This window comes from Roseomonas sp. OT10 (genome assembly GCF_020991085.1).
Taxonomy (GTDB): domain Bacteria; phylum Pseudomonadota; class Alphaproteobacteria; order Acetobacterales; family Acetobacteraceae; genus Roseomonas; species Roseomonas cutis.
This window is the reverse complement of the sequence record NZ_CP087719.1, coordinates 3,503,109-3,559,457: the sequence shown is the minus strand read 5'-3', so window position 1 is coordinate 3,559,457 and position 56,349 is coordinate 3,503,109. Positions and strand designations below refer to the sequence as shown.

The window sequence follows — 56,349 nt, the reverse complement described above, 5'->3', positions numbered from 1 at the left end:
CGTTCAGGATGCGCTGGTTGCCCCAGTGCCCGCTGATCCGCCCGCGCACCGGCCAGACGAAGCCCTCGGCGAAGCGCGGGACCGGGGTGATGGTGCGGCGGGCCGCGTTCAGGCGCTTCTGCTCCGCCCGGATGCGGGCCAGGGCGCGCGGATCGGGCGTCACCTGGGCGGGGGGCAGGCCGCTGATCCGCTGCACGTCCCATTCGCGTGGCGCAATGGCCAGGCGCCGTGTCTCCGTCCGGCCGCCGGGCGCGGTCACGGCCAGCACCGCCTCGCCCGTGGCGTCGCGCCCGAAGCCGAGCGCGAAGGTCCCGTCGGCGGCGACAGGCACCGTCCTGCCGTCCAGCGTGACCCGTGACCCCGGCGCCGCCCGGCCGGTCACCAGCCCGCCCTGGCTGACCGGGCCGGAGAGGGCCAGCGGCTGCACCGGAGCGGTACCGGCCGCGACGGCCTGCGGCGCCGGGGCGGTGGCGCAGGCGGGCAGGGCGAGGGCGGGAAGCGCCAGGAGGCTGCGGCGTGCGATCATGCGGTCGTCTCCCTGGTGGAGCGGAGCCTATAGGCCAGTGCGGCCCGCCTGCCTCCCCCGGCCGATGTCACAGACGTGCTGGCGGCGGGTCCATGGCCGTCGGGGCCGCCGGGCGCGCCCCGTCCACCCCGGAAGGCGCACCGCCCCCTGCTGCCGGGGATGCCCCCGCGCCGCGCCCGCTACAGCAGCGACCCCTGGTCCACCCCCCGCGCCGCCGGGCCGCCCCGGGCCGCACGGCTGCCCCGCGCCTCCACCACCTCCACGCCGCCATCGCCGAACTCGATCCGCAGCCGCTGGCCCGGCGTGACCGCGGCCGCGCGCGTCACCGGTGCGCCGGAGGCGTCGCGCACCAGGGCGAAGCCGCGCGCCAGCAGCCCCTGGTAGGAGGCACCCTCCAGCCGGGCGGACAGCCCCTCCAGGGCCAGCCGCGCCTCGCGCAGCCGTGCCTCCAGCCGGGGCAGCGGCTCGGGGAGGCGGGCGAAGGCGCGGGCCTGGCGGTCCACCGCGCGCAGCGCCGCCGCCCGAGCGCGGTTGTCCAGCAGGGCGAGGGCGGCGCGCCGGGCGGCAACGCCCTCCCGCGGATGGGGCAGGCGGGTGGCGGCGGCGGCCAGCCTGGCGCGCCGGGCCTCGACGATGCGCGCGACGGCACCACGCGCCCGGGCGTCGAGCAGGGCCAGCGCGGCGCGATGGGCCGTCACCTGCTCGCGGGGATGCACCAGCCGGGCGGCCAAGTCGTTCAGGCGGCCACGCTGGCGTTGCAGCAGGGCGCGCGGGGCGAGGGCAAGCCGCTCCCCCCGGTCGTCCAGCCGCTGCCGGGCGTTGAGCAGCATCCCCGGCAGGTCCGGCAGTTCGGCCGCCGCGCGGGCGAGGCGGTAGCGCGCGGCATCCATGACCGACTGCCCGGCGCGGGTGAGGCGCAGGGCACGCTGCTGCACCTGCTCCAGCAGCTCGGCGCGGGCGGGCATGGCCAGCTCGGCGGCGGCGGTGGGGGTGGGGGCGCGGCGGTCGGCGGCGAAGTCGATCAGCGTCGTGTCCGTCTCGTGCCCCACGGCCGAGATCAGCGGGATGGCGCTCGCGGCGGCGGCGCGGACGACGACCTCCTCGTTGAAGGCCATCAGGTCCTCCAGGCTGCCGCCGCCGCGCGCGACGATCAGCACCTCCGGGCGCGGGAAGCCGCCGGGCAGGGCGTTGAAGCCGGCGATGGCGGCGGCGACCTGCTCGGCCGATCCCGGCCCCTGCACCGCGACGGGCCACAGGATGATTCGCGAGGGGAAGCGGCGCAGCAGCGTCGTGCGGATGTCCTGGATCACCGCGCCCTGGGCGCTGGTGACGACGCCGATGACGGCGGGCAGGAAGGGCAGGGGGCGCTTGCGCTCCTCGGCGAACAGCCCCTCCGCCTCCAGCGCCTTGCGCAGCTTCTCGACGCGGGCGAGCAGCGCGCCTTCCCCGGCATAGTCCAGCCGGTCCACCACGATCTGGTAGGTGGAGCGGTCGCCATAGGCGGTGATCTTGCCGGTGGCGATCACCTCCGTCCCGTTCTCCGGCTTCACGCCCGATCGCCCGGCGCTCCAGGCCCAGATCACCGCACGGAGTTGCCCACCCTCGTCCTTCAGGGAAAAGTAGAAGCGGTTGGCGCCATAGGGGCGGCACTCCGTCACCTCGCCGCGCACCCGGACGCGGCCGAAGGTGCCCTCCAGCGTGCGCTTCACCGCGCCGGACAGCTCGGCGACGGTGTATTCCGGGACATTCGTGCCCCCGGCGGCTCGGGGCGGGGCGGCGGGGGTGGTGGCGTCGCTCATCGCGGCCGGTTATGCGCCGAGGCGGTCGGGGTAGGGAAGCGGGGCCCGGGGCGACCGCCGGCATCGCCGCCGCGCCGGCGGACGACCGGGTCCGTCCGGCGTGTTCCCCCGGGCCGCCTCCAGCGCCGTCACCGACCCGGCGATGGCGCCCCCTTTGCGGCTGGCTCCGCTTTTCCGTCAGGCGACGGACATTCTCCATCGGCCGGTCGCGGTGCTAAGTCCGGCCCGAGCCAGGAGACGCGCCCATGTACGTTCCGCCCGCCTTCCGCGAGGATGACCTGCCCACCCTCCACGGCATGATCCGGGAGGCGCGGCTGGCCAACCTCGTCACCGCCACCGCCGAGGGGCTGGTCGCGACCCCGCTGCCCCTGTTCCTCGTGGCGGAGGAAGGGCCGCACGGCACGCTCTACGGCCATCTGGCGCGCGCCAACCCGCAGTGGAGGCGTCCCCCGCTGGGCGAGGCCCTGGCGATCTTCCAGGGGCCGGACGCCTATGTCACCCCGTCCTGGTACGCGACCAAGCGCGAGCATGGGAAGGTCGTGCCCACCTGGAACTACGTCGCCGTCCATGCCTACGGCCCCGCCGAGTTCTTCGAGGACGAGGCGCGCCTGCTGGAGGTCGTCACCCGCCTGACGGCCCTGCACGAGGGACCGCGCCCCGAGCCCTGGTCCGTGTCGGACGCGCCGGAGGGCTTCGTCCGCGCCCAGTTGCGCGGCATCGTCGGCCTGCGCCTGCCGATCGCGCGCATCGAGGGCAAGCGGAAGATGAGCCAGAACCGCAGCGCCGAGGACAGGGCGGGCGTCGCCGCCGGGCTCGCCGCCAGCGACAGGGCTTCCGACCGCGCCGCCGCCGCGCTGATCCCGGTCTGAGGGCTGCCGCCGATGCCGGGCCTGGCCCTGTCCGTGCTCCTCGCCATCGGCGCGGGGGTGAGCATCGTGGTGCAGCAGGTGCTGAACAGCAACCTGCGGACCGCGCTGAACTCCGCCGCCTGGTCGGGCTTCGTGAGCTACTTCGTCGGGGTCGCCTGCATGGCGTTGCTCGCGCTTGCCTTGCGCGACCCCCTTCCCTCGGCCGGCGTGGCGGCCCGGATTCCGTGGTGGGCCTGGAGCGGCGGGCTGTTCGGCGCGATCTTCATCGGGCTCTCCATCCTGCTCGTGCCGCAGCTCGGGGCGGCGACCTTCCTCGCCCTGCTCGTCACGGGGCAGATGCTCGCCGCCGTGACCTTCGACCACTTCGGCTGGCTCGGCCTCGCACAGCGCCCGGTGGACCTGCCCCGCCTGCTCGGCGTCGCGTTGCTGATCGGCGGCGTCGTCCTCATCCGCCGCTAGACCATGATCCCTGCCCACGGGAGCGGGGATCATGGTTCGGCCTTTTGTTCTGTCGCGTGATTCACGCCTCCGGTGATTCCACCTACGGCGATCACGCTCCAGGGCAGGCCGTCATCCGCCTGGGATGGCGGAACGTCCCCCCCTTCCATGGAGGTTCGCGGTCATGCCCGATCCGGCCCAGCTCGCCCTGTACCTCGCGGCGGCCCTGCTGCTCGCCGTCACGCCCGGCCCGGGCCTCTTCTACGTCGCCGCGCGCACGCTCGCCGGCGGCCGTGCGGAGGGCGTGGCCTCCAGCCTCGGCACCGGGCTGGGCGGCCTGGTCCACGTGCTCGCGGGCAGCCTGGGCGTCTCCGCGCTCGTGCTCGCCAGCGCGGAGCTGTTCGCCGTCCTGAAGCTGATCGGTGCCGCCTGCCTGGTCTGGATCGGCCTTCGCACCATCCGGTCGGCGCGCCGGGACGCCTCGGCGCTGGACGGCGTCCGCGCGGCGCCGCCCGTCGGGGCGCGGCGGGCGTTCTGCGAAGGCATGCTGGTCGAGGCGCTGAACCCCAAGACGGCGGTCTTCTTCCTCGCCTTCGTGCCGCAGTTCATGGACCCGGCGGCGGGGCGGGCAGGGCTGCAGTTCCTGGTGCTGGGCGTCGCCTCGGTCGCCCTCAACACCCTGGCGGATATCGTGGTCGCCTTCGCGGCCGGCGGCATTCGGGACGGCGCGGCGGCCCGCCCCTCGCTGGTCCGGCGCCTGCGGGAGGGTGCGGGGGCGGCGATGGTCGCGCTGGGCCTCGGCCTCGCGCTGGCGCGGCGCCCCGTGGGCTGATCGCCGGGGCCGCGCGGCCGGCCCGCCTCGTCGCCCCCCGGAGACTTCCCGCCTCTCCCTTGCCATAAGGCGCCGGTACGGGCGGCGAGGGAGCGCGGCGGATGAAGGTCCTGTTGGTCGGCGGTGGTGGACGCGAGCACGCCCTGGCCTGGCGTCTGGCGCAGAGCCCGCTGCTGGCGAAGCTGTGGTGCGCCCCCGGCAACCCGGGCATTGCCGCCGTGGCGGAATGCGTGAACATCCCCGCCGAGGACATCCTGGCCCTGGTCGCCTTCGCCACGCGCGAGGCGGTGGACCTCGTCATCTGCGGGCCGGAGGCGCCGCTGACGCTCGGCCTCGCCGATGCCTGCGCCGAGGCGGGGCTGCGCTGCTTCGGCCCCTCGGCCGCGGCGGCGCGGCTGGAGGGGTCGAAGACCTTCACCAAGGAGGTCTGCGACGCGGCCGGCGTGCCCACCGCCGCCTGGAAGCGCTTCGAGGATGCGGACGAGGCGCGCGCCTATGTCCAGGTGATGGGCGCGCCGATCGTGGTGAAGGCGGACGGGCTCGCCGCCGGCAAGGGCGTGGTCGTCGCTGCCACGCTGGAGGAGGCGCAGGACGCCATCACCGCGATCATGGACGACCGCAGCCTGGGCAACGCCGGCGCGGCAGTGGTGATCGAGGAGTTCATGGCGGGCGAGGAGGTCTCCTTCTTCGCCCTCTGCGACGGGGCGGAGGCGCTGCCGCTGATCGGCGCGCAGGACCACAAGCGCGTGGGCGACGGCGACACCGGCCCCAACACCGGCGGCATGGGCGCCTATTCCCCCGCGCCCGCCTTCACCGACGCGCTGCGCGAGGAGGTGATGGCGCGCATCATCCGTCCCTCGCTCGCCGAGATGGCGCGGCGCGGCACGCCCTTCCGCGGCGTGCTCTTCGCCGGGCTGATGCTCACCCCCGCCGGCCCGCGGCTGATCGAGTACAACGTCCGCTTCGGCGACCCGGAATGCCAGGTGCTGATGCTGCGCCTGCGGGGCGACCTGCTCGCCGCGCTCGACGCCGCCTGCGCCGGCCGGCTGGCGCAGGTGGCGTTGGACTGGTCGCCCGACCCCGCCCTGGTCGTGGTGATGGCCGCGCGCGGCTACCCCGGCACGCCGGAGAAGGGCAGCGTCATCGGCGGCCTGGACGAAGCCGCCGCCATTCCGGGCGTGACGGTCTTCCACGCCGGCACCGCGCAGCGCGAGGACGGCGCCATCGTGGCCAATGGCGGCCGCGTCCTGGGCATCGCCGCGACGGCACCGACGCTGCGCGCCGCGCGCGACGCCGCCTATGCGGCGGTGGACGCGCTGGACTGGCCGGAAGGCTTCTGCCGGCGCGACATCGGCTGGCGGGCCCTGCCGGCGCCGGGCTGATACGAACGGCGGGATGCGCCGGTCCATGCCGGCGTGGGGTGCGCCCGTGGCCCGGGGGCAAGGCTCTGCCTCGCCCCCGTACCCCCACTCCGCCAGGACCCTGCGGGCCCTGGACCCGATCAGCGCTGCCGCGGGACAGCCGGATACGGGGTCACGGCGCCGAGGAGCAGGGCTCCTCGGCGGGACCGGCCGCCGCGCTCGCTGACGCCCTCTGAAGCTTTTTCAGAGTCCTGCCTGTCCGCGCGCCGTCAGGGCTGAATCCGGAGGCTGACGGCAGCCCTGTAGCGCCAGACTCCCAGCGGGGACCGGGGCCCGCTTGTGGCCCCGGCAGGGGAGGGTCTGGGAGGGGACGGCGTCCCCTCCCGGTCCCACGCCGGAACACCACAGCATGACGGGCCAGGTCATCCCACCACCGGTATGAGCCCGGCGCCGCCCTACACCTTCCGTGCGCCCCAGAAGATCGGGAAGGAGGCAGGCACGATGTCCACCACGTTCTCCCGGAAGGCGGTGGGGTTGAAGAGCTGGCCGAGCGGGAGGAAAGGCACCTCCTCGAAGGCGATCACCTGCATCTGGTCGGCGATGCGCTTCTGCGCGGCGGTGTCGGGCGCGTCGAGCCACTGGTTGCGCAGATCCTCCAGCCGCGGGCTGGTGGGCCAGCCGAACCAGGCGTTGGGGCCGTTGCCGCGCAGGGGGATGTGGGTCGCGGGGTCGGCGACGGTCAGCCCCTCGTAGGTGGTGCAGAAGGCGTTCCAGCCGCCCTTCTCCGGCGGCTCCTTGCTGGTGCGGCGGGAGACGAGCGTGCCCCAGTCCATGCTGGCGTACTCGACGTTCAGGCCGAGCCGCTTCATCAGGTCCGCCGTGACCTGTGCCATGGCCTGGGTATGCGGGTAGTCCGAGGGCGACATGACGATCACCCGCTCGCCCTTGTAGCCGCTCGCTGCCACCTCGCGCTTGCTGCGCTCGATGTCGCGCGGGCCGGTCAGGACCTCCATCCCCGCATCGGTCGCCATGGGCAGGCCGGGGGTGAAGACACCACAGGGCACGCGGAACAGCTCCGGCTCGGCGCCCACCGCGGCCTGCATGAAGTCGTCCTGGTTCACCGCACCCAGGATGGCGCGCAGCAGCTTCGGGTTGTCGAAGGGCGGGTGGAGGTGGTTCAGCGCGACCATCCCCATCACGCCGACCTTGTCGTTCACCGCGACCTTCACGCCGCGCACGCGGCGCAGGCTGCCGACCAGGTCGTAGGAAGGCTGCTGCACCCAGTCGACCTCGCCGTTCTGCAGGGCCGCCATCGCCGTCGCCGGGTCGGGCATCACCTGCCACAGCACGCGGTCGAAGTTCGCGACCTTGCCGCCCGCGAGGAAGCTCGGCTTCTCCGGGCGGGGCACGTACCGGTCGAAGCGCGCATAGGCGGCCTGGGAGCCGGAGACCCATTCGTCGCGCAGGAAGCGGTAGGGGCCGCTGCCGACGTATTCCGTGATCTGGGTGAAGGAATCCGTCTTCGCGATCCGCTCCGGCATCATGAAGCAGCTGTCGGCGAAGGCCTGCAGGATCAGCGCATAGGGCTTGTTCAGCCGGATCTCGAAGCGCCGGTCGTCCAGCGCCTTCATCTCCGCCGTGCGCTCCAGCAGCGTCTGCCCCAGCGGTCGGCGCCGTGCCCAGCGCTGGATGCTGGCAAGGCAGTCCACCGCCCGCACCGGCTCGCCGTCGTGGAAGACCAGCCCCTCGCGCAGGGCGAAGCGCCAGGTCAGCCTGTCGTCCGACAGCTCGTGCCCCGCCACCATCTGCGGCTGCGGATCGAAGCGGTCGTCGCGGGCATAGAGCATGTCCCAGATCATCGCGCCGTGGTTGCGCGCGACGGTGGTGGTGGTCCAGACCGGGTCCGGGTTGGCGAGGTTGCCCTCCGGCACGAAGCGCAGCAGCCGCGCGTTGCCCTGCGCCAGGGCGGGGCGCGACAGCGCCGCGAGGGCAGTGGTCGCCGCGGCGGATGCCAGGAAGTCCCTACGCCTCATCCCGTTTCTCCCGATGCGGTGGTGGTGCGGTTCCCGACCCGTCGCCGGCGCGGTCACCCCCGGTCCAGCATGTGGCGTGCCAGGAAGCCGAGGACGCCAGCGTAGACGGTGCGGCGGTTCTGCCGCTTCAGGAAGCCGTGACCCTCGTCGGGGATGGTCACGTACTCCACCGGGATGCCATGGCGGCGCAGGGCCTCGACGATCTGCTCGCTCTCCCAGGGCGGCACGCGCGGGTCGGTCAGCCCTTGCGCGACGAACATCGGGCAGCGGATGCGGTCCGCCTTGTGCAGCGGCGAGAGGGATTCCAGCAGCGCCGCATCCGCGACCGGGTCGCCGTACTCCGCCGCGCGATGGCCGACGCGCCAGGGTCCGGTGCGCTCGAAGAAGGTCTTCCACCGCGCGATGCCGTAGTAGTCGATGCCGCAGGCCCACAGCTCCGGGTATTCCGTCACGGCGGCGAGCACCATCCAGCCGCCGTAGCTCTGCCCCATGATGGCGATGCGCGACCCGTCCAGCCCTGGCTGCGTCCCCAGCCAGGCATGCGCGGCGGCGAGGTCGCGCACGCTGTCCATCCGCTTTTCCCGGTCGTCCAGCGCCGCATAGGCGCGGCCATAGCCGGTCGAGCCGCGGACGTTGGGCACCATCACGGCGAGGCCCAGTGCCAGCGCGGCCTGGAGGTCCGGCCGCCAGTTCGGCAGTGCCTGCATCGCCGGGCCGCCATGCACCCAGAGGAGCACCGGCCAGCCGCCCTCGGGCGGGTCGCCCTCCGGCAGCGCCAGGAAGGCGGGAATGCGGCGGCCATCGAAGGTCGGAAACTCCACCGTCGACCAGTCGCGCACCGCCTCGGGCGCCGCGCTCGCGGCGAAGATCTCCTCGGCCGCCGCGGCACCGGGCCGGTGGCGCCAGATCGTGCCGGGACGGATCGGCCGGGCGAGGTCGAAGGCCAGCGCCCCGCCGTCCGGATGCCAGCTCAGCTTGGTGATGACGCCGCGCGGATGCGACGGCTCCTCCAGCACCGCGCCCGTCGCCGCGTCCAGCAGGCGCAGGCGGGAATAGCCCCCCTCGTTCACCGCCACCGCGAGCCGGCGCTGGTCGGGCGAGACCTCCAGCCGCTCCACATCCGCCTCCGGGGCGAAGAGGAAGCGCGGCTCCCCGCCGGGCTCCTGGAAGGCCAGGCCGAGGAAGTCGCGGCCGCGATCGGTCAGCAGCCAGAAGCCCGTCCCGTCCTGCCGCCAGCGCGGCTCCATGTGCCGGGCATCGCCGTCATGCGGGGTGAGGGGCGTCGCCGCGCCGCCATCCAGCGGCACCCGCACCAGGTCGCCCTCGAAGGTGCGCGGTGCGGTGGAGAGCACCACCGCGCGCCCGTCCGGCGTCCAGCCGGGCAGCTCGTGCGGCCCCTCGACCTCGTGCAGCCGGCGCAGCGTGCCGGTGGCGAGGTCGATCACGCAGGGATCGGTATGCGCCGGGTCGCGGCTGTTGGCGGTGCAGGCGACCTGCCGCCCGTCCGGCGAGAAGGCGCCCCAGCCATGGATCACCCCCGGCGCCGCGGTCAGCGCCCGCGCCTCGCCTTCCGGCGGCAGGGCATGGAGCTGCACCCGCTCGTCGCCCGCCTGGTCGCGGCCGAAGACGGCGCCGCCATCCGCCGGGCTGCCGGCGACGAAGGCCACCGCGTCGCGATGCGCGCTGCGCGGCCGGGCCGGGCCGCCATCGGCCGGCAGCTCCCAGACCTGCGCCGAGCCGTCCGCGTCGTTGAGGACGTAGAGCCGGCCGTCGGCGGCATAGGAGGGGGCGCTGGCCGCGCGCGCGGCGAGGTAGCGGTCGACCAGATCCTGGGGGCGGGGTTCTCGCATCCCGCCACGGCAGACCTGTCGCCCCGCCCGGTCAAGTCTCGCCGCGCCGGAATCGCACGTGCCCCGCCCCGGTCGGATGGCCGCCCCGCCAGGGGGGGGCCGTCCGCGGAAGGGTGAGGACTCCTCCCCTGGATATTGATAACGACTTTCATTATCGATGATCCGGGTGGCGCCGGGAGCCGCCCCATCCGCCAGGCCAGAGGAGACAGGGTCATGACCCTCCGCACCCCCCCGACCGCCGTCCGGTCCGCCGTGCCGCGCCTCGCGCGCCGGGGGTTGCTGGCCGCCGCCTCGGGCCTGGTCCTGCTGCCCGCGCTCCGCCCCGCCCGCGCCGCCACGCCCACGGTCGAGCGCAGCCGCAAGATCGCGCCCTCCCTCTACGAGATCGCCGTCAGCGCCGCCCGCGACACGGTCTATGTCGCCAGCGTCGGCACCCGCGGCGGCAACGACGCCGCCCTTGTCGCGCTGGACCCGCGCACGCTGGAGGAGAAGGGGCGCATCGCGCTGGCCGAGCCGGGCTTCGGCCTGGGCCTGAATGACCGCACCCAGATGGCCTACGCCACCAACACGCGCAGCGGCAGCGTGTCCGCCATCGACCTGAAGGCCGGCACCGTCGTGGCGCGGATCGCCCATGGCGAAGGCGCCCATCTGCGCCAGGCGGTGGTGGATGAGGCGGCGAACCGCATCTACGTCACCGCCTTCGGGGCGCGCGACAAGCCCAGTGCGATCTGGGTGATCGACGGGGCGGCGAACCGCATCGACCACGTGCTGGAGGCGGGGCTGGAGCAGGGCGGCATCACCGGCCTGGCCCTGGATGCCGGGCGCGGCCGCCTCTTCGCCACGGCGCTGGGCAGCAACGAGGTCGTGGAGATCGACGTCGCCGGCCGCCGCGTGCTGCGCCGCTTCGCCTCGGGCGGCGAGGGCGCGGTGAACGTCGCGCTGGACCCGGCGCAGAACCGGCTCTTCGTCACCAACCAGAAGAGCGGCACGCTGACGGTGCTGGACGCCGGCAGCGGGGCGGTGGTCGGCAGCCTGCCGACCGGCGACGGCGCCCTGGGCGTGACCTTCTCCCCCTCCAACGGCCTTGTCTTCGTCACCAACCGCCGCGCCGGGACGACCAGCGTGGTCGACGGCAAGGGCCTGTCGATCCTCGCCAGCCTGCCCACCGGGACGCACCCCAACACCGTCGCGGTGGATCACCGCAACGGCGCCGCCTACGTCTCGAACAAGGCGAAGACCGGCGAACGCGGCGCCCCGCCGCCGGACGATCCGAACGGCGATACGGTCAGCCTGATCCGGATCTGATCCAGGGCACGCCCGCCGCCCTGCGACAGCCCGCCGGGGGAAGCCTCCGCCTCGCCCCCGGCCCCCCCTCCACGAACGCCGCGGCACGCGCGGCCGTGTGAGACGGACGGCGGGATGCCTTGATCCGCGCCGGTGCAGCGCTGCGCCCGTGGCCCGGGGGCAAGGCTCTGCCTCGCCCCCGTACCCCCACTCCGCCAGGACCCTGCGGGCCCTGGACCCGATCAGCGCTGCCGCGGGACAGCCTGACACGGGGTCACGGCGCCGAGGAGCCATGCTCCTCGGCGGGTACGGCCGCAGCAATTGCCGACGCCTTCAAAGCTTTTTCAGAGTCCCGCCTGTCCGCGCGCCGTCAGGGTTCAGCCCGGAGGCTGACGCCCACCGGAAGCGTCAGACTCCCAGCGGGGACCGGGGCCCGCTTGTGGCCCCGGCAGGGGAGGGTCTGGGAGGGGACGGCGTCCCCTCCCGGTCCGCCGCCGGAACACCACAGCACGACGGGCCAGGTCATCCCGCCGTCGGTATGACGCCCGCTTCAGCCTCGCCTGCTCTACGGCGCGGCCCCCGGCGCGAGCTGGCCCGCGGCGGGGTCCGGGGGAGGCGAGGCTTCGCTCGGGGAGCGGCGCCTCAGCTCCGCCCGACCAGCCGCTCCGCGATCTGCACCGCGTTCAGCGCTGCGCCCTTCAGCAGTTGGTCGCCTGCCACGAAGAGCGAGACGGTGCGGCCCGAGGGGTCGCTGCTGTCCTGGCGGATGCGGCCGGCCAGCACGTCGCCCTGGCCCGAGGCCTCGACCGGCATCGGGTAGTGGTTGCTCGCCGCGTCATCCACCACGCGCACCCCCGGGGCGGCGGCGAGCAGGTCGCGCACCGCCTGCGGCGTCACCGGCTCGGCGAACTCCACGGTCAGGGCGATGCAGTGGGCGCGCAGGACGGGGACGCGGACGCAGGTGATGCCCATGGCGAGGTCGGGCAGGTTCAGGATGCGCTTCGTCTCGGCCATCACCTTCGACTCCTCGCCATTGGTCCCGGTCTCCGGGTCCATCGCGGAATCGTGGCTGAACAGGTTGAAGGCATAGGGGTGGCGCAGCACGCGCGGCTCGAAGGCCTCGCCGGCCAGGTAGGCGGCGGTAGACTGGCGCAGCTCCTCCATCGCCGCGGCGCCGGCGCCCGAGGCGGCCTGGTAGGTGGCGGCGATCACCTTGCGGATGCGGTGGCGCTGGTGCAGCGGCCAGAGCGGTACGGTGGCGATGGCGGCCACGCAGTTCGGGTTGGCGACGATGCCCTTGTGCCGGGCGATCGCGTCGCCGTTCACCTCCGGCACCACCAGCGGCACGGCGGCGTCCATGCGGAAGGCGGAGGAGTTGTCCACCACCACCGCGCCGGCCGCGACGGCGAGCGAGGCGTACTGCTTCGACACGCCGCTGCCGGCCGAGAAGAGGGCGAGGCCCACGCCCTCGAAGCTGTCCGGCCCCAGCGCCTCGACGGTCAGTTCCTGGCCGCGGAAGCGGAAGGTCTGCCCGGCGGAGCGCGGCGAGGCGAGCAGGCGCAGGCCGGAGAGGGGGAAGTCCCGCTCCTCCAGGCAGCGCAGCAGTTCGACGCCGACCGCGCCGGTGGCGCCGACGATGGCGACCAGCGGGGCGTCGAGGCTCTGCGTCACCGCGGCTTCGGGGGAGAGGGATTGGGCGGGTTCGACCAGACTCATCGTCGCGTGCTCCGGAGTGGGCCGGGCGGGCAGCGGGGGTCTGGCTTGGCAAGACCCCGCCGCTCGCCGGCGGGGCCTTGGGTTCGTTCAGCGCTTCGGCATCGCCGCGCGCAGACCCAGACCACCCCGGCAGGGGGTAATCTTCGTCGTCTTGCGCTTGGGGGCGAAACGGGTCACGGCAGTGGCCATACCGGGCGGCGGGCGCCCTGTAAACAGCAGGGACCGCGCGATCCCGTCCGCCAAGACCCCCACGGCCTTCCCCCGGGGGCCGCCCCAGGCCCGGCCCGGGTCGACAGCCCCGCCGCAGGGCGGCGAAGCTGTGCCCATGCCAGACGAGTCTCGCTGCCCGAACCTCCGCCGCCGCCCGGGCCTTGGCGCGTGAGGGTCCTCGTGCTCGGAGCCGGGGTGGTCGGCCTCTGCGCCGCCCATGCGCTGGCGCGGGACGGGCATGCGGTGACCGTGCTGGACCGGCGGCAGGGCGTGGCGCTGGAGGCGAGCTACGCCAATGGCGGGCAGCTCAGCTACAGCTACGTCGCGCCGTTGGCCGGGCCGGGGGTGCTGCCCTACCTGCCCTCCTGGCTGCTGCGGGCGGACGGGCCGACGCGATTCCGGCCGCGGCTCGATCCGCACCAGTGGCGCTGGGGGCTGAAGTTCCTGGCGGCCTGCACGGCGGGGCGTGCCGCGGAGACGACACGCCGGCTGCTCGACCTCTCCTTCCTCAGCCGCGACCTTCTGCATGCGCTGGTGGAGGAGGAGGAGCTGGACTTCGACTATGCCCGCGCCGGCAAGCTGGTGGTGCATTCCGATCCGGCCGCCTTCGAGGCCGCGCGGCGCCTGTTGGACTACCAGCGCTCGCTCGGCTGCGAGAAGGAGGCGCTGGATGCGGAGGGCTGCCTCGCGGTGGAGCCGGCGCTGCGCCACCTCCGGCACCGGCTGGTCGGCGGGATCATGACGCACAGCGAGGATGCTGGCGACTGCCGGCGCTTCTGCCTGGCGCTGGAATCCCTGCTGCGGCGGGACAACATGGCGGTGGAGTTCCTGCTTGGCGTGACCGCGCGCGAGCTGGTCGCCGCCGAGGGCCGCATCCTGGGCGTCGCGACGGATCGCGGCGTGGTGGAGGCGGATGCGGTGGTGCTGGCCGCCGGCGCGGGGGCCAGGTCCCTGGCGTCGCCGCTGGGCGTGGACCTGCCGGTCTATCCGTTGAAGGGCTACAGCCTGTCGCTGCCCGTACGCGACGCGGCCGCGGCGCCGCGTGTCTCCGTCACCGACTATGCCAACAAGATCGTCTATGCACGCCTCGGCGACCGCCTGCGGGTCGCGGGGATGGCCGACCTCACGGGGTACGATCCGGGCTTCGACCCGGCGCGGCTGTCGCTCCTGATCCGCCAGGCCAGGGCAGCCTTCCCGGAGGCCAGCGACTTCCGTGAGCTGAACCCCTGGACCGGCCTGCGCCCCGCCACGCCCACGGGGATGCCGCTGCTGGGGCCGGTGCCGCGCTGGCCGAACCTGTTCCTCGATCTCGGCCAGGGTGCCCTCGGCTTCACCCTGGCGATGGGCTCGGCGAGGGTCGTCGCCGACCAGCTCTCCGGCCGGGAGCCGCCGATCCCGGTGGAGAGCTTCCGGCCAGCCTGAACGCGCGCTGACCAGGGCCGACGTTCCGGCGGGGCACCGCCCCTTCCGCCATGCTTGATGCACGGGCCTGTCCCCCGGGCGCTGCGCCATCCGGCCTGGGAGGCGGGGATCGCTCCGGGCGGAGCGGGTCGTCGCGATCCGGCCTAGGTGAAGGCGACCTTCGCGTTCTCCCCACCCTTCGGCGGCTCGCCGGTGGTCACCGCCTTCACGTAGCCATAGGCGTGCAGCAGCGTGGAGGACGGGGCGTCCCAGTACTCCGCGCCCTCGACCTCTACGGCGATCAGCGCGATGGCCGGGTCCTCGGCCCCGCCGGGGAACCAGACGCGCAGGCTCTCGCTCCACAGCTCCTTCTGCTTCGCCACATCCTGGAACACCTTGGCGCGGCCGAAGAGGCTGACGTAGTTCTGGCTCGACGGGGCGGCATAGGCGAGCAGCACGCGGCTGTCCGCCTCGATCTCCTGCGTCACCGCCGTGCCGCGCGTGGTGAAGAACCAGAGGGTCGTGTCGAAGCTCTTCTGCTGCGCCTGCATGGGCCGGCCGCGCATCCGCCCCTCGGCGTCGAGCGTGACCATGGTCGTGATGCTGATGTCCTTGATCAGCTCCCAGACCTTGTTCTGGGCGTCGCGGTCGGTGCGCGTCTCCGGCATGGGCTGGCCTTCCCTGGCAATGAGGTCGGGCCGTTAACGTCCCCATCCGGTTCCGGTTGGATCCCGGCCGCCCGGCGCCGGGCCGATGCCGGACACGGAAGCGACAGGGCGGGCACGGCGGGCGCGGGCGCCACGGGATTCGCGTTTTCGGACGTGGCCGCCGCGTTGCCATCTGCTCTACACGGCAGGGACATCCAGGGAGGGACCATGCCGCATCCGGAACTCGTCGTCTCGCAGCGCGACGGCATCGCGACGGTGCTGATCGACCGGCCGGAGAAGCGCAACGCCCTGACCCTGCCGATGTGGGTGGCGCTGGCCGAGGCCATGGACGGGCTCTCCGCCGACACCGCCTTGCGCTGCGTGATCCTGCGCGGTGCGGGCGAGGCCTCCTTCTCCGCCGGCGCCGACATCGCGGCCTTCCGCCACGAGCGCGGCACGCCGGAGCGCGAGGCCGCCTATGCGGAGGCGCTGGAGAACGCCTTCCTGTCCATCGAGCGCTGCGTGCATCCGGTGGTGGCGGCGGTGCGCGGCTGGGCCATGGGCGGCGGCTGCGGCATCGCGCTGATGGCCGATTTCCGCGTCGGCGGGCCGGGGACGCGGCTGGGCATCCCGGCACGGATGCTGAACCTCTACTACCCGCATGCCGGTCTCGACGCGTTGCTGCGCATCGCCGGGCATGCGGTGGCGAGCGAAATGCTGCTGGAAGGCCGGGTCTATGACGGGGCCGAGGCGCTGGAGCGACGGCTGCTGAACCGCCTGGCGGGAGAGGACGCGGAGGTCCCGGCGGAGGCGGAGGCGCTGGCCAGGCGAATCGCCGAGGGCGCGCCGCTGGCCAACCGCTTCCACAAGGCGGCGCTGCGCGCGCTGCGCGGTCCCCTGCCGATCGGCGCCGCCGACCGCGCCGCGGCCGATGCCTTCCCCGGCACGGCGGATTTCCAGGAGGCGGTGGCGGCCTTCGCCGAGCGGCGCAGGCCCGTCTTCCGGGGGCTCTAGCGGCCCGGCCGCGGCGGCCGGCACCATCGCCGCCGGGGCAGGGCGCCACAGGCGGGAAGGCCGGCATTCACCGCAGGTTTACAGCCTCGGTCGCATGAATCCGCGGCATGGACGACAGCGTCTTCCTCTCCAAGCTCGAGCGCTACGGCGCGGCCCGCTGGCAGCCGGTGACCTTCCTGGAGCGTGGCATCAGCATGGCCTTCACCACGCCGTTGCTGATGGGCGCCCGCGCCCGCCCGCTGGAGCGGCCCTCCGGCGCCAGCACGCTGGAGCTGATCGTGCCCAACCCGTCCGGCGCGGAGGGGGTCTATGTCCTGCCCTGGGCGGCCATGCCCGACCTCTGCTCCCCCTCGGTGCATGACCGCCAGTTCTGGAGCCGGGTGGCCGACCTGAAGTTCCCCACGCCGCGCCGCATGCGCGACGTGGCGCGCGCCATCGCCGTGGAGGGCTTCGCCGGGCGCGACGCGGCCCGCGCCGCCGCGCAGGCGTTGGAGACCGCGCGGCAGTCCCGCCTCGCCACGCACTACTTCCTCCTCCTCCGCCTCATCAAGCAGGCCGAGACGGCGGCGGTGGACGGCACGCCGCCCGAGCGCGAATCCCCGGAACGGCTGGTCGACCGCGCCCGCAAGGTCCTGGCCGAGCGGCTGGCCGCGGCGGTCGGCGGCCCGGAGGCGGCCTATCGCACGGTGGAGGAGGTGGCCGAGCTGCTGGAGCCGGTCGGCCTGCCCGGCGACCCGACGCGGGCGCCGCTGCCGCAGCTGGTGCGCGACCTGGACGAGCTGGACGCCCGGCTGTCCGAACTCGCCGAATCCCCCGACGAGGTGCAGAGCCTCTGCGCCGGCATCCTGCAGCAATCCATCCGGCCGACCCTGTCCATGGCCCGGGCCACCCTGGCCGAGGCGCAGACGATGGCGGACGACATGACCCTGCTGCTGCGCCGCTGGGCGGGCAATCCGCAGGCCGTGCGCACCACCACCGGGCGGCCGGACTGGCTGCTCGACGGCTGGGACCTGATCCTCGGCCTCTGGCGCGATTCCGGCGCCGCGGCGCTGCCCGACATGGCCGGGCTCTGCCCCGTCGTCCCGCGCGAGGCGGAGGGCTGGGCCGGCTGCCCGCCCGACTGGGAGACGGCGGGGCTGACCAGCGGGCCGCGCCGCAACGTGCAGGCCAACCGCGACTGGCGCACCGGCCGCATGCTGGAGCTGCAACGCCGCAACGAGCGCGTGAAGGCGCTGGCCGCATGAATGCCGCCCCCGCGGCCCTGTCCCGGGCCGAGCTGGCCAACCTCTCTGCCGCCGTCGCCAGCGGCACGCCGGCGCAGCTGGAGCGGATCGTGGCCATCCTGGACGCCCTGCCGGAACGGGGCGAGGCGGACCGGGTCCTGGACGCGGCGCGGGCGCGGCTGCGCGGGCTGCGCCCCGCCCGGCCGCTGCCGCTGACCCGGCTGCTCTTCGTGCCGCTGGACGGCGCCATCGTGCCGCCGGCCGAATGGCGGGTGGAGGAGCCGACGGTGCCGCGCAGCGCCCTCGTCCCCCTCGCCGCCCTGGTCCTGCCCCGGCTGCAAGGCGAGGCGGTCGCCATCGGCCCGCGGCTGGCCGGGCTGCAGCGCTCCAACCACGAGGCGGTGGCACGGCTGGGCGCGCCCCTCTGGCGGGAGGCCGCGGGCATCCTGGCCGCCGCGGCCGACCCCGCCGAGGCGCTGCCGCCCGGCTGGTTCGCGGCCGGGCTCCGGGCGGAGGATTTCCCGCCCCTGGCCCGCCTCTGCGCCGACGTGCTGGCCCATGGCGCTGCGCTCTATGCCGCGGCGCGGGAGGTCGCCGCCGGTCCGCCCGGCCCGCTGGCGCGCACGGTGCTGCAGGCCCTGCTGCCCGCCGGGCGCCGGCCCCTCGCCGCCGGGCTCGCGACCCTGCTGGCCGATGCCGCGCGGCCCGGCGCCGTCAGCGCCCTGGCGGCGGGGATCGCCCCCGCCGTGGCCGGGCGGATCGAGGCCGGGCTGGGCGCCGCCATCGGGAGCCGGCTGGACGCGCTGCAGGACGCGTCGGCCGAGGCCCTGGCGGCGCGGGTGGAGGCGTTGCGGGACCTGCTCGACGATGCCACGGGGCTCGCCGGGCGCGGCCCGGCCTGGCGGCGGCAGGTGGAGGCCTGGCGCCAGGCGGCGGAGGGGATGTGCCGCAGCCACTATGCCGAGGCGGGTCGGCACCGGGTCCTGCTGCCGGCGGAACGGCTGGCCGCCGGGGGCGCCACGGATGCGGAGGCGGCGGCGCTGGAGGAGGGCGCGCTGGCGCTGCGGCAGCTCGACCTGGCGGCGCGGCCGCTCGGCCATGGCGGGGGCTGCGACACTCCGCGGCGCGAGGCGCTGCGCCGGCTGCGGCAGCTGGCCGCCACGGCGAATCCGGCCGGCCGGGTGGAGCTCGCGCGGCTGGCGGAACTGCTGGGCGGGCCGGAGGCCGGGCTGGAGCTGCTGGAGGGCGCCGCCCCGGAGTAACGGCTTGGCGATTGCCGGTGGCGGGGCCGCACGCCTATCGTCCGGGTACGAAACGAAGCCCGGAAGGGGACGCGCATGTCCCTCGAACAGCAGGCCGGCATGGCCCTGCGCGATGCGACCGTGCTGCTCGGCCATCTCGGGCGGCTGCCCAGCCGGCGGCTGCGCGGCACCTTCTCGGATGATCCGGCCGAGGACGCGGCCACCTTCACGCGGCTGGTCGCCCTGCTGGGGCGGGAGCCGGCGATGCTGGTGGCCTCGCCCGACGACCTGGCCTTCCTGCTCGCCGCCCGGGATACGCTCTCCGCCCGGGCGGCGCCGGTTTCCGCCTCCTCGGCCGCCTTCAGCGCGCTGGTGCTGGGGGAGGAGGAGGTGGTCGGCATCGACCGCTGGGACCGGGCCTGGGCCGGCTTCGCGGCGGCCGCCCGGCGGGCGCGGCGCACCCGCTTCTCCCTCGCCATCGCCGCCATGGCGATCCTGGTCGCCGCGGTGCTGGTCTCGACCTACGTGGTCTTCGGCAAGACGACGCTGCGCCGGGTGCAGGAGATCGCCCGGCAGACGGTGGAGCTGGACCTGGCGATCCAGCAGTACGAGGCGGCGGAGGTGGCGGCGCATCGCGGCACGCCACGGGCCGAGACGCCGGTGCTGCGCCTCTGCGACCGGGTCGGCAACTGGTACCGCCCGCCCTTCCGGATCGAGGGCGGGCCGGAGGCCTTCGAATCCGCGGGCCAGTACCACCTCTGCGACCGGCTGCGCGACCTGAGCCGCAAGTCCGACATCGCCTATGCCGATCTCGCCGCCTGGCTGACCCCCGTCCGCCTCGTCAGCCTGCCCTGGACCCGGGTCACCGGCGCCCTGGGCCTGATGACGGAGCAGCCGGGGGTGCTGCTGACCAGCGAGCAGTCCGGCGCCTCGCTGCTGGAGGCGATCGGCAACCTCCTGCTGCCCCTGCTCTTCGGCACGCTGGGCGCGCTGGTCTATGCCCTGCGGCACATGGAGCAGCAGATGGCCGAGAACCGCCTGCTGCCCGGCGCCACCCGGCAGGCCTGGCTCCGCGTCATGCTGGGCCTGCTGATGGGCGCCTGCATCGGCCTGTTCCTGCGGCCGGAGGACACGCCCGTCCAGGGGCTGGGCGGGCTGCCGGCGCAGGTGACGCTGACCTTCTCCGGCATCGCCTTCCTCGTGGGCTTCAGCGTGGAGGTCGTCTTCCGCGTGCTGGAGACCATGGTGAACGCCGTCGCCCGGCAGCTTGGCGGCCCCGAGCGCCCCGAGCCGGCGCGCGTCCCGCCATCCCCGCTGCCGCCGGCGCGCCCCGGCACGGTGGCGTGACCGGGGGGGGTTCCCCCGGGGGACGCGCCTCCGACCTGCGGGCCTGGCCATTGCATCCGGCCCGGGAGTTGCGGTTGATGTGCCGATGCTGCGGTTGATCCTTCTATGGGCGGGGCTGATCGGGGCGGCGCCGGCCCTGGCGCTGGAGAGCCTGCCGGTCGAATCCCCGCGGGCCCGTGTCACGCTGGTCAGCGAGGCGGCGGCGGTGGCGCCCGGACAGCCCGTGCGCCTGCTGCTGCGGCAGGTGCTGGCGCCAGGCTGGCACACCTACTGGTCCAATCCGGGCGATGCCGGCGCGCCGCCGGAACTGGCGCTGACCCTGCCGCCGGGCGCCTCCGTCACGCCGCTCGCCTTCCCGGCGCCGCAGCGCATCCCCTTCGGCCCGCTGGTGAACTTCGGCTACGAGGGCGAGGTCGCCTTCCCGCTGACGCTGACCCCTCCCGCCGATCTGCCGGCCGGCGGGGTGCTGACCGTCGAGGCCAGCGGCACCTGGCTGACCTGCGCCGATGTCTGCATCCCGGAGGAAGGGAGCTTCCGCCTGGACCTGCCGGTCGAGGCCGCCCCGCGCCCCGACCCGGCCGAGGCGGCGGCCTTCGCGGCGGCCGAGGCGTCCCTGCCTCGCCCCTCGCCCTGGGCGGCGCGCGCGGGCTTCGACGGCGCCGCGGGGGCGCTGGAGCTGACCGGGCCGGAGCTCTCGGCGGGGCAGGTGCGGAACGCCTTCTTCTTTCCCGCCGCTCCCGGGCTGCTCGACCACGCCGCGCCGCAGCCGCTCTCCGTGCGGGACGGGGCGCTGACCCTGGGCCTGACCCGCCCGGCCGGAGCCGCCGCCGCGGACGGGCCGCTCGCCGGCGTCGTGGCGATCACCGATGCGGCCGGGCTGCGCGCCGCCTACGCCGTCGCCGCCCCGCTCGGCGCGGTGCCGGCGCGCCCGGCCGGGGCGCCGCCCCCGGGGCGGGCCGCGCCCTGGCAGGATACGCCCTGGCAGGCCACGCTCGGGCAGGCCACGCTCTGGGCGGCGCTGGGCGGCCTGCTGCTGAACCTCATGCCCTGCGTCTTCCCCATCCTGGCGATGAAGGCCATGGCGCTGGCGAAGCTGTCCGGCGCCGCGCGCGGCACGATCCGCGCCCAGGCGGCGGGGACCACCGCGGGGGTGGTGCTGAGCTTCCTGGCGCTCGGCGCGGCGCTCGCCGGGCTGCGCGCGGCGGGGGTCGCCGCCGGCTGGGGCTTCCAGTTCACCCAGCCCGCCTTCGTCGCCGCCATGGCCTGGCTGATGCTGGCGGTCGGGCTGAACCTGTCGGGCGCCTTTACGTTGCGCGGGCCCGTGCTGGCCGGCGGCGCCCCGCGCGGGGGCGTCGCGGGCTCGGTGCTGACGGGGGTGCTGGCGGTGCTGGTCGCCACGCCCTGCACCGCGCCCTTCATGGCGGCGGCGCTGGGCGCCACCCTGGTCCTGCCGCCGGTCGGGGCGCTGGCGGTCTTCGCCGCGCTGGGCCTGGGCATGGCGGCTCCCTATGCGTTGCTGGCGCTGTTCCCGGGGCTCGCCGCCTTCCTGCCGCGCCCGGGGGCCTGGATGGAGCGGCTGCGCCAGGCCCTGGCCTTCCCGATGTACGGCGCCGCGGCCTGGCTGGCCTGGGTGCTGGCGCAGCAGGCCGGGCCGGATGGCGTGCTGCTGGTGCTGGCGGGCGGGTTGCTGGTGGGCTTCGCCGCCTGGGCCTGGGGGCAGGCGCAGCCCGCCGGGCCGCGCGGGCGGCGGGTCGGCGGCGCGCTGGCCGGCGCGGCGCTGCTGGCGGCGCTGGCGCTGCTGCCACGCCTGGGCGCGGCTCCCGAAGCCCCGTCCGCCCTGGCCGGAGAGGAGGGGGAGACGTGGTCCGCCGCCCGCCTCGCCGGGCTGCGGGCGGAGGGGCGGCCGGTCTTCGTGAACCTCACCGCCGCCTGGTGCATCACCTGCAAGGTGAACGAGCGCGTGGCCCTGGACCGCCCGGCGGTTCGCGAGGCCTTCGCCCGGCGCGGCGTCGCCATGCTGACAGGCGACTGGACCCGTGGCGACCCGGCGATCACCGCGCTGCTGCGCGCCCAGGGGCGGGACGGGGTGCCGCTCTACCTGCTCTATCCGCCGGGGGGCGGGGAGCCGGCGCAACTGCCGCAGATCCTGACGGAAGGCATCGTTCTTCGCGCCCTGGAGGCGGCCTGGGCCGGCGGGCGGGTGGCGACGGGGAGCTGACGCCGGGCCTGCATGTGGACCCGGCCGACATCCTGTCGCCAGGGCCGGCGGAATCGGCTTTGCTGCGCAGGTGGAGCGAATCACCCGGGCGCGGCACAACTCCGCGGTACGGCCTCGCCCCGCCACGAGGGCCGGAGGCGGCGGCCGGGGCGGTTCCCGGCCGGAGATGCCCCGGCGAGGACGCGCCCGCATGAGCCACGCCAGCACCGCGACGCCGACCCAGCCGCCCTACAAGCGCGGCGGGCAGGGCAAGTTCGACAAGCAGAACTACACGGACAACCGCCTGCTGATGGCCTCCCTGCTGGGCAGCGTCACCGGCAAGGGCACGGCGACGCCCTCGGGGCTGGTGCTGCACGACCTGCCCCTCGAGAAGCTAGGCAGCTTCAGCAGCGGCGCGATGCAGGACGTGATCAAGGCGCTGCACAACAGGCAACTGCCGCCGCAGGCCAAGGGGATCCACCGCAACGAATGGGGCTACCTGCCCGGCACCTCCTATGAGGAGCTGGAGGACGGGACGCTCGCCGCCTGGGACGGCACGACGCACACCGTCGTCCGGCCCGACCAGTGCCGGTTCCAGGAATACTACTTCGACAACGGCAACGACCTGAAGAAGGGGAAGAACGGCGACCGGCGCATCGTCCACGACACGACGACGGGCGCCATCTACATCACCATGGTCCACTACGACCGCTGGGTGAACGGCAAGATCAACGCGGACGGCTCGCCCGCCGTGAAGACGGCGACCATCAACAACCCTTTCTTCCGGATCGTGGGCATCGCCTGAGCCGCGGGGCCGCCGGCGGCCCCGCGGCTCAGGCCCCCGCCGGTCGTGGGCTGTCCCGCCACGGGGCCGCCCGCGCCCCGGCATGCCCGTGCGCAGGAATGGGCTTGCGGCCGGTCCCGGGATGGCCAAGCCTCGGCGCCGCCTGCCCCGGGGCTCCCCGGCGCCGGTCCAGAAACAGCAGGCGCGGGAAGGAACGGCCGGGATGGCGCAATCGCCTTCGGGTGGCATGACCACGGTGCGCCAGGCGGTGCTGGACCTGCTGCGCCAACTCGGCATGACCACGGTCTTCGGCAATCCCGGCTCCACCGAGCTGCCGCTGCTGGATCGCTGGCCGGAGGATTTCCGCTATATCCTCGGGCTGCAGGAAGCCTCGGTGGTCGGCATGGCGGATGGCTACGCCCGGGCCACCGGCCGGGCGGCCTTCGTCAACCTGCACTCGGCGGCGGGCGTCGGGCACGCGCTGGGGAATGTCTTCACCGCCTGGCGCAACCAGGCGCCGCTGGTCATCTCCGCCGGGCAGCAGGTGCGGGCGCTGCTGCCGAACCACCCCTTCCTCGGCGCGCAGGACGCGGCGCAGTTCCCGAAGCCCTACGTCAAGTTCAGCATCGAGCCGGCGCGGGCCGAGGACGTGCCCGCCGCCATCGCCCATGCCCATCACGTCGCGATGCAGAAGCCCTGCGGCCCGACCTTCGTCTCCATCCCGGTGGACGACTGGGCCGCGCCCTGCCGTGCGGTGGTGCCGCGCATCGTCTCGGCCGACGTCGCGCCCGATCCGGCGCTGATCGCCGAGGCGGTGCGGCTGCTCGTCGCCGCGCGCCGCCCGGTCCTGGTGGTCGGGCCGGAGGTGGACCAGGAGGGGGCGGGCGCGGCGATGGTCGCCCTGGCCGAGCGCATCGGCGCGCCGGTGCTGGCCAGCCCCTTCTCCTCCCGGCTTTCCTTTCCCGAGGACCATGCGCTCTTCGCCGGCTTCCTGGCCGCCGCGCCGCAGGCGGTGTCGCAGGTGCTCTCGGCCTACGACCTCGTCCTGGTGATCGGCGCCCCCGTCTTCACCTTCCATGTTGGCGGCGAGGCGGCGATCTTCCGCGACGGCCCGCCCATCCTACAGTTGACGGCGGATGCCGAGGCCGCCGCGGCCGCGCCGGCCGGCACGGGCATCGTGGGCAGCCTGCGGCTTGCCCTGCCGGCGCTGCACGCCGCCCTGCCGCCCGCCGACCGCCCGCCCCCCGCGCCGCGCCGGCGTGCCGCGCCGCCGCCCCCGGCCGAGCCGATCCCGGCCGCCTGGCTGCTGCACCGGCTGCACGCCGCCCTGCCGGGCGAGGCGATCCTGGTGGAGGAGGCGCCCTCCCACCGGCCGGCGATGCAGGAGCAGTTGCCACGGACGCGCTGGGGCAGCTTCTTCACCATGGCCAGCGGCGGGCTGGGCTATTCCCTGCCGGCCGCCGTCGGAATCGCCCTGGCGCGGCCCGGCGAGCGCGTGGTGGCACTGATCGGCGACGGCTCGATGATGTACTCGCCCCAGGCGCTGTGGACGGCCGTGCAGCATGGGCTGCCGCTGACCGTGGTGGTGGTGAACAACGGCGGCTATGGCGCCATGCGCTCCTTCAGCCAGGTGCTGCAGGTGCGCGACGTGCCGGGGATCGACCTGCCCGGGCTGGATTTCGTCGCCCTGGCGCGGAGCATGGGCTGCCCCGGCCAGCGGGTGACGCGGCCGGAGGAGCTGGACGGGGCGCTGCACGCCGCCTGCCGCTCCGAGGGGCCGGCGCTGGTGGAGGTGGTCGTCGATGCGGCCATCCCCACCCTCTACCACCGGGGCTGACGACCGGCCCCGGAGCGCGGCCGCCCGCAGAAGGCGGCGCCGAGACGGAGGACACGCTCATGACCATCCCGACCATGCCGCGGCGCCGGGCGCTGCTGGCCGCATCCGGCGCCGCCGCGCTGCTCCCCGCCGCGCCGCTGCGCGCGCAGGCCTGGCCGGCGAGGCCGGTGCGCATCGTCGTGCCCTTCCCGCCGGGCGGGCTGGTGGACACGCTGGCGCGCGCCGTCTCGCAACGGCTGACCGCGCAGCTCGGCCAGCCCATGGTGGTGGAGAACCGCGCGGGTGCCGGCGGCAACATCGGTGCCGATGTCGTGGCGAAGAGCGCGCCGGACGGCTACACGCTGCTGGCCAGTTCCCTGGGGCCGCTGGCCGTCAACCAGTTCATCTATCCCAGCATGCCCTACGACACGCGGACCGCCTTCGCGCCGGTCGTGCTGCTGGCGCAGACGCCGAAGGTGATGTGCGTGGCGAAGGCCCGGCCCTGGCGGGACGTCGCCGCCGTGGTGGCGGAGGCGAAGGCGCGGCCCGGCCAGCTGACCGCCGGCTCCGCCGGGAGCGGCAGCAGCCTGCATCTGGCGCTGGAGCTGTTCAAGCGGATCACGGGGACGGAGATCCAGCACGTGTCGTACCGCGGCGCGGCGCCGGCGGTGACGGATCTCGCCGCCGGGCAGATCGACATGCTCTTCGACAACATCCCCAACATCCTCGGCCAGATCCGCGGCGACGGCGTGCGCGCCCTGGCGGTGGCGACCGAGCGGCGCGTGCCGCAACTGCCGGAGGTGCCGACCATGCGGGAGCAGGGAGTGGATTTCCTGTTCGGCACCGCCTTCGGCCTGGCCGCCCCCGCCGGCACGCCGACGGAGATCGTCACGCGCGTGGCGGAGGTGGTGACCGCCGCGCTGCGGGATCCGGAGATCGGCGGCCGGCTGGCGGAGCAGGGCGCGATCCTGGGCGGCGGCACCCCGGCGCAGTTCGCCGCGGTGGTGGAGCAGGAACGGACCACGCTGGAGCCCGTGATCCGCGCCGCGGCGATCCGGGCGGAGTAGGGCGAATACCGGCGCGGTTGGCGGCATTCCCCGGCCTGCCGGCTGGTTACGGGTCTGCGGCGACCCTCGCGTCCCAGCGCAGGGGGCCGCTGCCTCATGCGGACGGCGGGATGACCTGACCCGTTGTGCTGTGGTGTTCCGGCAGAGGACCGGGAGGGGACGCCGTCCCCTCCCAGACCCTCCCCTGCCGGGGCCACAAGCGGGCCCCGGTCCCCGCTGGGAGTCTGGCGCTTTCGGGGGGTGTCAGCCTCCGGGCTGAACCCTGACAGAGCTCGGACAGGCGGGACTCTGAAGAAAGCTTTTAGAGGGCGTCAGCGAGCGGTGACCGTACCCGCCGAGGAGCATGGCTCCTCGGCGCATCGAGCCCGTCGCACTCATCCGCGCGGCAGCGCCCTTCGGGTCCAGGGCCCGCAGGGTCCTGGCGGAGTGGGGGTATCGGGGGCGAGGCGGAGCCTTGCCCCCGGGCCACGGGCGCACCCCACGCCGGCACGGATCAACGCATCACGCCGCCTCCAGCCGCTCCGACAGTTCCAGCCATTCCTCTTCTAGCAGGCCGATCTGGTGGGCGATGGCGGCGCGGCGGGTGTTGGCCCAGGTGATGTCGGACGCCTTGCGTTTGGCATAGAAGTCGGGGTCGGCGAGCTTGCGCTCGATCAGCCCGTCCTCCAGCTTCAGCTTCTCGATCCGCGCCTCGATCTCCTTCACCCGCTCGCGCAGGGGGGCCAGCGCCGCGCGGGCCTCGGCGCGGCCGCGCCGGTCGTCGCGCTTCGCGGGGCCCGCATCGCGTGCCGCCGGGCGGGCGCGGTCGGCGAGGAAGCCGCGATAGTCGTCCATGTCGCCGTCGAAGCTGCGCACCGTGCCGTCCGCCACCAGCCACAGCCGGTCGGCCACCAGCTCGACCAGGCGCGGGTCGTGGGTGATGAGCAGCACGGCGCCGCCGTAATCGGCCAGCGCGCGGATCAGCGCCTCCCGCGCATCCATGTCGAGGTGGTTGGTCGGCTCGTCGAGGATGAGGAGCTGCGGCGCCTCGCGCGTGCAGAGCGCCAGCAGCAGCCGCGCCTTCTCGCCGCCCGAGCAGTCGGCGATGCGCGTCGTCGCGCGGTCCACGTCGAGGCCGAAGCGCGCGAGCTGGGCACGGCACTGCGTCTCCGTCGCCTTGGGCAGCGCCGCCTGCATGTGGGTGAGCGGCGTGCCGTCGAGGTCCAGCTCCTCCGCCTGGTGCTGCGCGAAGAAGCCGACCTTCAGCCGCGGCGTGCGGCGCACCTCGCCCTCGATGGGCGCGAGGCGGCCGGCGATCAGCTTGGCCAGCGTGGACTTGCCGTTGCCGTTGGAGCCCAGCAGCGCCACGCGGTCGTCCTGGTCCAGCCGCAGGTCGAGGTTGCGCAGGATCGGCCGGCCGTCATAGCCGGTGGCGGCGTGCTCCATGGTCAGGATCGGCGGCGCCACCTCCGCCGGCTCGGGGAAGGCGAAGGGGGTGACGCGGTCCTCCGTCACCGCCTCGATCGGCGGCAGCTTCTCCAGCGCCTTCAGCCGCGACTGCGCCTGCCGCGCCTTGGACGCCTTGTAGCGGAAGCGGTCCACGAAGGCCTGCATGTGCGCCCGCTCGGCCGCGACCTTGGCGTTCTGCGCCACCTGCTGCGCCCGGCGCTCGTTGCGGATGCGCAGGAACTCGCCGTAGCCGCCCGGGTAGCTGGTGATGGTGCCGCGCTCCAGATGCGCGATCCCGTCCACGCAGCGGTCCAGCAGGTCGCGGTCGTGGCTGATGATGATGGCCGCACCCGGGAAACGCTTCAGCCAGCTCTCCAGCCAGATCGTGGCTTCCAGGTCGAGGTGGTTGGTCGGCTCGTCCAGCAGCAGCAGGTCGGGCTCCAGGAACAGCGCCCGGGCCAGCGCCACGCGCATGCGCCAGCCGCCGGAATACTCGCCCACCGGCCGCGCCTGCGCCGCCGCGTCGAAGCCCAGGCCGGAGAGCACCGTGGCCGCCCGCGCGGGCGCGGCATCGGCGGCGATGGCGCGCAGGCGCTCGTGCACCTCTGCCTCCCGCTCCGGGACGATCCCCGCCTCCAGCTCGGCCAGCAGGGCGGCGCGCTCGGTATCCGCCTCCAGCACCGTCTCCAGCAGAGAGGCGTCGCCGCCCGGCGCCTCCTGCGCCAGATAGGCCATGCGGGCGCGGGCGGCGAAGCGGACCTCGCCGCCATCGGGCTGCAACTGCCCGGTCAGCACGCGGAACAGGGTGGACTTGCCCGCGCCGTTGCGGCCCACCAGCCCGATCTTGCGCCCGGGGTCCAGTTGCAGCGAGGCCGCGTCCAGCAGGGTGCGGCCGGCGAGGCGGACGGTCAGGTCACGGATGGTCAGGACGGTCATGGCGGCGCCCTTCTAGCGGAGTGCGACGCTGCGGGCGACACGCGGGCCGCTCCGCCCGGGCGCGGCATGATCCGGCGCCGCGCCAGGGCCTTCCCCCGGAAACCCGATTCCGATCATAAGGGCGTCCAGGACTGCCCCGCGCCCACCCGGTGCGACATCACGGCCGGTCGAGGGCCAGGCGGGTCGTCCCAATCCCTTGCGCCACCCCTGGCCGGGCAGCAGGGTGCCCCGGAGGACGGACCATGCAGCTCACCGGCATCCACCACCTGACGGCCATCACCGCCGATGCCCCCGGCAACCACCGCTTCTACACGCGGGTGCTGGGGATGCGTCTGGTGAAGAAGACGGTCAACCAGGACGACACCTCCGCCTACCACCTGTTCTACGCCGATGGCGTCGGCAGCCCCGGCAGCGACCTGACCTTCTTCGACTGGCCGGTCGGTGCGGAGAGCCGCGGCACCCATGCGATCACCCGGACCGGCCTGCGGGTGGGCGGGCGGGATGCGCTGGGCTGGTGGTCCTCTCACCTCTACGCCGCCGGGGTGGAGCACCCGGGGGTGACCGAGCGCGACGGCCGCGCGGTCATCGACTTCGAGGATCCCGAGGGGCAGCGCCTGACCCTGATCGACGATGGCGGGTCCGCCGCGCCCCATCCCTGGGACCGCTCGCCCGTCCCGCCCGCGCACCAGATCCGCGGCCTGGGCCCGATCACCATCAGCGTGCCGCGGCTGGAGCCGACCGCCCTCGTCCTCGACCGGCTGCTCGGCATGCGCGAGGAGCGGCGCTACCCCGGTGCCCAGGGCGAGGTGCACGTCTTCGCCATGGGGGAGGGGGGGCCGGCGGCCGAGCTGCACGTGGCGGTGGAGCCCTCCCTGCCCACGGCGACGCAGGGCGCCGGCGCCGTCCACCACGTGGCCTTCCGCGTCCCCGATGCGGAGTACGACGACTGGGCCAACCGGCTGCACGCCGCCCGCGTGCCGAATTCCGGGCGGGTGGACCGCTTCTGGTTCCGCTCGCTCTATTTCCGCGAGCCGAACGGCATCCTGTTCGAGCTGGCGACCGACGGCCCCGGCTTCGCCACCGACGAGCCGCTGGAGCGCCTGGGCGAGAGCCTGTCCCTGCCGCCCTTCCTCGAACCCCGGCGCGCGGCGATCGAGGCGGGGCTGAAGCCGCTCGACTGATCGGGGCCATGCCGCCCCACCCTGCTGCCGCCCGCCCCGGGCGCTTCCCGCGGCTGCGCCGGCTCGCCCTCGTGGCGGGGCTGGTGCTGCTGCTGGGGCCGCTGGTGCCGATCCTGGCGGCACGGCTGCTGCCGGTGCCGGGCACGCCGCTGATGCTGCTGCGCGCCGCGCAGGGCTATCCGATCCACCAGGACTGGGTGCCCTATGAGCGGATCTCGCCGGCCCTGGCGCGCGCGGTGGTGGCGGCCGAGGACAACTTCTTCTGCCTGCAAAGCTTCGGCTTCGACCTGGCCGCGCTGCGCGAGGAGGTCGGGACTTGGTGGGAGGGGCAGCGTCCCCGCGGCGCCAGCACCATCACCATGCAGACGGCCAAGAACCTCCTGCTCTGGCCGGGACGCGACCCCGTGCGCAAGGTGCTGGAGGCCTGGCTGACGCCACAGATCGCCCTGCTCTGGCCGCGCCAGCGCGTCCTGGAGGTCTACCTCAACATCGTGGAGTTCGGTCCCGGCATCTACGGCGCCGAGGCCGCCGCCCGGGCCCATTTCGGCAAGCCGGCCTCCGCCCTGTCGAACCAGGAGGCGGCGCAGCTTGCGGTCGTGCTGCCCAATCCGCTGGGCTGGTCCGCCTCCCGCCCCGATGCCGCCCTGCTGCACCGGGCGCGGGTCATCCGCCAGCGCGTCGGGCAGCTCGGCCCGCTGCTGGACTGCCTGGAATGAACGGCGCGGTGCCGGCGGCCCCCGGCCCCGCCCAGGCGGAGCGGCTGCTGTCGCTGCTGCGCCGGGACGCGGCGCTGCTGCGGCTGCTGGGCGTGCTGCGCGGGCTGGACCTGCCGGACTGGCTGCTGGTGTCCGGCTGCCTCTACCAGTCCGCCTGGAACGCGCTGACCGGGCGCCCTGCGGACTACGGGCTGCGCGACTACGACCTGGCCTATTTCGACCCCGACACGTCGTGGGAGGCGGAGGACCGGGTGATCCGCCGGGTGGCTGCGGCCACCGCCGGGCTCGGCCTGCCGGCCCCGGTGGAGGCGCGCAACCAGGCCCGCATCCACCTGTGGTTCGAGGGGCATTTCGGCCATTGCTACGGCTCGCCGCTGCGCGACACGGCGCAGGCGCTGACCCGCTACGCCGCGACCGCCCATGCGGTGGGGGTGCGTTGGGAGGCGGACGGCGCCTGGCGGGTGGTGGCGCCCTTCGGGCTGGAGGACCTGTTCGCCATGGTGCTGCGGCCCAACCCGGCGCTGGACAACGCCGCCAGCCACGCCGCCAAGGCCGCCCGGGCGAAGGCGTTCTGGCCGGAGGTCACGGTGCTGCCCTGGCCCGGGGCCTGATCGTCACGGGGGCGGGGTTGCGCTCCCGCGCGCGCCAGCCTACGGGGGCGCGCCTTTCACGGAGAACCCTCACCATGGCCATCGAGCGCACCTTCAGCATCCTCAAGCCCGACGCGACGCGCCGCAACCTGACCGGCAAGATCAACGCCGTGTTCGAGGAGAAGGGCCTGCGCATCGTCGCCCAGAAGCGCATCCTGATGTCCCAGGCGATGGCCGAGACCTTCTACGGCGTCCACAAGGAGCGGCCCTTCTTCAAGGACCTCGTCTCCTTCATGACCTCCGGCCCGGTGGTCGTGCAGGTTCTGGAGGGCGAGAACGCCGTGGCCGCCAACCGCGAGATCATGGGCGCCACCAACCCGGCCAACGCCGCCGAGGGCACCATCCGCAAGCTCTTCGCCGAGAGCATCGAGGCGAACAGCGTGCACGGCTCCGACAGCCCGGAGAACGCGGCGACCGAGATCGCCTACTTCTTCGCCGGCTCCGAGATCGTCGGCTGATCCGCGCGGCCCGGCCCCCGCGACCCGGGGGCCGGGCCTGACGCCTGCCACGGGGCTGGGCGGCGCGCCCACCGTGGCGACGGCATCTGCCCCGACGCAGGGCAGCCTACCGCGTCCGGCCGCCCCGGCGACCCCTGGGCGGCCAGTGGCGCGATCCCCGCGGCCGGTGGCGGATCGGCCCCGCTCCCCACGGGACGGGTGGCTTGGCATGGTGTTTGCCTAGTCCCGCGCCGGCCGGCGCGCATCCCCAGGACCAGGTTGGGGATGGCTGCCGGCGGGAAGGGACCCCCGCATGGCGCTTCTCCGACGCAGAACCACGCTCCTTGCGCTGCCGGGCCTCGCGCTCGCGGGCCATGTCGGGCCTGTCCGTGCCCAGGGCGGGCGCATGCAGGCGGCGACGCAGCTCGGCTGGCTGCGCAACGGCGAGTTCGCGCCGCTGATGGTGGCCGAGGCCAAGGGCTATTTCGCCGAGGCGGGCATCGACCACCGCATCGTCGATGGCGGGCCCGGCAAGAACCCGGTTCCGACCGTGGCGGTGGGGCAGGCGCAGTTCGGCCTCGCCACCTCCGGCCTGCACCTGATCGCCGCCCGCACGGCGCGCGACCCGGTGGACGTCGTCGCCGTCGGCGCGCTCTACCAGACCGCCCCTTCCGCCTACCTGACCCTGCGCGCGCCCTCCGACCCCGACCCGGTGCCGAAGGACATGGAGGGGAAGACCGTGGGCGTGCAGGCGGGGTCGGAGTACTTCATCCGCGCCATCGCCCGGAAGAACGGCGCCGACGAGGCGAAGATCCGCATCGTCACGGTGCAGGCCAATGCCGAGCCGCTGATGGTCGGCCGCGTCGACTTCTTCAGCGGCTGGATCACCAACCAAGCCTATCAGATCGAGGTGGAGGCGGCGAAGCCCGACGCGCCCCCGGCGCTGAAGGGCAAGACATGGAAGGCGCTGCGCTTCGCCGACTGGGGGCTGCCCGCCTATTCCGACGTGGTCTTCACCACGCGCAAGGTGACGGAGGAGAACCCGGAGCTGGTCCGCGCCTATCTGCGCGCCGTGTCGAAGGGAATGCGCTTCATCCTCGACCATCCGCAGGAGGCGGTGGAGATCGTCGCGCGCTTCCCCGGCCAGATCGAGGATGCGGGCAAGCTCGCCTGGCGCTGGCGGGTGCAGAACCCGCTCTTCGTCAGCCCGGACACCGAGCGCAACGGGCTGCTGTGGATGAGCCCGCAGACCTGGGACCAGATGGCGGGCTTCCTGCACGAGGCCAAGGAGGTTCCCCGCCTCGTCGCCGCGTCCGAGATGATGGACGGACGCTTCTTCCCCGGCACCGGGGCCGCGTGATGGCGGCGCCGATCTCCATCCGCGGCGTCTCGCGGCGGTTCGGGGATCACGTCGCGCTCCGCCCCGTCACGCTGGAGGTGGCGGCGGGGGAGTTCATCGCCCTGGTGGGTCCCTCCGGCTGCGGCAAGACGACGTTGCTGCGCATCGTGGCCGACCTGCTGGAGCCCAGCGGCGGCGAGGTGCGGATCAGCGAGGACAGCGCCGCCGCCGCCCGGCGCAAGCGGCTGCTGGGGCTGGTGTCGCAGCGCCCGGCGGTGCTGCCCTGGAAGTCGGCGGTGGACGACATCCGCTTCACCCAGTCCGTGGCGCGCCGGGCGGGCTTCCCGGCCGGGGCGCTGCTGCGGACCTTCGGCCTCGCGGGCCATGAGGGCAAGCGGCCGCGCCAGCTCTCCGGCGGCATGCTGCAGCGGGTGAACATCGCCAGCGCCATCGCCCACGACCCCGCCGTGCTGCTGATGGACGAGCCCTTCTCCGCGCTGGACGAGATGAAGCGCGAGGAGCTGGGCGCCTGGTTCGACCGCGAGCTGGCGGAGCGGCCCAAGACCGTGCTCTTCGTCACCCACCACATCGACGAGGCGGTGCTGCTCGCCGACCGGCTGGTGGTCTTCTCCCCGGCGCCGGGACGGGTGCTGGAGGTGGTGGAGGTGCCCGCCCCCCGGCCGCGCGGGGTGGAATTCCGCCACGACCCGCGCTTCGTCGCGACGGCGGCGCATGTCCGCCGCCTGCTCTTCGGCCAGGCGGGGACGGCATGAGCGCCGGCATGACCCCGCCCGCCGGGCTGGCCGCCGGGGGGATGGAGGAGGCGCAAGCCGCCCGGGCGAGGGCCGGCACGCCGCCGCGCTGGCCGGCGATGCTGGCGCGCCCGGCGCTGCGGCTGCTGCTGCCGGTCCTCTCCATCCTGGCGCTGTGGTACCTGGCGATCCTGTTCTCCGGCTTGCCCGCCTTCGTCATCCCGCGCCCCGAGCGGGTGCTGGAGGCGCTGGTCGAGGACCGGGCGTTCATCGCCGGCCATCTCGTCTCCACCCTGGGCGTCGCGGCGCTGGGGCTGATCCTCGCCAACCTCGTCGGGATCGGCCTCGCCATCCTCTTCGACACGCTGCCCTTCACCCGCGCGCTGCTGATGCCGGCGGCGATCACCCTGCGCAACATGCCCTATGTCGCGCTGGTCACCGTGCTGATGCTGGCCTTCGGCGACACCGCCGGCTCCAAGGTCGCGGTGGTGGCGCTGGCGGGCTTCTTCCCCGTGCTGGTGAACACGATGCAGGGGCTGCGCGACGCGGACGAGGTGGTGCTGGACCGCATGCGCATCCTCAACGCCGGCTGGTTCGAGACCTTCCGCCGCGTGCGCCTGCCCTATGCGCTGCCCGCGATCATTGCGGCGCAGGAGATCGCGGCGACCGGCTCCATCATCGTGGCCATCACGGCGGAGTGGATGATCTCCACCACCGGGCTCGGCTACGTCATCAACCGGGGCATGCAGACCTATCGCGGCGACCAGGTCTACGCCGTCGCCTTGCTCGCGACGCTGCTGTCCTTCTCGATCTACTCGCTGGTGCGCTGGATCGGCCAGCGTCTGGACTGGCGTGGCCGGAGGTAGGCGGAGCGACCGGGCCGCCCTGTGGGGCACAAGGAGGAAGGCGATGAGCGCAGTGCTGCAGGAGACGACGCGGGCCACCATCCCGCTGGTGGACATCGGCGGTCTCTATTCCGACGACCCGGCGGCAAAGGCCGCCGTCGCCGCGCAGATCGGCCGGGCCTGCGACGAGATCGGCTTCTTCTACGCGGTGGGCCACCATGTCCCGGTCGAGGTGATCGAAGCCGCGCGCGACCACGCCGCCGCCTTCTTCGCCCTGCCGCTGGAGGAGCGGCTGAAGGTGAAGAGCGACCGCAACAACCGCGGCTATCGCGAGATGGGCGACACCGTCCACAAGAGCGGCAAGATCTTCGCCCGCGACAGCTTCGACCTGGGCTTCCCGGTGGCGGAGGACGATCCCGAGGTCCTGGCGGGGACGCCCCTCTACGCCCCGAACCAGTGGCCCGACCTGCCGGGCTTCGAGGCGGCGCTGACCCGCTACTACACGGGCACCTTCGAGGTGGGGATGAAGATCCTGGAGGGCTTCGCGCTCTACCTGGGCAAGGAGGCCGACTTCTTCAGCCGCCAGTTCAGCCACCCCGTCGCCGACATGGTGATCAACCACTACTACGGCTATGGCCGCGCGGTGAGCCTGGGCGCGGGCGAGACCGCCTCCGGCGCGCATACCGACCACGGCATCGTCACCATCCTGTGGCAGGACGAGTCCGGCGGGCTGCAGGTGCTGGACAAGGGCGACAGCTGGATCGACGCCCCGCCGATCCGCGGCAGCTACGTCATCAATGTCGGCGAGCTGATGAAGCGCTGGACCAATGGCCGCTTCCGCGCGACCGTCCATCGGGTGATCCACACCAAGGACACCGACCGGATCTCCATGCCGCTCTTCTGCAACCCGGACTTCCGCACGGTGGTCGATCCGCGCCAACTCGGCATGTCCGAGGCGGAGGCGAAGTACGAGCCGGTGATGTCGGGCGACTTCCTGCTGTCCCGGTTCAAGGCCACCCGCAAGCTCTGGGGCGCGGAGCAGAAGAAGACCCAGGCTGCCGACGCCATCGAAATGGCGGCCGAATAGGCTCGGGGGAGGGGGCGGCGGCGCATCCCCCTGTCCCCGCGAAAAAGGGGCAGCCTGGGCTGCCCCTCGCCGTGTCCGCCTGGGCCTTCGCCACCCGGTGCCCGTGCCTCCGGCCTCATACGGACGGACGGCGAAATGTCTTGATCCGTGCCGGCGCGGGGTGCGCCCGTGGCCCGGGGGCAAGGCTCTGCCTCGCCCCCGTACCCCCACTCCGCCAGGACCCTGCGGGCCCTGGACCCGATCAGCGCTGCCGCGGGACAGCCGGACACGGGGTCACAGCGCCGAGGAGCCATGCTCCTCGGCGGGTACGGCCGTCGCCCTCGCTGACGCCTTCAGAGCTATTCTGGCGTCCCGCCTGTCCGCGTTCCGTTTCAGTCCGGAGGATGACGCCCACCGCGTAGAGCCAGCCTCCCAGTGGGGACAGGGGCCCGCTTGTGGCCCCGGCAGGGGAGGGTCTGGGAGGGGACGGCGTCCCCTCCCGGTCCGACGCCGGATCATGACAGGACGCCGGGTCAGGTCATCCCGTCGTCGGTATCAGCCGAAGAACAGGTAGATCAGCACCAGCAGGACCACCACGGCGCCGATGCCCCACTGGGTGGCGCGCATGAAGGTGTCCCAGCCATGCTGGCGATCGGCGAGGATGTCCTTCGCCGCCACGGGCACCATCTCGTAACTCGTCTGAACCTCGGCCATGGCGCCGTATCCTGCTCCCCTCAAGCCTCGCTTCCGGGTGTATGCAGCCTGGACCGCCCAGGCAAGGGGTTCGCGAGGCTGCCCGTCGCGGCCGTCACCCCCTCCAGCCGGCCATCCGGCGCGACCCGTCCTTCCGCCAGCCAGGCCAGGGCCGCGGGGTAGAGCCGGTGCTCCTGCGCCAGCACCCGGGCGGCCAGGGCGGCGGCGTCGTCGCCCGGCAGCACCGGCACCGCGGCCTGGGCCAGGATCGGCCCCTCATCCACCCCGGGCGAGACGAGGTGGACGGTGCAGCCATGCAGCCGTACCCCGGCGGCCAGGGCGCGCTCGTGGGTGTCCAGCCCGGGAAAGGCGGGCAGCAGGCTGGGATGGACGTTCAGCATCCGCCCCTCCCACCGGCGCACGAAGCCCTCCGTCAGCACCCGCATGAAGCCGGCGAGGGCGACCAGGGCGATGCGCCGTTCCTCCAGCACCGCCTGCACCGCCGCCTCGAAGCCCGGACGGTCGCCACGGAAGGCCCGGCTCTCCACCACGGCGGTCGGTACCCCGGCCGCCGCCGCGCGCGCGAGGCCGGCGGCCTCGGCGCGGTTGGACAGCACCAGCGCGATCTCCGCCGGATAGGCGGGGTCGGCGGCCGCCTCCAGCAGCGCCGCCATGTTGCTGCCGCGGCCGGAGATGAGGACCGCGACGCGGGGCCGGGCCATCAGGCCGCCGGCCAGCCGGGGGCGAGGTTGTCGAAGCGCACGGCGGCCGTCTCTCCTTCCGCCGCGGCCTCGATGCGGCCGATGCGGACGACCGTCTCGCCTGCCCCGGTCAGCAGCTCGGTCGCCGCCGGAACGTCGGATTCGGCCACGACCAGCGCCATGCCGATGCCGCAGTTGAAGACCCGCAGCATCTCCTCCGCCGCCACGCCGCCCAGCTTCGCCAGCCAGGCGAAGACCGGCGGCGGCGTCCAGGCGGCGGCGTCGATGACGGCGGCCATGCCCTGGGGCAGCACGCGCGGCAGGTTGCCCGGCAGCCCGCCGCCGGTGATGTGCGCGGCCGCCTTCAGCAGCCCGGCGCGGTGCAGGGCGAGCACGGGCTTCACGTAGATCCGCGTCGGCTCCAGCAGCGCCTGGGCCAGGGTGCCGCCGCCGAAGGGGGCGGGGTCGCCCAGCCCGGCATTGCCGCCCGCGACGATGCGCCGGACCAGGGAGAAGCCGTTGGAATGCACCCCGGAGGAGAGCAGCCCCAGCACCACGTCGCCCGCGCCCACGTCGGGCTTCGGCAGCAGCGCGTCGCGCTCGGCCGCACCGACCGAGAAGCCGGCGAGGTCGTAGTCGCCGCCATGGTACATGCCCGGCATCTCGGCCGTCTCGCCGCCGACCAGGGCGCAGCCGGCCTGGCGGCAGCCCTCGGCGATGCCGGCGATGACGGCGCGCGCCTGTTCCAGCTCCAGCCTGCCGGTGGCGAAGTAGTCCAGGAAGAACAGCGGCTCGGCGCCCTGCACGACGAGGTCGTTCACGCACATGGCCACGAGGTCGATGCCCACCGCATCGTGATGGCCGGAATCGATGGCCAGCCGCAGCTTGGTCCCCACCCCGTCGGTGGAGGAGACCAGCACCGGATCGGTGAAGCCCGCCGCCTTCAGGTCGAACAGAGCGCCGAAGCCGCCGAGGCCCCCCATGGTCCCGGGCCGGTCGGTGGCGCGGGCGAGCGGCTTGATGTGATCCACCAGCGCGTCACCGGCCTCGATGTCCACGCCGGCGTCGCGGTAGGTCAGGCTGGTCATCATCGCTCCCGATCGGCTATGCCCACAGGTCTGAATCGGGCAGCACGGGAAGGACGGACGATGCCGGGCCAGGTGCGCTGCCGCAGGGCGGCCGGAAGGCAACACGTCTCGCGCGCGGGCGCAACCACGACGCTGCGGGGCCAGCCGCCCGCGCCGCTCATGGCCGCGGCGTCCGCGGCGCTGCTAGCGGCCGCGTTGCTGCTGGCCATGGCGGGCCCCGCCCGCTCGCAGCCGGCCGAGCCGGCGGCGGCGGCGGCCGCGCCCTCCACCGGGGGCGGCTACACCCAGCGCAACGTCCCCGCCGAGGCCACCGCCGAGGATGCGGTGAAGGCACGCGAGCAGGCCTATGCCTCCGCCCAGCGCATCGCCTACGAGCGCATGGCGTCGGAGCTGGGCCTGCCCACGGGCCTCTCCGCCTCCCAGATCGACCGGCTGGTCTCCTCCATCGTGGTGGAGCAGGAGCGCGCCAGCCGCACCGGCTTCACCGGCCGGGTGACGGTGAATTTCAACCCCGGCCGCGTCGCCTCCCTGGGCGGCCGCGCGCCGTCGGGGGGCGGCTCCGGCGGCGGCCCGACCGATGGCGGCGGTGCCACGGCCCCCGCCGCCGCCCCGGTGCCGCGCGGCCCGGCATCCTTCTGGGTGGAGGCGGCGGCGGGCTACCGCTCGCTGCCGGAATGGCTGCAGCTTCACCGTCGGCTGCTGGGCAGCCCGCAGGTCGCGAGCGTGGACGTGCGCGCGCTGGCGGTGGACCGGGCCCGCATCCGGATCGGGCTGCGCGCCCCGGCCGACGCGATGGCGCCGGAGCTGGCGGCGGCGGGGCTGACGATGCAGCTCGCGCCGGATGGCAGTTGGCGCCTCGGCCTTGCCGGGGGCGCCTGATCCGGCCGACCCGGACACCGGGCCGGCCGGCACCGGCCAGCCCCCGCCACCGCCCGCCGCGGGCGCCGCGGATTCGGGCCTGCTCACCATTCCCAACGCCATCACCTTCCTCCGCCTCTGCGCCGTGCCGGCGGTGGTGTGGTGCATCCTCCAGCACCGCCTGGACCTCGCCTTCCTGCTCTTCGTGGCGGCGGGGATCTCGGATGCGGTGGATGGCTGGTGGGCACGCACCTTCCAGGTCCGCTCCACCCTCGGCGCGCTGCTCGACCCGGTCGCGGACAAGGCGCTGCTGGTCAGCGTCTACGTCACCCTCGCCGTCATCGACGTGCTGCCGGACTGGCTGGCGATCCTCGTCGTGTTCCGGGACGTGCTGATCGTGGGCGGGGTGCTGCTCCTCTCCCTGGCCGGGGCACCGCCGCGAATCCGGCCGCTGCCGATCTCCAAGGCCAATACCCTGTTGCAGATCGTGCTGGCCGCCGCCGCCCTGGGGATCGCGGGCTTCGGCCTGCGCCTGCCCGGGGTGCTGGACGTGCTGACGGCGCTGACCGCGCTGACCACCGTCCTCTCCGGGGCCGCCTATGTCTGGGCGCTGGCCCGCCGGGCCCGCGCCGGGTGAGCCGCCTGCCGCCCGGACCGCCGGCGACCCTGCCCAGGGCCGGGCTCGTCGCGCCGCCGGCACGCCCGGCCGGCCCGGGGGGCGCGCCCCCCTCCGCCGCCCCGGCGGGCGGCACGCTGCCGCCACGCAGCCCGGCCGTGCCGCTGCCGGCCGGGGGTGCCCTGCCGGAGGGTCCGCTCGGCGCCCGCACGGCGACGCGGGGGCAACGGATCGGCCTGATCCTGGGCCTGCTGGCGGCGCTGATCGTCTCGCTCTGGCTCTTCGCGCCGATCCTGACGCCCTTCGTCCTGGCCGGGTGCATCGCCTACTTCCTCGACCCGCCGGTGACGCGCCTGGCCCGGCTGGGCCTGCCCCGCGGGCTCGGCGCCTCGCTGCTCATCCTGGCGCTCTTCGCGCTGCTGCTGCTGGCGTTGCTGCTGCTCTACCCGCTGCTGATCGCCCAGGTGGGGGTGCTGCTGCAGCGGCTGCCCGACTACATCGCCCGAATCGGCGCGGGCATGCGGGAGCTGCTGGCGATGGCGGCGGAACGCTTCGGCCCGGCGGTGCTGGACGGCCGCATCCAGGATCTCGCCGTGCGCCAGGCGGGGACGATCCTGGCCTACCTCGCCGGGGCGGTGACGCAGGTCTTCGGCGGCGGCAACGGGCTGCTCGGCTTCGGCTATGCCGTGCTCAACGTCTTCACCTACCTGGTGGTGACGCCGGTGGTGGGCTTCTACCTGCTGCGCGACTGGCCGCGCATCACGATGCGGATCGAATCCTGGCTGCCGCGCCGCTACGCCGCCACCATCCGCACCCTGGCGAAGGACACGGACCGGGTGCTCTCCGCCTGGCTGCGCGGGCAGCTGATCTGCTGCGCCATCCTCGCCGTCTACTACGCCATGGCGCTGTCCGCCGTGGGGCTGGAGCTGGGGCTGCTGGTCGGGCTGCTCGCGGGGTTCCTGTCCTTCATCCCCTATGTCGGCTCCTTCACCGGCATGGTCACGGCACTGCTGCTGGCGGCGGGGCAGTGGGGAAGCTGGGGCGGGCTGGGGCTCGTGCTGGGCGTCTTCCTGTTCGGCCAGACGGTCGAGGGCTACATGATCTATCCACGCCTGCTGGGCGACCGGGTGGAGCTGCACGCGGTCTGGGTGATCTTCGCCCTCTTCGCCGGCGGCATCGCCTTCGGCTTCCTGGGCGTGCTGCTGGCGGTGCCGATGGCCGCCGTGATCGGGGTGCTGGCGCGGTACTGGCTGCGCCGCTACCTCGCCAGCCCGCTCTACCTCGACCCGCCCCGGACCGGGATGTAAGGAGGCGGTCGTGAGCGCGCGCCAGCTTCCCCTGCCGCTGGCCCTGCCGCCCGAGCGCGGCGCGCCGGTCCTGCCCGACCCGTCCAACGCGGTGGCCCGCACCTGGCTGGCCGCGCCGGACGACTGGCCGAACCACCGGCTCGCCCTGTTCGGGCCGGAGGGCGTGGGCAAGTCCCTCCTGCTCCGCCAGGCGGCGGCGCGCCTGGGACTGCGCGTGCTGGAGGGTCCCTCGCTGCGTGGCGTGCCGGACGGGCTGCCCTCCGCCGTGGACGATGCCGACTGCCCGGCCGAGGAGGAGGCGCTGTTCCACCTCGTCAACGCCTGCCACAGCGCCGGCGCCCTGCTGCTGCTGGCCGGGCGGGAGCCGCCGGCGCGCTGGCGGGTGGGGCTGCCCGACCTCGCCTCCCGCCTGCGCGCCACCCATGCGGTGGAGGTGGAGGAGCCGTCGGAGGCGCTGCTGCGCGCCCTGCTCGCCCACCACTTCGCCGAGCGCCAGGTGCGGGTGGATCCCGCCACCCAGGACTGGCTGCTGCTGCGCCTGCCGCGCGAGGCCGCGGCCGTGTCGCTGGCCGCGGCGAAGCTCGATCGCGCGGCCCTGGCGGCCGGGGGAGCGGTGACCAAGGCGCTCGCGCGGCAGGTCCTGTCCGGCATGCCGGGCTTCGGACCGGAGGAGGGGGGCGAGGAGGCCCGCGCCGGCCGGCATGACGTTTCCGTGGCAGGCCCGGGGGGTGCCTCGAACGACCCGCCGCGGCTGCTGTAGCCTGGAGGGGCCATGGACACGCTCAACGCGCCCGACCTGCCCGCCATTCCCTTCGACATGCCGGCCGACGCCCCGGCGGGGGACCTGACCGCGGCGAGCTGGCGCTTCATCAACCGGGAGCTCTCCTGGCTCGCCTTCAACGAGCGGGTGCTGGAGCAGGCGGCGCATCCGGACCACCCGCTGCTGGAGCGGCTGCGCTTCATCGCCATCTCCGCCTCCAACCTCGACGAGTTCTACTCCGTCCGCGTCGCCGGGCTGGTCGGGCAGGAACGGGCGGGGGTGGCCCGGATCTCCCCCGACGGGCTGACGCCCAGCCAGCAGCTCGCCGCGGTGAACGAGCGCGCCGGGGCGCTGATCGAGGGCCAGCGCGCCGCCTGGGAGGAGGTGCGCATCCTGCTGGAGAAGGAGGGGCTCTCCCTCGCCCGGCCCGAGGATCTGGAGGAGGCGGACCGCGCCTGGCTGGAGGGCTGGTTCATGGAGCGGGTCTTCCCCGTCCTGACGCCGCTCGCCGTCGATCCCGCGCACCCCTTCCCCTTCATCGGCAACCTCGCGCTCTGCCTGGTGCTGACCCTGGTGCGGGAGGCCGATGGCGGCACCATGCGCGCCCTGGTGCCGCTGCCGCCGCGGCTGGAGCGCTTCGTCCGCCTGCCGCGCAACGGCAGCATCCGCTTCGTGGCGCTGGAAGACCTCATCGCGCTGAACCTCAAGCACCTCTTCCCCGGCTTCATCCCGGCCGAGCGCGGGCTGTTCCGGCTGATCCGCGACACGGATGTGGAGTTCGAGGAGGAGGCGGAGGACCTCGTCCGCTCCTACGAGACGGCGCTCAAGCGCCGGCGGCGCGGCCGCGCCATCCGCCTGACGCTCACCCAGGACACGCCGCCCGACATGGTGCAGTTCGTGGTCGAGGCGACGCGCGCCGATCCGGGCGGGGTGTTCAAGGTGCGCGGGCTGCTGGGCCTGTCCGACCTGACGCAGATGATCGTGGACGACCGGCCCGACCTGCTGTTCACGCCCTACACGCCGCGCTTCCCCGAACGCATCCTGGACTTCGGCGGCGACGCCTTCGCGGCGATCCGGGCCAAGGACATCGTCGTCCACCACCCCTACGAATCCTTCGACGTGGTGGTGCAGTTCCTGCGCCAGGCGGCGCGCGACCCGAACGTGGTGGCGATCAAGCAGACGCTCTACCGCACCTCGCGCGACAGCTCGATCGCCCGCGCGCTGATCGAGGCGGCGGAGCAGGGCAAGTCCGTCACCGCCATGGTGGAGCTGAAGGCGCGCTTCGACGAGGAGCGCAACATCGCCATCGCGCGCGAGCTGGAGGCGGCCGGCGTGCAGGTCGTCTACGGCTTCGTGGACCTGAAGATCCACGCCAAGGTCTCGCTGGTGGTGCGGCGGGAGGGGAGCGCGCTGCGCTCCTACGCGCATTTCGGCACGGGCAACTACCACCCCGTCACGGCGCGCATCTACACGGACCTGTCCTTCTTCACCGCCGATCCCGTGCTGACCAGCGACGCGGCGCGGCTGTTCAACTACCTGACGGGCTATGCGCGGCCGGAGACGATGCAGCTCCTCGCCTTCTCGCCGCTGACGATCCGGCCGACGCTGACCGCGCTGATCGAGCAGGAGATCGCCTTCGCCCAGGAAGGGCGGCCCGCCGCGATCTGGCTGAAGATGAACTCGCTGGTGGACGAGCGCCTGATCGACCTGCTCTACCGGGCCTCCGCCGCCGGGGTGCGGGTGGATTGCGTGGTGCGCGGCATCTGCTGCCTGCGCCCCGGCGTGCCGGGCCTGTCCGCCAACATCCGCGTGAAGTCGATCGTCGGGCGTTTCCTGGAGCACAGCCGGGTCTATGTCTTCGGCAACGGCCATCGCCTGCCCTCGCGCCGGGCGAAGGTGTACATCTCCTCGGCCGACTGGATGGCGCGCAACATGGACATGCGGGTGGAGACGATGGTCCCCGTGGAGAACGCGACCGTGCATGCCCAGATCCTCGACCAGATCATGGTGGTGAACCTGAAGGACAGCGCCTCCTCCTGGCAGCTCGGCCCCGACACCGTGTGGCGCCGCGTCGATCCCGGCGACAAGCCCGTCTCCGCCCATGCCTGGTTCATGACCAACCCCTCGCTGTCCGGCCGCGGCAGCGCGCTGAAGGCCGCACGCGTGGTGGGCACGGGCAACCGGCGGCGCCGCGACCGGATGCAGGATTGAGCGTGGCGCCGGATACCCTGACCTCCGGCCTGCCCCCGGAGGGCGGGGCCGGGGCCGTGCCGCCGCCGCGCTGCGGCGTGGTGGACCTGGGCTCCAACTCCGTGCGCCTCGTCGTCTTCGAGGGGCGCGGGCGCAACCCCCAGGCCATCTTCAACGAGAAGGCGGTGCTGGGCCTCGGGCGCGGGCTGGAGACGACCGGCCGGCTGAACGAGGAGGCGGTGGCCCAGGCGCTGACCATCCTCGACCGCTACCGCGCGGTGGCGGAGGCGATGCACGCCGCGCCGCTGGAGATCATGGCCACCGCCGCCATGCGCGACGCCTCCAACGGCCCCGCCTTCGCCGAGGCGGTGCGCGCGCGCATGCCCGGCGTGCCGCTGACCATCCTCAGCGGCGAGGCGGAGGCACGCCTCTCGGCGGATGGCGTGCTCCTCGGCTTTCCCCGCGCGGACGGCATCCTGGGCGATCTGGGCGGCGGCTCGCTGGAGGTGGTCGACCTCTCCGCCGGCAGGGCGGGGGAGGCGGCGAGCCTGTCCCTCGGCGTGATCCGGCTGGGCGAGCGGGCCGGCGGCGACCCGGTGCGGGCCCGCGCCATCGCCGAGGCCGACCTGGCCACCCTGCCCTGGCTGGCGCGTGGCAAGGATCGCGACCTCTACCTCGTCGGCGGCGCCTGGCGCTCCATGGCCAGGATCCACATGGCGCAGACGCGCTACCCGCTCTCCATCGTGCATCACTACGTGCTGCGCCGGGAGGAGGCGCGGGACCTCTGCGCCGTGCTGATCAACGCCAAGCGCGCGGCGCTGGAGAAGCTGCCGGGCGCGCCAGCCAAGCGCGTGGCCGACCTGCCCTTCGCCGCCGTCGCGCTGCGCCGGCTGCTGCGGGCGACCGGCGCGGCGCGGGTGGTGTTCAGCGCCAACGGCCTGCGCGAGGGCTGGTACAGCCGCCGCCTGTCGCCGCAGATGCGCGCGGCGGACCCCCTGCTGACCGCCAGCTGCGACCTGGCCACCCGCTTCTCCCGCGACCTGGGGATGCCGCGGATGCTGGCCGGCTGGACGGCGCCGCTCTTTCCCGACGAGACGGAGGAGGAGCGGGGGCTGCGCGAGGCGGCATGCTGGCTGTCCGACGTCGGCAGCCACGACCACCCCGACTACCGGGCCGAGCAGGCCTTCCTGCGCGTGCTCCGGCAGCCCGGCGTGGGCCTCGACCACCATGCCCGCGCCTTCCTCGCCCTGACCGTCGCGCTGCGCTACGAATCCGCGCCGGACGAGGCGACGGTCGCGACGATCCGCCCCCTGCTGGGGGCGGCGGAACTGCGCCGGGCGGAGATCCTGGGGGCGGCGCTGCGCTTGGCCTATACCCTGTCGGGCGGTACGCCGGCACTGCTGTCCGCCGCCTCCCTGGCGGTCGGAGACGGCGTGCTGAGGCTGCATATGGCCCCTGGCTCGGGCCTCTTCGCCGGCGAGGGCGCACAGCGCCGGCTGGAAGGACTGGCCTTGGCTCTGGGCTTCAAGGCCGTGCTGGAAGGCGCACCAGTCCCGGGCTGATCCGGGCGGCGGGATGTCGCGCCCGGTGGCCCGGCGGTGGACCGGGAGGGGCCGCCGTCCCCTCCCAGACCCTCCCTGCCGGGGCCACAAGCGGGCCCCGGACCCCGCTGAGAGTCTGGCTCTACGCGGCTGCCGTCAGCCTCCGGGCTGATCCCAGGGAGGGCGCGGACAGGCGGGACTCCATAAGAACTTCGTAGGCGTCAGGGAGTGCTGCGGCCGTACCCGCCGAGGAGCATGGCTCCTCGGCGCCGCGACCCCGTCGCAGGCTGTCCCGCGGCAGCGCCGATCGGGTCCAGGGCCCGCAGGGTCCTGGCGGAGTGGGGGTATCGGGGGCGAGGCGGAGCCTTGCCCCCGGGCCACGGGCACCAGTCCGGCAGACGTCAACGCATCACGCCGCGCGTATGATCCGGGCAGGTGTGTCCCGATGACCGGCCGGGAGGGCCCCGCCATCGGCGTGGTGGGCCGGTTTTTGGGTCCTTGTCCGGCAGGGGTGCGGCACGCGGTGCCAGGCCACCCGCGACGGTCGGCGGGATGGGGTGTCAGCCCGCCGGGATCAGGCGCACGCGCTTGCCGTCCACCCCGAGGGCGAGCCGGCCGGAGCGCAGGGCCAGGGCGTCCTCGCCGAAGACGCGGCGACGCCAGCCGTGCAGCACGGGCAGGTCGGGCGTGGCCTCGGCCGCCAGCCGGTCGAGGTCCTCGCTGTTGGCCAGCAGCTTCGGGGCGACGCCATGTTCCTCTGCCTTTGCCGCCAGCAGCACCTTGAGCAGCGCGACCAGGGCGGGCGAGGCCTGCGGCCCGGCCCGCTCGCGCGGCAGCTCCGGCAGCGCGCCGTCCGGCAGGTTCCGCGCCTCGGCCAGGGCGGCGATGAGCCCGGTGCCGGACTTGCCGCGCGCGAAGCCTTCGCTGACGCCGCGGGCGCGGGCCAGGGCGGCGGCGTCCTGCGGCATGGTGGCGGCGATCTCCAGCAGGGATTCGTCGCGCACCAGGCGCTGGCGCGGGACGTTGACGCGCTGCGCCTCCCGCTCCCGCCAGGCGGCGGCGGCGCGCAGGGCGGCGAGGAAGCGGCGGTTGCTGGTGCGCGGGCGCAGCCTCTCCCAGACCGTGTCCGGATCGACACGGTAGGCGGAGGGGTCGGTCAGGGCGGACATCTCCTCGGCCACCCAGTCCATCCGCCCCTCCTGCTCCAGCCGGCGCTTCAGGCCGAGATAGACGCGGCGCAGATGCGTCACGTCGGCGGCGGCGTAGGCGATCTGGGCCGGGGAGAGGGGGCGCGCGGCCCAGTCGCTGAAGCGGTGGGCCTTGTCGATCTGCGCCCCGGCCAGGGCGCGGACGAGGCTGTCATAGGAGGCCTGGTCGCCGAACCCGGCCACCATCGCGGCGATCTGGGTGTCGAACATCGGCCTCGGCGTATCGCCGAAGCGGAGGAGGAAGATCTCCACGTCCTGCCGGGCGGCGTGCAGCACCTTCATCACCGCCGTGTCCGCCAGCAGCTCGCCGAGCGGGGCCAGGTCCAGCCCGGGCGCCATGGCATCCACCACGGCGACGTCGTTCTCCCCGCCCAGCTGCACGACGCAGAGCTCGGGCCAGTAGGTCCGCTCCCGCATGAACTCGGTATCGACGGTGACGAAGGCTTCCTGCCGCAGCCGGGCACAAAGCTCGGCCAGAACCTCCGTCTCGGTGATCAGGATAGGGTCCGGGTCCGGGGCCTGGGGGCGGCGAGTCATGTCTCCTTTTCTAGGCGGCACGAACGGGCTGGTCCACAGGCCGGGTTTCACCATCGTGTCTCGGGGCTGCCCGGGATGCAGGATTTCTTCCGGCAACCTCCCGGGCGGGATTGCTTCCGCCACCCGGGCCGCCCGAGGATGCGGTCCATCCCATGGAACCGCAGGCCACGATGACGCGCATCCTGCTCTCCCGCCGCTCCCTCCTCCTGGCCGGCGTGGCGGTCCCCGCGGCCGGCCTGCCGACGGGGCAGGGGCCCCGCGCCCAGGCGGCGCCGCGGCTGAGGCTGCGGCTGCTGGAGACGACGGACCTGCACGTCAACGTCTTCCCCTACGACTACTACCGCGACCGGGCCGACGACACGGTGGGGCTGGCCAAGACCGCCACCCTGATCGCCGCCGCCCGGGCGGAGGTGCCCAACACCCTGCTCTTCGACAATGGCGACGTGATCCAGGGCAGCCCGATGGGCGACTACATGGCCTATTCGCACGGGCTGAAGCCCGGGCAGGTGCACCCGGTGATCGCGGCGATGAACACGCTGGGCTATGTCTGCGGCACGCTGGGCAACCACGAGTTCAACTACGGGCTGGACTACCTCGCCACCTCCCTGGCCGGGCAGAACTTCCCCTCCGTCTGCGCGAATGTCCTCAGGCCCGACGGCACGCCGCTGATCGATCCGACCCGGGTCTTCACCCGCGAGGTGACGGACGAGGCGGGCGCGAAGCACAACCTGCGGATCGGCGTGATCGGCTTCGTCCCGCCGCAGATCCTGCTGTGGGACAAGGCGAACCTGGAGGGCAAGGTCACCACGATCGACATCGTCGAGGCGGCGCGGCAACACCTGCCGGCGCTGCGCGCGCAGTCGGACCTGGTGGTGGCGCTGTGCCATTCCGGCATCGCCGGCGGCGAGGGGGAGAAGGGGGCGGAGAACGCGGCGCTCTACCTGGCGAAGGTGCCGGGGATCGACGCGATCATGACCGGCCACCAGCACCTGGTCTTCCCCGGCCGCGACTTCGCCAACATCCCCGGCGTGGATGCGCAGAAAGGCACGCTGCACGGCGTGCCGGCGGTGATGGCGGGCTTCTGGGGCAGCCATCTCGGCGTGATCGACCTGACGCTGGAGCGGCAGGGCGAGGCCTGGAAGGTCGCCGACTTCGCCGTGGAGGCGCGCCCGATCTACGAGCGCAAGCCGGACCGCAGCATCGTGGCGAAGGTGGGCGCCACGGAGGGCGTGCTGGAGGCCGCGAAGGCGGAGCACACGGCGACGCTGGCCTATGTCCGCCAGCCGGTGGGCGAGACGCGGGTGCCCATCAACAGCTACTGGGCGCTGATCGCCGACGACCCGTCGGTGCAGGTCGTGAGCGACGCGCAGATCTGGTACATCAAATCCATCGCTGAGGCCGCCGGGCTGGCCGGCCTGCCCATCCTCTCCGCCGCCGCACCCTTCAAGGCGGGCGGGCGTTCGGGGCCCGACTACTACACGGACGTGAAGCCCGGGCCCGTGGCGATCAAGGACGTGGCGGACCTCTACCTCTATCCGAACACCGTCCGTGCCGTGCGGATCACCGGGGCGCAGGTGCGCGAATGGCTGGAGCGCTCGGCCGGAATCTTCAACCGCATCGACCCCGCCTCCACCGCCGAGCAGCCGCTGATCGATCCGCGCTTCCCCTCCTACAATTTCGATGTGATCGACGGCGTCACCTACCGCATCGACGTGACGCAGCCCTCCCGCTACGACCTGGACGGCAGGCTGGTGGCGCCCGACTCCCATCGCATCGTGGACCTGCGCTTCCAGGGCCAGCCGATCGACCCGAAGCAGGAGTTCCTGGTCGCCACCAACAACTACCGCGCGGGTGGCGGCGGCGGCTTCCCCGGCGCGGACGGCAAGACCATCGTGATCGACGCGCCCGACCTGAACCGCGACGTGCTGGTGCGCTACATCGTCGAGGAGAAGGTCATCGGCCCGGCGGCCGACAACAACTGGTCGCTGGTGCCGCTGCCGCCCTCGGTGGTCGCCACCTTCGTCACCGGCCCCGGTGCCACCGGCCAGCCCCCGGGCGGGCTGCGCGCCGAGCCGATGGGCACGGCGGAGGGCGGCTTCGCCCGATACCGGCTGGTCTTCCCCTGAACCCCGAGCAGGAGCTTGGGTCGGGCCGCACGGCCCAACCCACGCGCCCGGCCCACGGGAAGGTGACGGCGTCGCCCCCGCCCCCAGCCCGGGGTGCGGCGTCGTCCCGCCATTGACTTGCGCCCGGCCCCGCCCCCAGCCTTGCGCCGGACGGAACCCTCCCGGAAGGCCCCGCATGCCCAGGCTGCTCGCCCTCGCGCTCTGCGCCCTGCTCGCCCTCGGCACCACCGCGAAGGCCCAAGGGACCATTTCCCCCGCCATCGTCTTCGACATGGGCGGCAAGTTCGACAAGTCCTTCAACGAGGGCGTCCATACCGGCGGCCAGGAGTTCCAGCGCGCCACCGGCATCGAGGTCCGCGAGTTCGAGCCGCAGAACGACACCCAGCGCGAGCAGGCGCTGCGCAACTTCGCCCGGCGCGGCGCCAGCCCGATCATCGCGGTCGGCTTCAACCAGGCCAGCGCGGTGAAGACCGTCGCCGCGGAGTTCCCCGCCCTGCGCTTCGTCATCATCGACGCGGTGGTCGAGGCCCCCAACGTCCAGTCCATCCTGTTCCGCGAGGAGCAGGGCTCCTACCTCGCCGGCATGCTCGCCGCCCTGCGCAGCGCCACCGGCAAGATCGGCTTCGTCGGCGGCATGGACATCCCGCTGATCCGCAAGTTCGCCTGCGGCTACATCCAGGGGGCGCGTGCCGCCAACCCGCGGATCGAGGTGCTGCAGAACATGACCGGCTCCACGCCCACCGCCTGGAACGATCCGGTGCGCGGCGGCGAGCTGGCCCGCTCGCAGATCGAGCGCGGCGCCGACGTGGTGTTCCATGCCGCCGGCGCCACCGGCATCGGCGTGCTCCAGGCGGCGGCGGATGCCAGCAAGTACGGCATCGGGGTGGATTCCAACCAGAACCACCTGCACCCCGGCCGCGTCCTGACCAGCATGGTCAAGCGCCTGGACGTCGCCACCCGCACCACGCTGGAGGCCGCCCGCGCCGGCTCCTGGAAGCCCGGCGTGAACATCCTCGGCCTGCCCGAGGACGGCGTGGCCCTGGCCTTCGACGACAACAACGCGCCCGCCGTCACCGCCGAGATGCGGGCGAAGGTGGATCAGGCGCGGCAGGACATCATCGCCGGCCGCGTCAGCGTGCACGACTACATGTCGGACAACCGCTGCCCGGGCTGACGGTGGCGCCGGTGGCCCGGGGGGAGAGGCTCCGCCGGCCTTCGGCATCGACGCCGTGCGTCGATCCCCCCGTACCCCCCATCCGCCAGGAGCAGAGCTCCGGGACCCCCTTTCACGGGGCGGTTGCAACGGGGTCGCTTCGCCGGAGGTCATCGACCTCCGGCGCCCATAGGTGCCGCCGGCCCGATGCCGGCATGGATTTTTATGCGCTGCCTGTCCGCTCGCCCGCCCGGTTCGGCCCGTGGGCTGACCCATGCCATACAGCGCCAAACTCCTGCCGCGGTCCGGGGGCCGGCTCGCCCCCGGCGGAGGGGGTCGAGGGGGAGGCAGAGCCTCCCCTCGTCCGACGGTGCCGCGCATGACCGGCGCCCCCGCGATCGAGCTGCGCGGCATCGACAAGCGCTTCGGCGCCGTCCACGCCAACCGCGACATCCACCTTACCGTCCGGCGCGGCAGCATCCACGGGATCATCGGCGAGAACGGCGCCGGCAAGTCCACGCTGATGGCGATCCTGAACGGCTTCTACCAGGCCGATGCGGGGGAGATCCTGCTGGACGGCCGGCCGGCGCGGATCGCCGACAGCCGGGATGCCATCCGGCTGGGGATCGGCATGGTGCACCAGCACTTCATGCTGGTGGAGCCCTTCACCGTGCTGGAGAACGTGATGCTGGGGGCCGAGGGCGGGCCGCTGCTGGCCCGCGGCGCCGCCCGGATGCGGGCCGCCCTGGCGGGGCTGGCGCGCGACTACGGGCTGGCCGTCGATCCCGACGCGGTGGTGGGCGAGCTGCCGGTGGGCGCGCAGCAGCGGGTGGAGATCCTCAAGGCGCTGGTGCGCGGCGCCGAGGTGCTGATCCTGGACGAGCCGACGGGCGTGCTGACGCCGCAGGAGGCGGACGACCTGTTCCGGGTCCTGCGCGCCCTGCGGGAGCAGGGGCGGACCGTGCTGCTCATCACCCACAAGCTGCGCGAGATCATGGCGGTGACCGACCGGGTCTCGGTGATGCGGGCCGGGGCGATGGTGGCGCATCGCGAGACGGCGGAGACCTCGGCGGCCGAGCTGGGTGCGCTGATGATCGGCCGCCGCCTCGCCGAGCCGGCGCCGCGCGCCGCCGCCGCCCCCGGCCCTGCCCTGCTGGAGGTGGCGGGGCTGTGCGTCCGCGATGCCGGCGGGGTGGAACGGGTGCATGACGTGTCGCTCTCGGTGCGGGCGGGCGAGGTGCTGGGCATCGCGGGCGTCGCCGGCAACGGGCAGAGCGAGCTGCTGGAAGCCCTGGCGGGCATGCGCGCCCCGTCCGCGGGCAGCATCCGGCTGCGCGGCGAGACGGTCTTCCCCGGCCGCCACGACCCCGCCCTGGCCCGCCGCCGCCGCCTGGCGCATGTGCCGGAGGACCGGCTGCGGCTGGGGCTGGTGCGGGACTTCCCGGCGCAGGATTCCGCCATCCTCGGCTATCAGGACGACCCGGCCTGGCGGCGCCTCGGGCTGCTCGACCCGGGGCGCATCGGGGCGCATGCGGAGCGGCTGATGCGCGACTACGACGTGCGGCCGCCGGCGCCGCGGCTGCGCTCGGCCAACTTCTCCGGCGGCAACCAGCAGAAGCTGATCCTGGCCCGCGAGATGGAGCGCGATCCGGAGGTGCTGCTGGTGGGCCAGCCGACGCGCGGGGTGGATATCGGCGGCATCGAGGCGATCCACCGCCGCCTCCTCGCCTGCCGGGCGGCGGGCAAGGCGGTGCTGCTGGTCTCGGTGGAGCTGGACGAGATCCTGGCGCTGTCGGACCGCATCCTGGCCATGTGCGGCGGCCGGATCACCGGCGAACTGCCCGCCGCCGAGGCGGACGAGCACCGCCTTGGCCTGCTGATGGCGGGTGGCGCGTGAGCGGGAGACGGGTACAATCCGTTCCCCGGCGGAAAGGCTCCCCCTTTCCCCCGATACCCCCTTTCCGCCAGGACCCTGCGGGCCCTGGACCCGGTGGGCGCTGCCGCGCAGCGCGTTTCGACGGGGTCGCCGCGCAGGAGGTCCAGGACCTCCAGCGGGATCGGCCGCAGCCCATGCTGATGGCCGGATCAGGCTGGCTGCGTGCGTCGCCTGATACCTTGTTCCTCTGGCTCGGCCTGCGGGCGGAGCCCACGTGGGGCGGGCGCGGCCCACGGCCCCCTGCGGACTCCGGGAAAAGGGAGGGGGTCCGGGGGAGGTCACTCCCCCGGAAGGACCGCGCCTGAACGACCTTCCCAAATGGGCCGAGCTCGCCCTCCTCCCCCTCATCAACCTCGCCGTGGCGCTCGCGCTGGCGGCGCTGGTGATCCTGCTGATCGGCGAATCCCCCGTCGCGGCGCTGCGGGCGCTGGCGGCGGGCAGCCTCGGCTCGGCCTATGCCATCGGCTACACGCTGCACTACGCGACCGACCTGGCCTTCGCCGGGCTGGCGGTGGCGGTGGCCTTCCAGGGCGGGCTGTTCAACATCGGGGTGGAGGGCCAGGCCGGCCTGGCCGGGCTGGGCGTGACGCTGGCGGCGCTGGGGCTGGAGGGGCTGCCGGCGCCCGTGCTGATCCCGCTCGCCATCCTGGCAGGTGCTGCGTTCGGCGCGGCCTGGGCGGCGATCCCAGGCTGGCTGCAGGCCTATCGCGGCAGCCACGTGGTCATCACCACCATCATGGCGAACTTCCTGGCGGCCGCGCTGCTGGTCTACCTGCTCGTCAACGTGCTGATCGCCCCCGGCTCCATGGCGCCGGAAACGCGGCGCTTGACGACCGATGCGGACCTGCCCGGGCTGGGCTGGCTCGGCTTCCCGCCCGGCACGCCGGTCAACCTCGCCCTGCCGCTGGCGCTGCTCTCGGCGCTGGGGGTGTGGCTGCTGGTCTGGCGTACCCCCTGGGGCTACGGGCTGCGCGTCGTCGGGCGCAGCGCGGCGGTGGCGGGCTATGCGGGGGTGAACGCGAAGCGGACGGTGGTGCTGGTCATGGCGCTGTCCGGCGCGCTGGCGGCGGGGGTCGCGGTGAACGAGCTGTTGGGCGTGCAGCACAAGCTGGTCATCGGCTTCACCGGCGGGCACGGCTTCACCGGCATCGCGGTGGCGCTGATGGGCCGCAACCACCCGTTCGGCGTGCTGCTCGCGGCGCTGCTGTTTGGCGCGCTGACCCAGGGCGGGGCGGAGCTGGCCTTCGAGATGCCCTCCGTCCCCACCGAGCTGGTGATGGTGATCCAGGGGCTGGTGATCCTGTTCACCGGCGCCTTCGGCAACCTGTTCCGGCCGGCGCTGGGGCGGCTGCTGTTCCGCCGGGTGGCGGGATGATCCGGCGCCGCGCCGGCCCCCGGGGGGAAGGCTCCGCCTTCGCCCCCGTGCCCCCCTTCCGCCAGGAGCAGAGCCCCTGGATCCCCATTCACGGGAAGGTTGCGACGGGGTCGCCTCGCCGGAGGTCCAGGACCTCTGGCGCCCGAGGGTACCGCATCGGCGCCGTCGAGGATTGTCCTGGCGCCTCGCCCGGCGGCGCGCCCGTCCGGTTCGGCCCGGACCCGCACCATCCGGCGCCAGACTCCCGCCGGGGTCCGGGGGCCGGCTCGCCCCCGGCGGAGGGGGGCCGGGGGAGGCGGAGCCTCCTCCGGGGGCGCCACGCAACACGACGCGGGGGGCGATAGGCGCCCATGGAGGCCGCCGATATCCTCCCCCTCCTCGCAGGCACGCTGCGGGTGTCCACGCCGCTGATCCTGGCGGCGCTGGCGGGGCTGTTCTCCGAGCGGGCGGGGATCGTGGATGTGGGGCTGGAGGGCAAGATGCTCGCCGGCGCCTTCGCCGCGGCCGCCACCGCCGCCGTGACGGGCAGCGTCTGGGCCGGGCTGGGGGCGGCGCTGGCGGCCTCGCTGGCGCTGGGGCTGCTGCACGGGGTGGCCTGCATCACGCTGCGGGGGAATCAGGTGGTCTCGGGGATGGCGATCAACATCCTGGCCTCGGGGCTGACGGCGATGCTGGCGCTGGCCTGGTTCCGCCAGGGCGGGCAGACGCCGACCCTGCCGGCCTCGGGCCGCTTCCTGGCCCTGCCGCTGCCTGAGGCGGTAGGGGCGATCCCGCTGCTTGGCCCGGTGCTGGCGCGGGTGGTGGGGGGGCAGACCCTGCCGGTGTGGTTCGCCTTCCTGGCGGTGCCGGTCGCAGGCTTCGTGCTGGCACGCACCCGCTTCGGGCTGCGGCTGCGCGCGGCGGGCGAGAACCCGGCGGCGCTGGACACGGCCGGGGTCTCCGTGGCGCGGCTGCGCTATGCGGGGGTGGTGATCGCGGCGCTGCTCTGCGGCGTGGCCGGGGCGGCGATCGCGACGGCCCAGGGTGCCGGCTTCGTGCGCGACATGGTGGCCGGGCGCGGCTTCATCGCCCTGGCGGCGATGATCCTGGGGATGTGGCGGCCCTGGCCGGTGCTGCTGGCCTGCCTGGGCTTCGGGCTGCTGGACATGCTGGCGATCCGGTTGCAGGGCGTGGCCGTGCCGGGGATCGGCGCCTTCCCGGTGCAGGCGGTGCAGGCCCTGCCCTACCTGCTGACCGTGATCCTGCTGGCGGGCTTCGTCGGCCGCGCCATTCCGCCGAAGGCCAGCGGCCTGCCCTACGTCAAGGAACGCTAGATGTCCGACCCGCTGATCGAGGCCGCGCTGGCGGCGCAGCAGCGTGCTTACGTCCCCTATTCCCGCTTCCGCGTCGGCGCCGCGTTGCGGACCGTGGAGGGGATGGTGATCGCCGGCTGCAACGTGGAGAACGCCGCCTACCCCCAGGGCGCCTGCGCCGAGGCGGGGGCGATCAGCGCCATGGTGCTCGCCGGCGGCACCCGCATCGCCGAGGCGGTGGTCGTCGGCGACAGCGCGGCGCCCTGCACGCCCTGTGGCGGCTGCCGGCAGCGGCTGCGCGAATTCGCCGTTCCGGGGATGCGGGTGCGGATGGTGGACGGCACGGGGCGCGTGCTGCTGAGCGCGACGCTGGAGGAGCTGCTGCCGCATTCCTTCGGGCCGGACCACCTGCCGGGCTGAGCCCCGGCCTCGCGCCATCCTGATGCCGCCCCGCCCTTCCGGGCCCGCGCCGGGCGGTGGCAGAAGGAGAGGTCCGCGCCGCGCGCCGCGGCGGAAACGGGAGGTCCCATGCTCACGCTGTTCTACTCGCCCGGTGCCTGCTCCCTCGCGCCGCATGTCGTGCTGGAATGGATCGGCCAGCCGTACGAGGCGAAGCGGGTGAAGACCGGCTCGGAGGAGCTGAAGGCGGTCAACCCGGCCGGCGCCGTCCCGGTGCTGCGCGACGAAACTGGCTGGGTGCTGACCCAGGCCGGGGCGATCCTGCACTACCTGGCCCGCCGCTTCCCCGAGGCCGGGCTGGACGCCCCCGCCGACCCGAAGGCGCAGGCGGAACTGGACCGCTGGTCCTCCTTCATGACCGGCGATCTGCACCCCGCCTTCTTCCCGCTCTTCATGCCCAACCGCTACACCACCGCGACCGACGAGGCCGCGCTCGCCGCCGTGCGCGAGGCCGGGATGGGGCTGGTGCGCAAGCGGCTCGCGCTGATGGACGCGCATCTGGCGGACCGCCCCTACCTGCTGGGCGAGGCGCGGACGATCGTGGACGCCTATGCCTTCCCGATGCTCCGCTGGGCCATCGGCAAGCTGCCGGAGAAGCTGGAACCCTTCCCGCAGGTGCAGGCGCTGCACGACCGCATCGCGGCGGACGCGGCGGTGCGGAAGGTGCTGGCGGCGGAAGGGTTGGGTTAGGTCGGCAGGCCGCCTCATCCGGTCGGTGCGATGCGTTGATCCGTGCCGGCGCGGGGTGCGCCCGTGGCCCGGGGGCAAGGCGCTGCCTCGCCCCCGTACCCCCACTCCGCCAGGACCCTGCGGGCCCTGGACCCATTTGGCGCTGCCGCGGGACAGCCTGCGACGGGATCACGGCGCCGAGGAGCCACGCTCCTCGGCGAGCACGGCGTCCGCCCTCGCTGACACCTTCTGAGCTTTTTCAGAGTTCCGCCTGTCCGTGTTTCGTCAGGGTTCAGCCCGCAGGCTGACGGCAGCTCCGGAGAGCCATGTGTGGACGGCCCCCTTGGTGCAAGTGGGATGGGACGTTGAGAGGCCGCGGTCGGGTGCGGTCATGTGTCCGGCCTGTTGGCCGCTGGCCCTGATGCAGTCCGCGGCCCGGCTCTCAATCAAACTCACGCGCACAAGGCGCTTGATACGGTGGACGGACCCTTCGTTCGCTGACCTCAACAGCCGCGAGCCTGGCACATCGATGCCGCTCAGAGGCCGTTCACCGTATCAAACTCCCGGCGGGATCCGGGCCCCGCTTGTGGCCCCGGCGGGGGAGGGTCTGAGAGGGGACTGCGTCCCCCCCCCCGTCTCCCGCCTGAACACGACAGCACGATGGGCCAGGACGTCTGGCCCTCCGTTATCAGCCGGTGCCTTCCTTCTGTGCCAGGGCCTCGCGGATCAGCGCCGCCTTCTGGCGGTTGCGTTCGTCCCAGGAGTGCGGGCGCACTGCCTCGACGCGTTCGGCCGCGCGGCTTAGAGGCTCGGCCAGGGCCTCGTCCACCGCCAC

At 74.1% G+C, this 56,349-nt stretch carries 47 protein-coding genes (2 of these 47 running past the window's edge); 35 read left to right on the top strand and 12 right to left on the bottom strand.

Annotation, left to right across the window (positions count from 1 at the left end; all coding sequences use genetic code 11):
• Positions 1 to 526 carry the 5' portion of a M23 family metallopeptidase gene (locus LPC08_RS16255; protein WP_230449279.1) on the bottom strand. Its footprint begins 320 nt before the window's first position, so 526 of the gene's 846 nt are visible here — the first part of the coding sequence; its start codon is at positions 524 to 526; the stop codon falls past the left edge of the window.
• Between the two features lie 179 nt (positions 527 to 705).
• Positions 706 to 2,325, bottom strand: a complete 1,620-nt coding sequence (gene xseA / locus LPC08_RS16250; RefSeq protein ID WP_230449278.1) for an exodeoxyribonuclease VII large subunit — start codon at positions 2,323 to 2,325, stop codon at positions 706 to 708.
• A 245-nt stretch (positions 2,326 to 2,570) separates the two neighbouring features.
• On the opposite strand from xseA, the gene LPC08_RS16245 reads away from it, so the two are divergent.
• From LPC08_RS16245 to purD, 4 genes are all read left to right on the top strand, one after another.
• Positions 2,571 to 3,194 carry an FMN-binding negative transcriptional regulator gene (locus LPC08_RS16245; protein ID WP_230449277.1) on the top strand — a complete coding sequence of 208 codons (624 nt, stop codon included), beginning with the start codon at positions 2,571 to 2,573 and terminating at the stop codon, positions 3,192 to 3,194.
• Between the two features lie 12 nt (positions 3,195 to 3,206).
• Positions 3,207 to 3,653, top strand: a complete 447-nt coding sequence (locus LPC08_RS16240) for a DMT family transporter (protein ID WP_230449276.1) — start codon at positions 3,207 to 3,209, stop codon at positions 3,651 to 3,653.
• Between the two features lie 163 nt (positions 3,654 to 3,816).
• Positions 3,817 to 4,464, top strand: coding sequence for a LysE family translocator (locus LPC08_RS16235; RefSeq protein ID WP_230449275.1), 648 nt, complete (start codon positions 3,817 to 3,819; stop codon positions 4,462 to 4,464).
• Between the two features lie 101 nt (positions 4,465 to 4,565).
• Positions 4,566 to 5,846 carry a phosphoribosylamine--glycine ligase gene (gene purD, locus LPC08_RS16230; RefSeq protein ID WP_230449274.1) on the top strand — a complete coding sequence of 427 codons (1,281 nt, stop codon included), beginning with the start codon at positions 4,566 to 4,568 and terminating at the stop codon, positions 5,844 to 5,846.
• Between the two features lie 434 nt (positions 5,847 to 6,280).
• Here purD and LPC08_RS16225 read toward each other — a convergent pair whose 3' ends face one another.
• Both LPC08_RS16225 and LPC08_RS16220 read right to left on the bottom strand, forming a co-directional pair.
• On the bottom strand, positions 6,281 to 7,858 hold the full coding sequence (locus tag LPC08_RS16225) for an ABC transporter substrate-binding protein (RefSeq protein WP_230449273.1): 1,578 nt from the start codon (positions 7,856 to 7,858) through the stop codon (positions 6,281 to 6,283).
• Positions 7,859 to 7,911: 53 nt separating this feature from the next.
• Positions 7,912 to 9,708 carry a S9 family peptidase gene (locus tag LPC08_RS16220; RefSeq protein ID WP_230449272.1) on the bottom strand — a complete coding sequence of 599 codons (1,797 nt, stop codon included), beginning with the start codon at positions 9,706 to 9,708 and terminating at the stop codon, positions 7,912 to 7,914.
• A 213-nt stretch (positions 9,709 to 9,921) separates the two neighbouring features.
• Here LPC08_RS16220 and LPC08_RS16215 point away from each other — a divergent pair, with 213 nt between their 5' ends.
• Positions 9,922 to 11,013, top strand: coding sequence for a YncE family protein (locus tag LPC08_RS16215; RefSeq protein WP_230449271.1), 1,092 nt, complete (start codon positions 9,922 to 9,924; stop codon positions 11,011 to 11,013).
• 621 nt (positions 11,014 to 11,634) lie between these two features.
• On the opposite strand, the gene LPC08_RS16210 is transcribed toward LPC08_RS16215, so the two are convergent.
• Positions 11,635 to 12,708, bottom strand: coding sequence for an aspartate-semialdehyde dehydrogenase (locus LPC08_RS16210; RefSeq protein WP_230449270.1), 1,074 nt, complete (start codon positions 12,706 to 12,708; stop codon positions 11,635 to 11,637).
• A 378-nt stretch (positions 12,709 to 13,086) separates the two neighbouring features.
• Here LPC08_RS16210 and LPC08_RS16205 point away from each other — a divergent pair, with 378 nt between their 5' ends.
• Entirely contained in the window at positions 13,087 to 14,340 is a 1,254-nt protein-coding gene (locus tag LPC08_RS16205) for a D-amino acid dehydrogenase (protein ID WP_230449269.1), read from the top strand.
• A gap of 143 nt (positions 14,341 to 14,483) precedes the next feature.
• On the opposite strand, the gene LPC08_RS16200 is transcribed toward LPC08_RS16205, so the two are convergent.
• Positions 14,484 to 14,987, bottom strand: coding sequence for a pyridoxamine 5'-phosphate oxidase family protein (locus LPC08_RS16200; RefSeq protein ID WP_230449268.1), 504 nt, complete (start codon positions 14,985 to 14,987; stop codon positions 14,484 to 14,486).
• 207 nt (positions 14,988 to 15,194) lie between these two features.
• On the opposite strand from LPC08_RS16200, the gene LPC08_RS16195 reads away from it, so the two are divergent.
• From LPC08_RS16195 to LPC08_RS16160, 8 genes are all read left to right on the top strand, one after another.
• The gene (locus tag LPC08_RS16195; protein ID WP_230449267.1) at positions 15,195 to 15,980 is read left to right on the top strand and encodes an enoyl-CoA hydratase/isomerase family protein; all 786 of its coding nucleotides are present in this window, start codon (positions 15,195 to 15,197) and stop codon (positions 15,978 to 15,980) included.
• Between the two features lie 107 nt (positions 15,981 to 16,087).
• Positions 16,088 to 17,224 carry a hypothetical protein gene (locus LPC08_RS16190; RefSeq protein WP_230449266.1) on the top strand — a complete coding sequence of 379 codons (1,137 nt, stop codon included), beginning with the start codon at positions 16,088 to 16,090 and terminating at the stop codon, positions 17,222 to 17,224.
• Positions 17,221 to 18,465, top strand: a complete 1,245-nt coding sequence (locus LPC08_RS16185; protein ID WP_230449265.1) for a hypothetical protein — start codon at positions 17,221 to 17,223, stop codon at positions 18,463 to 18,465. Before LPC08_RS16190 ends, LPC08_RS16185 begins: the two co-directional genes overlap by 4 nt.
• Before the next feature lie 75 nt (positions 18,466 to 18,540).
• Positions 18,541 to 19,791 (top strand): hypothetical protein, encoded by a 1,251-nt coding sequence (locus tag LPC08_RS16180; RefSeq protein WP_230449264.1) that lies wholly within the window; start codon positions 18,541 to 18,543, stop codon positions 19,789 to 19,791.
• Positions 19,792 to 19,876: 85 nt separating this feature from the next.
• Positions 19,877 to 22,009, top strand: a complete 2,133-nt coding sequence (locus LPC08_RS16175) for a protein-disulfide reductase DsbD family protein (RefSeq protein WP_230449263.1) — start codon at positions 19,877 to 19,879, stop codon at positions 22,007 to 22,009.
• A gap of 190 nt (positions 22,010 to 22,199) precedes the next feature.
• The gene (locus LPC08_RS16170) at positions 22,200 to 22,793 is read left to right on the top strand and encodes a hypothetical protein (RefSeq protein WP_230449262.1); all 594 of its coding nucleotides are present in this window, start codon (positions 22,200 to 22,202) and stop codon (positions 22,791 to 22,793) included.
• Positions 22,794 to 22,995: 202 nt separating this feature from the next.
• Positions 22,996 to 24,609: a benzoylformate decarboxylase gene (gene mdlC, locus LPC08_RS16165; protein WP_230449261.1), complete on the top strand. Its 1,614-nt coding sequence runs from the start codon at positions 22,996 to 22,998 to the stop codon at positions 24,607 to 24,609.
• Positions 24,610 to 24,668: 59 nt separating this feature from the next.
• The gene (locus LPC08_RS16160; RefSeq protein ID WP_230449260.1) at positions 24,669 to 25,655 is read left to right on the top strand and encodes a Bug family tripartite tricarboxylate transporter substrate binding protein; all 987 of its coding nucleotides are present in this window, start codon (positions 24,669 to 24,671) and stop codon (positions 25,653 to 25,655) included.
• 501 nt (positions 25,656 to 26,156) lie between these two features.
• On the opposite strand, the gene LPC08_RS16155 is transcribed toward LPC08_RS16160, so the two are convergent.
• On the bottom strand, positions 26,157 to 28,019 hold the full coding sequence (locus LPC08_RS16155) for an ABC-F family ATP-binding cassette domain-containing protein (protein ID WP_230449259.1): 1,863 nt from the start codon (positions 28,017 to 28,019) through the stop codon (positions 26,157 to 26,159).
• Positions 28,020 to 28,261: 242 nt separating this feature from the next.
• On the opposite strand from LPC08_RS16155, the gene LPC08_RS16150 reads away from it, so the two are divergent.
• The 8 genes from LPC08_RS16150 to LPC08_RS16115 all read left to right on the top strand — a co-directional run bounded on the left by LPC08_RS16150 (position 28,262) and on the right by LPC08_RS16115 (position 35,026).
• Positions 28,262 to 29,200, top strand: a complete 939-nt coding sequence (locus LPC08_RS16150; RefSeq protein ID WP_230449258.1) for a ring-cleaving dioxygenase — start codon at positions 28,262 to 28,264, stop codon at positions 29,198 to 29,200.
• Positions 29,201 to 29,208: 8 nt separating this feature from the next.
• Complete coding sequence (mtgA, locus tag LPC08_RS16145; protein ID WP_230449257.1) at positions 29,209 to 29,916, top strand: monofunctional biosynthetic peptidoglycan transglycosylase; 708 nt, start codon at positions 29,209 to 29,211, stop codon at positions 29,914 to 29,916.
• The gene (locus LPC08_RS16140; RefSeq protein WP_230449256.1) at positions 29,913 to 30,527 is read left to right on the top strand and encodes a nucleotidyltransferase family protein; all 615 of its coding nucleotides are present in this window, start codon (positions 29,913 to 29,915) and stop codon (positions 30,525 to 30,527) included. The genes mtgA and LPC08_RS16140 overlap by 4 nt, the downstream gene beginning before the upstream one ends.
• Before the next feature lie 74 nt (positions 30,528 to 30,601).
• Entirely contained in the window at positions 30,602 to 31,024 is a 423-nt protein-coding gene (gene ndk / locus LPC08_RS16135; protein WP_230449255.1) for a nucleoside-diphosphate kinase, read from the top strand.
• Between the two features lie 292 nt (positions 31,025 to 31,316).
• Positions 31,317 to 32,363: an ABC transporter substrate-binding protein gene (locus LPC08_RS16130; RefSeq protein WP_230449254.1), complete on the top strand. Its 1,047-nt coding sequence runs from the start codon at positions 31,317 to 31,319 to the stop codon at positions 32,361 to 32,363.
• Positions 32,363 to 33,115: an ABC transporter ATP-binding protein gene (locus LPC08_RS16125; protein ID WP_230449253.1), complete on the top strand. Its 753-nt coding sequence runs from the start codon at positions 32,363 to 32,365 to the stop codon at positions 33,113 to 33,115. Before LPC08_RS16130 ends, LPC08_RS16125 begins: the two co-directional genes overlap by 1 nt.
• Positions 33,112 to 33,960 carry an ABC transporter permease gene (locus tag LPC08_RS16120; RefSeq protein WP_230449252.1) on the top strand — a complete coding sequence of 283 codons (849 nt, stop codon included), beginning with the start codon at positions 33,112 to 33,114 and terminating at the stop codon, positions 33,958 to 33,960. Before LPC08_RS16125 ends, LPC08_RS16120 begins: the two co-directional genes overlap by 4 nt.
• Before the next feature lie 43 nt (positions 33,961 to 34,003).
• Positions 34,004 to 35,026 carry an isopenicillin N synthase family dioxygenase gene (locus tag LPC08_RS16115; protein WP_230449251.1) on the top strand — a complete coding sequence of 341 codons (1,023 nt, stop codon included), beginning with the start codon at positions 34,004 to 34,006 and terminating at the stop codon, positions 35,024 to 35,026.
• 534 nt (positions 35,027 to 35,560) lie between these two features.
• Here the strand turns inward: LPC08_RS16115 and LPC08_RS16110 are convergent.
• From LPC08_RS16110 to purM, 3 genes are read right to left on the bottom strand one after another with little or no spacing between them, the layout of a single operon-like run.
• Positions 35,561 to 35,719, bottom strand: a complete 159-nt coding sequence (locus LPC08_RS16110) for an aa3-type cytochrome c oxidase subunit IV (RefSeq protein ID WP_230449250.1) — start codon at positions 35,717 to 35,719, stop codon at positions 35,561 to 35,563.
• A gap of 20 nt (positions 35,720 to 35,739) precedes the next feature.
• Complete coding sequence (gene purN, locus LPC08_RS16105; RefSeq protein ID WP_230449249.1) at positions 35,740 to 36,420, bottom strand: phosphoribosylglycinamide formyltransferase; 681 nt, start codon at positions 36,418 to 36,420, stop codon at positions 35,740 to 35,742.
• On the bottom strand, positions 36,420 to 37,487 hold the full coding sequence (gene purM, locus LPC08_RS16100; protein WP_230453100.1) for a phosphoribosylformylglycinamidine cyclo-ligase: 1,068 nt from the start codon (positions 37,485 to 37,487) through the stop codon (positions 36,420 to 36,422). Before purM ends, purN begins: the two co-directional genes overlap by 1 nt.
• 159 nt (positions 37,488 to 37,646) lie before the next feature.
• On the opposite strand from purM, the gene LPC08_RS16095 reads away from it, so the two are divergent.
• Genes LPC08_RS16095 through LPC08_RS16065 form a run of 6 tightly spaced genes read left to right on the top strand, consistent with a single transcriptional unit; the run spans position 37,647 to position 44,780 of the window.
• On the top strand, positions 37,647 to 38,366 hold the full coding sequence (locus LPC08_RS16095) for a hypothetical protein (protein WP_230449248.1): 720 nt from the start codon (positions 37,647 to 37,649) through the stop codon (positions 38,364 to 38,366).
• Entirely contained in the window at positions 38,350 to 38,982 is a 633-nt protein-coding gene (locus LPC08_RS16090) for a CDP-alcohol phosphatidyltransferase family protein (protein ID WP_230449247.1), read from the top strand. Before LPC08_RS16095 ends, LPC08_RS16090 begins: the two co-directional genes overlap by 17 nt.
• A complete protein-coding gene (locus LPC08_RS16080) occupies positions 38,979 to 40,268 on the top strand; it encodes an AI-2E family transporter (RefSeq protein ID WP_304622030.1) in 1,290 nt (429 codons plus the stop codon). Before LPC08_RS16090 ends, LPC08_RS16080 begins: the two co-directional genes overlap by 4 nt.
• Before the next feature lie 10 nt (positions 40,269 to 40,278).
• A complete protein-coding gene (locus LPC08_RS16075) occupies positions 40,279 to 41,028 on the top strand; it encodes a P-loop NTPase family protein (protein WP_230449246.1) in 750 nt (249 codons plus the stop codon).
• Positions 41,029 to 41,085: 57 nt separating this feature from the next.
• Entirely contained in the window at positions 41,086 to 43,239 is a 2,154-nt protein-coding gene (locus tag LPC08_RS16070) for an RNA degradosome polyphosphate kinase (RefSeq protein WP_230453098.1), read from the top strand.
• Between the two features lie 2 nt (positions 43,240 to 43,241).
• Positions 43,242 to 44,780, top strand: coding sequence for a Ppx/GppA phosphatase family protein (locus LPC08_RS16065; protein WP_370643254.1), 1,539 nt, complete (start codon positions 43,242 to 43,244; stop codon positions 44,778 to 44,780).
• Positions 44,781 to 45,319: 539 nt separating this feature from the next.
• Here LPC08_RS16065 and rnd read toward each other — a convergent pair.
• Entirely contained in the window at positions 45,320 to 46,504 is a 1,185-nt protein-coding gene (gene rnd / locus LPC08_RS16060; RefSeq protein ID WP_230449245.1) for a ribonuclease D, read from the bottom strand.
• Between the two features lie 152 nt (positions 46,505 to 46,656).
• Between rnd and LPC08_RS16055 the strand changes: the two genes are divergently transcribed.
• The 7 genes from LPC08_RS16055 (at position 46,657) to LPC08_RS16025 (ending at position 55,535) form a co-directional block, all read left to right on the top strand.
• A complete protein-coding gene (locus LPC08_RS16055) occupies positions 46,657 to 48,630 on the top strand; it encodes a bifunctional 2',3'-cyclic-nucleotide 2'-phosphodiesterase/3'-nucleotidase (protein ID WP_230449244.1) in 1,974 nt (657 codons plus the stop codon).
• A gap of 175 nt (positions 48,631 to 48,805) precedes the next feature.
• Complete coding sequence (locus LPC08_RS16050) at positions 48,806 to 49,804, top strand: BMP family lipoprotein (RefSeq protein ID WP_230449243.1); 999 nt, start codon at positions 48,806 to 48,808, stop codon at positions 49,802 to 49,804.
• A gap of 358 nt (positions 49,805 to 50,162) precedes the next feature.
• Positions 50,163 to 51,680, top strand: a complete 1,518-nt coding sequence (locus LPC08_RS16045; RefSeq protein WP_230449242.1) for an ABC transporter ATP-binding protein — start codon at positions 50,163 to 50,165, stop codon at positions 51,678 to 51,680.
• Between the two features lie 397 nt (positions 51,681 to 52,077).
• Positions 52,078 to 53,094, top strand: a complete 1,017-nt coding sequence (locus LPC08_RS16040; RefSeq protein WP_230449241.1) for an ABC transporter permease — start codon at positions 52,078 to 52,080, stop codon at positions 53,092 to 53,094.
• 350 nt (positions 53,095 to 53,444) lie between these two features.
• Positions 53,445 to 54,407, top strand: coding sequence for an ABC transporter permease (locus LPC08_RS16035; RefSeq protein WP_230449240.1), 963 nt, complete (start codon positions 53,445 to 53,447; stop codon positions 54,405 to 54,407).
• Entirely contained in the window at positions 54,408 to 54,806 is a 399-nt protein-coding gene (locus LPC08_RS16030) for a cytidine deaminase (RefSeq protein ID WP_230449239.1), read from the top strand.
• Between the two features lie 108 nt (positions 54,807 to 54,914).
• The gene (locus LPC08_RS16025) at positions 54,915 to 55,535 is read left to right on the top strand and encodes a glutathione S-transferase family protein (RefSeq protein ID WP_230449238.1); all 621 of its coding nucleotides are present in this window, start codon (positions 54,915 to 54,917) and stop codon (positions 55,533 to 55,535) included.
• Positions 55,536 to 56,202: 667 nt separating this feature from the next.
• On the opposite strand, the gene LPC08_RS16020 is transcribed toward LPC08_RS16025, so the two are convergent.
• Positions 56,203 to 56,349: the 3' end of a glycosyltransferase gene (locus LPC08_RS16020; protein ID WP_230449237.1), read on the bottom strand. It continues 1,053 nt past the right edge of the window; only the last 147 of its 1,200 coding nucleotides appear in the window; its start codon lies off the right edge, out of view — the gene reads right to left on this strand; it ends in the stop codon at positions 56,203 to 56,205.

What these genes read in the sequence shown, in the direction of transcription:
- mtgA (WP_230449257.1), top strand. Translation starts at nt 29,209, where the DNA reads ATGCCGCCCCACCCTGCTGCCGCCCGCCCCGGGCGCTTCCCGCGGCTG.
- LPC08_RS16190 (WP_230449266.1), top strand. Translation starts at nt 16,088, where the DNA reads ATGGACGACAGCGTCTTCCTCTCCAAGCTCGAGCGCTACGGCGCGGCC.
- LPC08_RS16225 (WP_230449273.1), bottom strand. Translation starts at nt 7,858, where the DNA reads ATGAGGCGTAGGGACTTCCTGGCATCCGCCGCGGCGACCACTGCCCTC.
- ndk (WP_230449255.1), top strand. Translation starts at nt 30,602, where the DNA reads ATGGCCATCGAGCGCACCTTCAGCATCCTCAAGCCCGACGCGACGCGC.
- LPC08_RS16095 (WP_230449248.1), top strand. Translation starts at nt 37,647, where the DNA reads ATGGCCGCGGCGTCCGCGGCGCTGCTAGCGGCCGCGTTGCTGCTGGCC.
- rnd (WP_230449245.1), bottom strand. Translation starts at nt 46,504, where the DNA reads ATGACTCGCCGCCCCCAGGCCCCGGACCCGGACCCTATCCTGATCACC.
- LPC08_RS16170 (WP_230449262.1), top strand. Translation starts at nt 22,200, where the DNA reads ATGAGCCACGCCAGCACCGCGACGCCGACCCAGCCGCCCTACAAGCGC.
- purN (WP_230449249.1), bottom strand. Translation starts at nt 36,420, where the DNA reads ATGGCCCGGCCCCGCGTCGCGGTCCTCATCTCCGGCCGCGGCAGCAAC.
- LPC08_RS16245 (WP_230449277.1), top strand. Translation starts at nt 2,571, where the DNA reads ATGTACGTTCCGCCCGCCTTCCGCGAGGATGACCTGCCCACCCTCCAC.
- LPC08_RS16070 (WP_230453098.1), top strand. Translation starts at nt 41,086, where the DNA reads ATGCCGGCCGACGCCCCGGCGGGGGACCTGACCGCGGCGAGCTGGCGC.
- LPC08_RS16055 (WP_230449244.1), top strand. Translation starts at nt 46,657, where the DNA reads ATGGAACCGCAGGCCACGATGACGCGCATCCTGCTCTCCCGCCGCTCC.
- LPC08_RS16125 (WP_230449253.1), top strand. Translation starts at nt 32,363, where the DNA reads ATGGCGGCGCCGATCTCCATCCGCGGCGTCTCGCGGCGGTTCGGGGAT.
- LPC08_RS16195 (WP_230449267.1), top strand. Translation starts at nt 15,195, where the DNA reads ATGCCGCATCCGGAACTCGTCGTCTCGCAGCGCGACGGCATCGCGACG.
- LPC08_RS16150 (WP_230449258.1), top strand. Translation starts at nt 28,262, where the DNA reads ATGCAGCTCACCGGCATCCACCACCTGACGGCCATCACCGCCGATGCC.
- LPC08_RS16180 (WP_230449264.1), top strand. Translation starts at nt 18,541, where the DNA reads ATGTCCCTCGAACAGCAGGCCGGCATGGCCCTGCGCGATGCGACCGTG.
- LPC08_RS16235 (WP_230449275.1), top strand. Translation starts at nt 3,817, where the DNA reads ATGCCCGATCCGGCCCAGCTCGCCCTGTACCTCGCGGCGGCCCTGCTG.
- LPC08_RS16210 (WP_230449270.1), bottom strand. Translation starts at nt 12,708, where the DNA reads ATGAGTCTGGTCGAACCCGCCCAATCCCTCTCCCCCGAAGCCGCGGTG.
- LPC08_RS16215 (WP_230449271.1), top strand. Translation starts at nt 9,922, where the DNA reads ATGACCCTCCGCACCCCCCCGACCGCCGTCCGGTCCGCCGTGCCGCGC.
- LPC08_RS16110 (WP_230449250.1), bottom strand. Translation starts at nt 35,719, where the DNA reads ATGGCCGAGGTTCAGACGAGTTACGAGATGGTGCCCGTGGCGGCGAAG.
- LPC08_RS16045 (WP_230449242.1), top strand. Translation starts at nt 50,163, where the DNA reads ATGACCGGCGCCCCCGCGATCGAGCTGCGCGGCATCGACAAGCGCTTC.
- LPC08_RS16050 (WP_230449243.1), top strand. Translation starts at nt 48,806, where the DNA reads ATGCCCAGGCTGCTCGCCCTCGCGCTCTGCGCCCTGCTCGCCCTCGGC.
- LPC08_RS16240 (WP_230449276.1), top strand. Translation starts at nt 3,207, where the DNA reads ATGCCGGGCCTGGCCCTGTCCGTGCTCCTCGCCATCGGCGCGGGGGTG.
- purM (WP_230453100.1), bottom strand. Translation starts at nt 37,487, where the DNA reads ATGACCAGCCTGACCTACCGCGACGCCGGCGTGGACATCGAGGCCGGT.
- LPC08_RS16220 (WP_230449272.1), bottom strand. Translation starts at nt 9,708, where the DNA reads ATGCGAGAACCCCGCCCCCAGGATCTGGTCGACCGCTACCTCGCCGCG.
- purD (WP_230449274.1), top strand. Translation starts at nt 4,566, where the DNA reads ATGAAGGTCCTGTTGGTCGGCGGTGGTGGACGCGAGCACGCCCTGGCC.
- LPC08_RS16115 (WP_230449251.1), top strand. Translation starts at nt 34,004, where the DNA reads ATGAGCGCAGTGCTGCAGGAGACGACGCGGGCCACCATCCCGCTGGTG.
- LPC08_RS16120 (WP_230449252.1), top strand. Translation starts at nt 33,112, where the DNA reads ATGAGCGCCGGCATGACCCCGCCCGCCGGGCTGGCCGCCGGGGGGATG.
- LPC08_RS16200 (WP_230449268.1), bottom strand. Translation starts at nt 14,987, where the DNA reads ATGCCGGAGACGCGCACCGACCGCGACGCCCAGAACAAGGTCTGGGAG.
- LPC08_RS16030 (WP_230449239.1), top strand. Translation starts at nt 54,408, where the DNA reads ATGTCCGACCCGCTGATCGAGGCCGCGCTGGCGGCGCAGCAGCGTGCT.
- LPC08_RS16155 (WP_230449259.1), bottom strand. Translation starts at nt 28,019, where the DNA reads ATGACCGTCCTGACCATCCGTGACCTGACCGTCCGCCTCGCCGGCCGC.
- LPC08_RS16025 (WP_230449238.1), top strand. Translation starts at nt 54,915, where the DNA reads ATGCTCACGCTGTTCTACTCGCCCGGTGCCTGCTCCCTCGCGCCGCAT.
- xseA (WP_230449278.1), bottom strand. Translation starts at nt 2,325, where the DNA reads ATGAGCGACGCCACCACCCCCGCCGCCCCGCCCCGAGCCGCCGGGGGC.
- LPC08_RS16185 (WP_230449265.1), top strand. Translation starts at nt 17,221, where the DNA reads ATGAATGCCGCCCCCGCGGCCCTGTCCCGGGCCGAGCTGGCCAACCTC.
- LPC08_RS16035 (WP_230449240.1), top strand. Translation starts at nt 53,445, where the DNA reads ATGGAGGCCGCCGATATCCTCCCCCTCCTCGCAGGCACGCTGCGGGTG.
- LPC08_RS16140 (WP_230449256.1), top strand. Translation starts at nt 29,913, where the DNA reads ATGAACGGCGCGGTGCCGGCGGCCCCCGGCCCCGCCCAGGCGGAGCGG.
- LPC08_RS16130 (WP_230449254.1), top strand. Translation starts at nt 31,317, where the DNA reads ATGGCGCTTCTCCGACGCAGAACCACGCTCCTTGCGCTGCCGGGCCTC.
- LPC08_RS16160 (WP_230449260.1), top strand. Translation starts at nt 24,669, where the DNA reads ATGACCATCCCGACCATGCCGCGGCGCCGGGCGCTGCTGGCCGCATCC.
- mdlC (WP_230449261.1), top strand. Translation starts at nt 22,996, where the DNA reads ATGGCGCAATCGCCTTCGGGTGGCATGACCACGGTGCGCCAGGCGGTG.
- LPC08_RS16175 (WP_230449263.1), top strand. Translation starts at nt 19,877, where the DNA reads ATGCTGCGGTTGATCCTTCTATGGGCGGGGCTGATCGGGGCGGCGCCG.